Annotated in this window: 49 protein-coding genes (2 of these 49 cut by a window edge); 31 read left to right on the plus strand and 18 right to left on the minus strand. The window is 40.5% G+C overall.

Going from position 1 to position 57,671, the window contains the following annotated elements; translation table 11 throughout:
• The 6 genes from AACH28_RS01875 to AACH28_RS01900 form a co-directional block, all read right to left on the minus strand.
• Positions 1-721, minus strand: the 5' portion of a protein-coding gene (locus tag AACH28_RS01875; protein WP_341832088.1) for an MFS transporter. The gene continues 494 nt to the left of window position 1, outside the view; the window shows 721 of its 1,215 coding nt (coding positions 1-721); the start codon lies at positions 719-721; the stop codon falls past the left edge of the window.
• A 121-nt stretch (positions 722-842) separates the two neighbouring features.
• Positions 843-1,802, minus strand: coding sequence for a metallophosphatase (locus AACH28_RS01880; RefSeq protein WP_341832089.1), 960 nt, complete (start codon positions 1,800-1,802; stop codon positions 843-845).
• On the minus strand, positions 1,780-2,541 hold the full coding sequence (locus tag AACH28_RS01885) for a 5'-nucleotidase C-terminal domain-containing protein (RefSeq protein WP_236560201.1): 762 nt from the start codon (positions 2,539-2,541) through the stop codon (positions 1,780-1,782). The genes AACH28_RS01880 and AACH28_RS01885 overlap by 23 nt, the downstream gene beginning before the upstream one ends.
• A gap of 145 nt (positions 2,542-2,686) precedes the next feature.
• Positions 2,687-3,754 carry an EamA family transporter gene (locus AACH28_RS01890; RefSeq protein WP_201639201.1) on the minus strand — a complete coding sequence of 356 codons (1,068 nt, stop codon included), beginning with the start codon at positions 3,752-3,754 and terminating at the stop codon, positions 2,687-2,689.
• Between the two features lie 18 nt (positions 3,755-3,772).
• A complete protein-coding gene (locus AACH28_RS01895) occupies positions 3,773-4,246 on the minus strand; it encodes an Lrp/AsnC family transcriptional regulator (protein ID WP_046673335.1) in 474 nt (157 codons plus the stop codon).
• Between the two features lie 183 nt (positions 4,247-4,429).
• A complete protein-coding gene (locus AACH28_RS01900) occupies positions 4,430-4,933 on the minus strand; it encodes an FUSC family protein (RefSeq protein ID WP_286802025.1) in 504 nt (167 codons plus the stop codon).
• Positions 4,934-5,143: 210 nt separating this feature from the next.
• On the opposite strand from AACH28_RS01900, the gene AACH28_RS01905 reads away from it, so the two are divergent.
• The 8 genes from AACH28_RS01905 to AACH28_RS01940 all read left to right on the plus strand — a co-directional run bounded on the left by AACH28_RS01905 (position 5,144) and on the right by AACH28_RS01940 (position 17,358).
• Positions 5,144-8,065, plus strand: coding sequence for an FAD-linked oxidase C-terminal domain-containing protein (locus AACH28_RS01905; RefSeq protein ID WP_341832090.1), 2,922 nt, complete (start codon positions 5,144-5,146; stop codon positions 8,063-8,065).
• A gap of 93 nt (positions 8,066-8,158) precedes the next feature.
• Entirely contained in the window at positions 8,159-8,809 is a 651-nt protein-coding gene (locus AACH28_RS01910; protein ID WP_046673338.1) for a hypothetical protein, read from the plus strand.
• Between the two features lie 158 nt (positions 8,810-8,967).
• Entirely contained in the window at positions 8,968-10,182 is a 1,215-nt protein-coding gene (locus tag AACH28_RS01915) for a DUF763 domain-containing protein (protein WP_312743729.1), read from the plus strand.
• Positions 10,183-10,266: 84 nt separating this feature from the next.
• Positions 10,267-10,668: a hypothetical protein gene (locus AACH28_RS01920; RefSeq protein ID WP_046673340.1), complete on the plus strand. Its 402-nt coding sequence runs from the start codon at positions 10,267-10,269 to the stop codon at positions 10,666-10,668.
• Positions 10,669-10,845: 177 nt separating this feature from the next.
• Positions 10,846-11,928, plus strand: coding sequence for an efflux RND transporter periplasmic adaptor subunit (locus AACH28_RS01925; protein ID WP_046673341.1), 1,083 nt, complete (start codon positions 10,846-10,848; stop codon positions 11,926-11,928).
• A 21-nt stretch (positions 11,929-11,949) separates the two neighbouring features.
• Complete coding sequence (locus tag AACH28_RS01930) at positions 11,950-15,114, plus strand: efflux RND transporter permease subunit (protein ID WP_341832091.1); 3,165 nt, start codon at positions 11,950-11,952, stop codon at positions 15,112-15,114.
• Positions 15,107-16,546, plus strand: coding sequence for an efflux transporter outer membrane subunit (locus tag AACH28_RS01935; RefSeq protein ID WP_341832092.1), 1,440 nt, complete (start codon positions 15,107-15,109; stop codon positions 16,544-16,546). The genes AACH28_RS01930 and AACH28_RS01935 overlap by 8 nt, the downstream gene beginning before the upstream one ends.
• A 125-nt stretch (positions 16,547-16,671) precedes the next feature.
• Positions 16,672-17,358: a Bax inhibitor-1 family protein gene (locus AACH28_RS01940; RefSeq protein ID WP_046673344.1), complete on the plus strand. Its 687-nt coding sequence runs from the start codon at positions 16,672-16,674 to the stop codon at positions 17,356-17,358.
• 79 nt (positions 17,359-17,437) lie between these two features.
• Here AACH28_RS01940 and AACH28_RS01945 read toward each other — a convergent pair whose 3' ends face one another.
• From AACH28_RS01945 to AACH28_RS01965, 5 genes are all read right to left on the minus strand, one after another.
• The gene (locus AACH28_RS01945) at positions 17,438-17,950 is read right to left on the minus strand and encodes an SRPBCC family protein (protein WP_046673443.1); all 513 of its coding nucleotides are present in this window, start codon (positions 17,948-17,950) and stop codon (positions 17,438-17,440) included.
• 139 nt (positions 17,951-18,089) lie between these two features.
• Positions 18,090-18,530 carry a carboxymuconolactone decarboxylase family protein gene (locus AACH28_RS01950; RefSeq protein WP_115048720.1) on the minus strand — a complete coding sequence of 147 codons (441 nt, stop codon included), beginning with the start codon at positions 18,528-18,530 and terminating at the stop codon, positions 18,090-18,092.
• 124 nt (positions 18,531-18,654) lie between these two features.
• Positions 18,655-19,020, minus strand: coding sequence for a glyoxalase (locus tag AACH28_RS01955; protein WP_070564049.1), 366 nt, complete (start codon positions 19,018-19,020; stop codon positions 18,655-18,657).
• Between the two features lie 22 nt (positions 19,021-19,042).
• Entirely contained in the window at positions 19,043-20,074 is a 1,032-nt protein-coding gene (gene glsA / locus AACH28_RS01960) for a glutaminase A (RefSeq protein WP_341832093.1), read from the minus strand.
• A 102-nt stretch (positions 20,075-20,176) separates the two neighbouring features.
• Positions 20,177-21,568, minus strand: a complete 1,392-nt coding sequence (locus tag AACH28_RS01965; RefSeq protein ID WP_070564513.1) for a hypothetical protein — start codon at positions 21,566-21,568, stop codon at positions 20,177-20,179.
• Positions 21,569-21,888: 320 nt separating this feature from the next.
• On the opposite strand from AACH28_RS01965, the gene AACH28_RS01970 reads away from it, so the two are divergent.
• The 6 genes from AACH28_RS01970 (at position 21,889) to AACH28_RS01995 (ending at position 29,014) form a co-directional block, all read left to right on the plus strand.
• A complete protein-coding gene (locus AACH28_RS01970; RefSeq protein ID WP_341832094.1) occupies positions 21,889-23,055 on the plus strand; it encodes a porin in 1,167 nt (388 codons plus the stop codon).
• Positions 23,056-23,075: 20 nt separating this feature from the next.
• Positions 23,076-24,506 carry an anion permease gene (locus AACH28_RS01975; RefSeq protein ID WP_341832095.1) on the plus strand — a complete coding sequence of 477 codons (1,431 nt, stop codon included), beginning with the start codon at positions 23,076-23,078 and terminating at the stop codon, positions 24,504-24,506.
• A 16-nt stretch (positions 24,507-24,522) separates the two neighbouring features.
• Positions 24,523-25,179: a succinate dehydrogenase cytochrome b subunit gene (locus AACH28_RS01980; RefSeq protein ID WP_070564055.1), complete on the plus strand. Its 657-nt coding sequence runs from the start codon at positions 24,523-24,525 to the stop codon at positions 25,177-25,179.
• A 12-nt stretch (positions 25,180-25,191) separates the two neighbouring features.
• Positions 25,192-27,108 (plus strand): fumarate reductase/succinate dehydrogenase flavoprotein subunit, encoded by a 1,917-nt coding sequence (locus tag AACH28_RS01985; RefSeq protein WP_341832096.1) that lies wholly within the window; start codon positions 25,192-25,194, stop codon positions 27,106-27,108.
• An 11-nt stretch (positions 27,109-27,119) separates the two neighbouring features.
• The gene (locus tag AACH28_RS01990) at positions 27,120-27,869 is read left to right on the plus strand and encodes a succinate dehydrogenase/fumarate reductase iron-sulfur subunit (protein ID WP_046673445.1); all 750 of its coding nucleotides are present in this window, start codon (positions 27,120-27,122) and stop codon (positions 27,867-27,869) included.
• A 203-nt stretch (positions 27,870-28,072) separates the two neighbouring features.
• The gene (locus tag AACH28_RS01995) at positions 28,073-29,014 is read left to right on the plus strand and encodes a polysaccharide deacetylase family protein (protein WP_070564061.1); all 942 of its coding nucleotides are present in this window, start codon (positions 28,073-28,075) and stop codon (positions 29,012-29,014) included.
• Here the strand turns inward: AACH28_RS01995 and AACH28_RS02000 are convergent.
• Positions 29,011-29,388, minus strand: coding sequence for an N-acetyltransferase (locus tag AACH28_RS02000; protein WP_341832097.1), 378 nt, complete (start codon positions 29,386-29,388; stop codon positions 29,011-29,013). The two genes, AACH28_RS01995 and AACH28_RS02000, sit on opposite strands and share 4 nt — an antisense overlap.
• Positions 29,389-29,471: 83 nt before the next feature.
• Positions 29,472-30,647: an IS4 family transposase gene (locus AACH28_RS02005; protein ID WP_341832098.1), complete on the minus strand. Its 1,176-nt coding sequence runs from the start codon at positions 30,645-30,647 to the stop codon at positions 29,472-29,474.
• Positions 30,648-31,071: 424 nt separating this feature from the next.
• On the opposite strand from AACH28_RS02005, the gene AACH28_RS02010 reads away from it, so the two are divergent.
• Positions 31,072-34,287, plus strand: coding sequence for a TonB-dependent receptor (locus AACH28_RS02010; RefSeq protein ID WP_341832099.1), 3,216 nt, complete (start codon positions 31,072-31,074; stop codon positions 34,285-34,287).
• A gap of 36 nt (positions 34,288-34,323) precedes the next feature.
• Entirely contained in the window at positions 34,324-36,201 is a 1,878-nt protein-coding gene (locus AACH28_RS02015) for a RagB/SusD family nutrient uptake outer membrane protein (RefSeq protein WP_112374115.1), read from the plus strand.
• A 260-nt stretch (positions 36,202-36,461) separates the two neighbouring features.
• Here the strand turns inward: AACH28_RS02015 and AACH28_RS02020 are convergent, their stop codons facing one another.
• From AACH28_RS02020 to AACH28_RS02030, 3 genes are all read right to left on the minus strand, one after another.
• Entirely contained in the window at positions 36,462-36,605 is a 144-nt protein-coding gene (locus tag AACH28_RS02020) for a hypothetical protein (protein ID WP_159332944.1), read from the minus strand.
• Between the two features lie 111 nt (positions 36,606-36,716).
• Complete coding sequence (locus AACH28_RS02025) at positions 36,717-37,928, minus strand: MFS transporter (RefSeq protein ID WP_341832100.1); 1,212 nt, start codon at positions 37,926-37,928, stop codon at positions 36,717-36,719.
• A gap of 88 nt (positions 37,929-38,016) precedes the next feature.
• A complete protein-coding gene (locus AACH28_RS02030; protein WP_286751910.1) occupies positions 38,017-38,676 on the minus strand; it encodes a FadR/GntR family transcriptional regulator in 660 nt (219 codons plus the stop codon).
• A 204-nt stretch (positions 38,677-38,880) separates the two neighbouring features.
• On the opposite strand from AACH28_RS02030, the gene AACH28_RS02035 reads away from it, so the two are divergent.
• From AACH28_RS02035 to AACH28_RS02045, 3 genes are all read left to right on the plus strand, one after another.
• Positions 38,881-39,240: a hypothetical protein gene (locus tag AACH28_RS02035; protein WP_341832101.1), complete on the plus strand. Its 360-nt coding sequence runs from the start codon at positions 38,881-38,883 to the stop codon at positions 39,238-39,240.
• Between the two features lie 377 nt (positions 39,241-39,617).
• Complete coding sequence (locus AACH28_RS02040) at positions 39,618-41,414, plus strand: serine hydrolase (protein ID WP_341832102.1); 1,797 nt, start codon at positions 39,618-39,620, stop codon at positions 41,412-41,414.
• A 39-nt stretch (positions 41,415-41,453) separates the two neighbouring features.
• Complete coding sequence (locus AACH28_RS02045) at positions 41,454-41,720, plus strand: hypothetical protein (RefSeq protein WP_046673356.1); 267 nt, start codon at positions 41,454-41,456, stop codon at positions 41,718-41,720.
• An 80-nt stretch (positions 41,721-41,800) separates the two neighbouring features.
• Here AACH28_RS02045 and AACH28_RS02050 read toward each other — a convergent pair whose 3' ends face one another.
• Positions 41,801-43,378 carry a Na+/H+ antiporter gene (locus AACH28_RS02050; RefSeq protein WP_341832103.1) on the minus strand — a complete coding sequence of 526 codons (1,578 nt, stop codon included), beginning with the start codon at positions 43,376-43,378 and terminating at the stop codon, positions 41,801-41,803.
• Between the two features lie 353 nt (positions 43,379-43,731).
• Here AACH28_RS02050 and AACH28_RS02055 point away from each other — a divergent pair, with 353 nt between their 5' ends.
• Positions 43,732-44,676, plus strand: coding sequence for a pentapeptide repeat-containing protein (locus tag AACH28_RS02055; RefSeq protein WP_341832104.1), 945 nt, complete (start codon positions 43,732-43,734; stop codon positions 44,674-44,676).
• 152 nt (positions 44,677-44,828) lie between these two features.
• Here the strand turns inward: AACH28_RS02055 and AACH28_RS02060 are convergent, their stop codons facing one another.
• Complete coding sequence (locus AACH28_RS02060; protein ID WP_046673359.1) at positions 44,829-45,293, minus strand: Lrp/AsnC family transcriptional regulator; 465 nt, start codon at positions 45,291-45,293, stop codon at positions 44,829-44,831.
• Positions 45,294-45,486: 193 nt separating this feature from the next.
• Between AACH28_RS02060 and eat the strand changes: the two genes are divergently transcribed.
• The 11 genes from eat to AACH28_RS02115 all read left to right on the plus strand — a co-directional run.
• A complete protein-coding gene (eat, locus tag AACH28_RS02065) occupies positions 45,487-46,809 on the plus strand; it encodes an ethanolamine permease (RefSeq protein ID WP_115048706.1) in 1,323 nt (440 codons plus the stop codon).
• Positions 46,806-48,167 (plus strand): glutamine synthetase family protein, encoded by a 1,362-nt coding sequence (locus AACH28_RS02070; RefSeq protein ID WP_341832105.1) that lies wholly within the window; start codon positions 46,806-46,808, stop codon positions 48,165-48,167. Before eat ends, AACH28_RS02070 begins: the two co-directional genes overlap by 4 nt.
• Positions 48,168-48,174: 7 nt before the next feature.
• Positions 48,175-49,332 carry an iron-containing alcohol dehydrogenase gene (locus AACH28_RS02075; protein WP_341832106.1) on the plus strand — a complete coding sequence of 386 codons (1,158 nt, stop codon included), beginning with the start codon at positions 48,175-48,177 and terminating at the stop codon, positions 49,330-49,332.
• Position 49,333: 1 nt separating this feature from the next.
• Complete coding sequence (locus AACH28_RS02080; RefSeq protein ID WP_070564532.1) at positions 49,334-50,083, plus strand: gamma-glutamyl-gamma-aminobutyrate hydrolase family protein; 750 nt, start codon at positions 49,334-49,336, stop codon at positions 50,081-50,083.
• The gene (locus AACH28_RS02085; protein WP_341832107.1) at positions 50,061-51,440 is read left to right on the plus strand and encodes an aldehyde dehydrogenase family protein; all 1,380 of its coding nucleotides are present in this window, start codon (positions 50,061-50,063) and stop codon (positions 51,438-51,440) included. The genes AACH28_RS02080 and AACH28_RS02085 overlap by 23 nt, the downstream gene beginning before the upstream one ends.
• A 267-nt stretch (positions 51,441-51,707) precedes the next feature.
• Positions 51,708-52,196, plus strand: a complete 489-nt coding sequence (locus tag AACH28_RS02090) for an NUDIX domain-containing protein (RefSeq protein WP_341832108.1) — start codon at positions 51,708-51,710, stop codon at positions 52,194-52,196.
• 26 nt (positions 52,197-52,222) lie between these two features.
• Positions 52,223-52,924, plus strand: coding sequence for an HAD family hydrolase (locus AACH28_RS02095; RefSeq protein ID WP_286767204.1), 702 nt, complete (start codon positions 52,223-52,225; stop codon positions 52,922-52,924).
• 111 nt (positions 52,925-53,035) lie between these two features.
• Positions 53,036-54,763 carry an amidohydrolase gene (locus AACH28_RS02100; RefSeq protein ID WP_341832109.1) on the plus strand — a complete coding sequence of 576 codons (1,728 nt, stop codon included), beginning with the start codon at positions 53,036-53,038 and terminating at the stop codon, positions 54,761-54,763.
• 398 nt (positions 54,764-55,161) lie between these two features.
• Entirely contained in the window at positions 55,162-55,884 is a 723-nt protein-coding gene (locus AACH28_RS02105; protein ID WP_341832110.1) for a hypothetical protein, read from the plus strand.
• A gap of 9 nt (positions 55,885-55,893) precedes the next feature.
• Positions 55,894-56,625 (plus strand): hypothetical protein, encoded by a 732-nt coding sequence (locus AACH28_RS02110; protein ID WP_341832111.1) that lies wholly within the window; start codon positions 55,894-55,896, stop codon positions 56,623-56,625.
• 191 nt (positions 56,626-56,816) lie between these two features.
• A protein-coding gene (locus tag AACH28_RS02115) for an IS110 family transposase (protein WP_341831097.1) crosses the window boundary here: on the plus strand, positions 56,817-57,671 show its 5' portion. Its footprint extends 342 nt past the window's final position; only the first 855 of its 1,197 coding nucleotides appear in the window; the start codon lies at positions 56,817-56,819; the stop codon falls past the right edge of the window.

Genomic DNA, 57,671 nt, shown 5'->3' on the forward strand with positions numbered 1-57,671 from the left:
GAAAGAAACAGAATGAGAAAATGCAACAAAAGATATTGAATAAGACAAAAGGCAGGTCGGTATAGGAATTTCGTGTCTTTTGAGGTAATTCGTTTTCAGCAGTAATCTCTTTTTTAGATTTAATATCGCTTCTTTTTTCTCGTTTATGAAAAAAGACAAAGAAAATCACTGCAGCGCAAAGGACGGCAAAAGAATTTCCATAAAAGATCCAATTGAATGAGATGGTGGCCAAAAATCCAGCCACCGCCGGGCCGATTGAAAATCCCAGATTTATGGCAAGACGATTCAATGAAAAGGCGCGCGTGATATTTTCGGGTTTAGCGTAACTTGCCACTGACACGGAGTTTGCAGGTCTGAAGGCATCAAAGATTAAACTTAAAGTAAAAATCATGATGGATAAGGACTGTACCTCTTTGAAATGTGGGATCAGTAAGAATAAAGGGGCCGCCAATACCAGACTTCCGAACTGAACCTTGAAGCTGCCAATCCGGTCAGTCAGCCAGCCACCAATATAGGAACCACAAACGGAGCCGAATCCATAACTCATCAATACCACACCGACCTGTTTAATGTCAAAATGTAGAACCTGGGTCATGTAGAGGCCAAGAAAGGGAATCACCATACTTCCCATTCTATTAATGAGCATCACTATGGCAAGTGGCCATGCGGCTTGAGACAGTCCCTTAAAGGAGTCGAGGTAAATCAATAAAATTCTTTTCATTGAATGACGAATCAGCGTGTATAGACCGTATAAGTTTTTACTTCATACGTCTTCTTATAGTATTGGTAAAAAAAATGCCAAATTGATTAGTCAACTTGGCATTTGTTAAAATTAGATTATATTATGCCAACATGGACTCCGGAATTGTCGGATTGACCTGATAGGTACTTGCGACCATTTGTTTCTTGTCAGACCCTGGTTCCATAATAAAGTCAATACGTCCTAGATTAATTCCAGCAAAACCGACTTGATTCACAACGGTCTTTGTTCCTTTTAAATTTGTAACCAGTGTTGGTTCATTTAAGAAGGTGTGCGTATGTCCTCCGATAATGAGATCAATGTCTGAGGTTTTGGCGGCAAGGATCAGATCCGACACCTTGTCGTTTTCATATTGATAGCCCAAATGCGATAAACAGATGACCAAATCACATTTGTGTTTTTCTTTCAATGTGCGGACCACCTTGTTGGAAACTTCAATAGGATCCAAATATTTCATTCCCCTGAAGTTATTGGGGTCAACCAATCCCTCAATATCTACCCCTAGTCCAAATACGCCTATTTTTATTCCATCTTTATGGAATATGGTATAATCTTGGGTTCTGCCCTCCAATACGGTTCCTTTGAAGTCGTAATTTGCCGTTAAGAACGGAAATTTAGCGTGATCCAGGTACTTTACAAGACCGTCAAGACCATTGTCAAATTCATGATTTCCAAATGTCCCGGCATCATAACCTAACTTTGTCATGAGGTCAAGTTCAAGTTTTCCTCCAAAAAGATTAAAATAGGGGGTACCTTGAAACATATCGCCTGCATCGAGTAATAGAAGATGTTCTTCTTCTTTGCGGATTTTATTGATCAGTGTACTTCGGCGCGCAACACCAGCCAATCCCTGATATTTCCCGCCGTCCATTGGAAACGGTTCAATACGGCTATGAACATCGTTGGTATGTAAAATTGTAAGTTTTACCTTTTTGCTCTTCGCGTCGACTTGAAAAGGAAGTGATCCCAAAGCAACTGCAGCAGAAAATCCACCAACTTGCTTGATAAAAGATCTTCGGTTAATTGATTTTAATTCTTCCATCTAATTCTGCATTTACTTTTTTGCCTTCTTTTGTTAATTCGCTCACATATTCAATCAAACCTTCACGCATGCGTTGCGGATAATTAGCCCGGGATACAGGTTGTGTCAACAGGCTGAGGTTGTCACCACCATTGGCAAGATAATCATAGGTCACTAATTTATATAACTTATTGTCTTCAATAGCTTGACCTTTGATCTTTATGTCCTGAGCTTTGTTGCCCGTAATTGTCAACGTCATTCCGGCTATAGGTTGTCCATGTGTTGTAGCAATATAGTCAGCCAGCTGACGAATCTGACTACCTTTGAGCTCGAGTATCGTCAATGTGTTCTCAAAGGGCATAACCTCAAAAATATGTCCTACTGTAATATCGCCTGCTTTAAGATCATTTCGGATACCACCTTTTGTTGCGAACGCCAAATCCGCGGGGTTATGGGCATTGTGTTCACTCATCCACAACAAGGCTTCACAAAAAAAATTGCCCATTAATGTTTCCGCTGTTTTCTCTTTTGTCAATGCCTTGTCCGCATGTCCAATCACACGATTCATCTCCGCTTCCATTTTGTGTTTGAAGGGTTCGTAGATTGACACGACTGCAGGATCAGCTTGCATATCGCTATTGATATGATATTGTTGGAAATCTTTTTGCGTTGGATGGAGTTGTTTTGTACAACCTGTAATCATCAAAAGCGAAGCGACACCAAGGCTACCAATAAAGGCAATTTGCTTCGAAATATTCATTCTTTTTAATTTAACCAAATAGTACGCAAAGTTAGCCAATTATATATGAACAAATCTTATCCAATGTTAGCTAATTTTTAAAAACAACAAAAGCTTAACATTGTTACACGTTAAGCTTTGCCCATATAATTAGAAAAATAACAACCTAATGAACTAATTCCGTCTCAGGAATATGTTTGTTGTCCGTTTGGGGATCCGCTGCTATCAAACGCTCTAAACTATTCTCCTGCTGAAGGATCTTTTTCCTTTTGCTGCGCGAGGACAGCTTGGTACGATATGCTTTCCAGTTCATTAATAGGACCGAGAATAGAATAACCGCTAGTCCAACAATTTGCAATGAGGTCACCACATGCGAAGTAAAAAAATGACTTAATATAAGTGCAATAATTGGGTTCACATAAGCATAGGTACTTACTTCCATTGCTGGACGTACCTGCAATAACCAAATATACGAGCTAAAAGCAAGGATGGAACCAAATGTGATTAAATACCCCAAGTTAAACCAGTCAATAGGTGCTACACTGCTCAGTGTAAATGATGCATATTCACCGGTAAATAGCGCCGTGATATTAAAGAGAACACCTGCGGTAACCATTTGCCAAGCAGTCTTCACCATAACATGCAGGTCCTCTTTTTCTTCTTTTTCGGATTTTTTAAAATACTTGGAAATCAATGAACCTACAGTCCAAGCGATAGAACCCAATACCAAAATAGATAGGGCAATTACCTTAAGAGTACCGTCTGTATGATCATTGGTCGCCATGATCTGTTCAGCGAAAAGCATCACAACACCACAGAAACCTAATGCTACACCAGCAACCGTGCTAATGCTGCTAAAGTTTTCTTTCCACTTGGGTTTATCCAATAAAATAAACCAGATTGCAGCGGCTGCGGCAATAATAGCGGCAACACCACCAGACACATATTGCTCGGCCCAGATAACCCCGGCCATATCGACAAAGAGCAATAAAAAACCTACGATTGCGGCCTCTTGAATAGAACGCTTGTTAAATAATCTATACCCTTTTATAGCACAATATGTCATTAGAATTGCACTGGCTACAACAAATCGAAACGAACCCAAAATAAATGGGGGGAAACTATGCAACGCTTTTTCTATAAAGAAAAAGGTCGAGCCCCATACCACATAAATAATGAAATAAGCAACTACAACCATTAATGGGCTAGCAGCCTTTTTTTGTCCTTGCAACATGATTAAACCTCCTTTCTATTACTCAGGTATGACAACCTGCTGATCTTCCTTGACAGTCTGAAGTACAATTGTTGTCCGCGTTGAAATAATACCTTCCACTTTACTTAAGGTATTTCGCATGAGATCCACTAAACCTGTAGAATCCGCAGTTCTTACTTTAATAAGGTAACCATCGTCACCTGCAATGTCGTGTACCTCTTGAACTTCAGGGATTTCCGCAAGTGCCAACCCTACACCCTGTTCGCCAATAATATCATTGGCTTTGATAAAAATAAACGATAAAAGTTTCTGATCGACCGCGGCAGGATTGATCTTGGCACTATACTTTAAAATCACATCTTTTTGCTCGAGCTTCTTTACGCGCTCGAGGATCGCCGATGGTGCCATGCCTAATTCTCTTGCGATGTCAGCATTGTTGATCCGTCCATTATCCTGCATTAAGCGCAAGATTTTATAGTCGACCTGGTCTAAATTATATTCTACTTTTGTCATTTCGACTGCAAAGATAGGTAAAAAAGTATAAAATTCAAAATTGTATATAAAATTCTGAATATAATTCTGAGTGATCGGAAATTTGAGTGAATTTTATTCTTATTTATCAGAAAGAAATCTTGACCATTTGGGCTATGGTACTGAAGGTAAGTATATTGCCTTTTAGACAGGTAGGCGTATAACTCAACAATTGTACCTTTTTCTTAATTTCAGAATAATATTACTCGTTGACAGGATGACGCCCAATCCAATCAGACAACCTAAGCACACACAGCCAAAGCGATCCAAAGCGGCGAAGTAAGAGCGACTTTGCTGTTCGTGAAGGTAGACGATAATGAGTGCCACCATGGATGTCCTTGCCACAGCCATAATATTGAGTAGCTTGCATGTAATCAATGATGCAACAATACCGATAATCATGGCAGAGAGTTGCGAAATGGGAACGAAATATAGACTGAGACCAATTGCTGATCCTATAAAGTTGGATTTAGCCCGGTCGATGGCTATTTTTTTCGACTCATTCTCTTGCGGTGAAATGACCAATATAATGGAGATTAGTGTCCAGGAAACCGAATATTGGGGAAAAGATACGAAAAGGGGATAACCTATAAGGAAGCCAATCAATACCCGGATGGTGTATATAATAAAATCAGAATGCAGCGTATAGCGAAGGAATAGATTACGCATATAAGATATGAATCGTTAATTTAAATGATGTAGCGCCACAAAAATACGTGCATTGTCGGAAGGAACGAAATAAAATTGACTTTTATGGTAATTTGTTTGATTTTGCGTTTTTATGCGTTTTTTGTTTTTGATTTGGGTATTTCTTGCAATCTTCTCTTTTTCCGATGGATAAATTTGACTAAATTTGTTTCATACATAAATGCAGATTAAGTGAAAGATCAAAATCAATTAGCCTTATTAGCGTCTCAACTCAAAGGGGAGCTCTATTATACTCATGAAACGAAGGACCAAACGATGTTGCTTGCCTATTCGACAGATGCATCTGTTTATCAAGAAAAACCCTTGGCCGTAGCCATACCCGTCGATCATGATGATATCAAAAAAATAATTGATTTTGCGCGGCACAACGGTGTCACAATCATACCACGTACCGCCGGCACTTCTTTAGCTGGTCAGGTAGTAGGCAATGGCATTATCATGGATATTTCTCGTCATTTTAACCATATACTTGAACTTAATGTCGACGAGCAGTGGGTTCGGGTACAACCTGGTGTGATCCGTGACGACTTGAATAATTATCTTAAACCGTTCGGACTGATGTTTGGCCCTGAAACTTCGACTGCAAGCCGTGCTATGGTAGGTGGAATGATTGGCAATAACTCTTCGGGTCTGCATTCGATTGTTTGGGGCGATACACGACACAATTTGATTTCGGCCAATGTACTTTTGGACGACTGTTCTGAAGTGACCTTTGAAGCAGTTGATGAAGCAGCCTATTTTAAGAAATTATTATTAGCTGGTCGTGAGGGGGATATCTACCGTAATATGAATGCATTATTGACAGACCCCGAGCATTTAAGCGCCATTGAAGCGGGCTATCCAAAACGATCTATCACGCGCAGAAATACCGGTTATGCTTTGGATATCCTTGCCGATCGCTCGACACCTTTCAATATGTGTAATTTGTTGGCAGGGTCCGAAGGAACGCTGGCTATTGTTACAGAAGCGAAACTCAAACTGATGCCCTTACCACCGCAGGAACTAGGCTTACTTTGTGTTCATTTTGCGGATATGGTAGAGTGTATGCACGGTAATGTGGTAGCCTTAGCGCACAAGCCGGAAGCATCCGAATTGGTAGATAAATACATCATGGATTTTACGGTTGGGCATCCAACTTATAAGTATAATCGTTTTTTTATTGAGGGTGATCCCCAGGCTTTATTAATTGTTGAGTTTAGGGGGCAGACAGCCGCTGAAACAGAGGCAAAAGCGATGGCTCTGAAAGCGGACCTTGTAGCCCGCGGGCTTGGTTATGCTTATCCCTACATTACGGGTATTGAACAGACCAATTTGGTTTGGGATGTACGCAAGGCAGGACTGGGGCTAATTCGCAATTTACCCGGGGATAGTCAACCTGTAAATTTGATTGAAGATTGTGCGGTGTCGCCTGAAGATTTACCTGCTTACGTGCGTGATATCCAAAAACTTTTGGTGGAAGAGGGGGTGCATGCATCCTATTATGCGCACGCGGGAGCCGGGGAACTACATATTGAGCCCTTTGTGAATTTGAAAACAGCAGCAGGGAAGCGTACATTTCGTTCAATCCTCGAAAAAACCAGCGACCTTGTATTAAAATATAACGGTTCACTGAGTGGTGAGCACGGTGATGGTCGTCTGCGCGGCGAATTTATCGGCAAAGTGCTTGGTGAAAAAGTCTACAAATTGCTTGAAGATGTAAAATATATCTTTGATCCACAGGGCGTTTTTAATGCAAATAAAATTGTCAACACGCCGCCAATGGATTCTCATTTACGTTATGACAACGATAGCAACCGAACGGAAATAAAGACCTATTTCGATTTTTCTAAAGATGAGTCTATTCTTCGGTTGGCGGAGAAGTGTTCTGGTTCGGGAGATTGCCGAAAGACTGAAATTACCGGTGGAACAATGTGCCCTTCATTCATGGCTACGCGCGATGAAAAAGATACGACACGGGCGCGGGCAAATATGTTGCGTCAATTTTTAACGAATTCCCCAAAGAAAAATCGTTTCGATCATGAGGAGATCAAAGAGGTCATGGATCTCTGTTTAAGCTGCAAAGGCTGTAAGACGGAGTGTCCTTCCAGTGTGGATGTGGCCAAAATGAAAGCCGAATTTTTGCAGCACTATTATGATGAGCATGGTGCGGGATTTAGAACAAAATTAATCGCTAATTTCACCCAGTCTCAGAAACTCGGATCTTGGGTTGCGCCCATTTACAACTTTGTGGTCAAAAATGATTTCTTGTCAGGAGTAGTCAAAAAAACAGTAGGATTTGCGCCAAAGCGTTCCTTACCTACAGTCAATGGAACGACTTTAACCCAATGGGTAAAAAAACAAGCAGTGGCAAGTGATAGTAAGCGTCGGGTTTACCTTTTTTCGGATGAATTTACCGAATATAATGATGCCGAGATCGGCATTACCGCATATAAGTTGCTGACTGCCTTGGGGTATGAAGTAGTCATTCCAAAACGTGTGCAAAGCGGGCGGACTTATCTTTCTAAAGGCTTTGTGAAAAAAGCAAAGGAGATTGCGAATCAAAATATCCATTTCTTAAAGGGACTAATTACGGATGATACGCCACTTTTAGGCGTTGAACCCTCCGGGATAATTACATTTCGAGATGAGTATTTAAGTTTAGTCGATGATGATTTACGTGTTGACGCACAAAAAATAGCCAAAAACGCGCTGATGATTGACGAATTTCTGTTGAATGAAATGAAAGCGGGACGTATTCATTCAGAACAGTTTACGTCGGAAACGAAAAAGGTAAAGCTTCATGGCCACTGTTATCAAAAGGCTTTTCATCTCGTTACTGTTACGGAACAGGTCCTATCATTTCCGACGAACTTTAGCGTAGAAACAATTCCTTCGGGTTGTTGTGGTATGGCAGGATCATTTGGTTATGAGGCTGAACATTATGATATCTCGATGAAAGTAGCCGAATTGGTTTTATTACCAACCATACGCCAAACAGAACCTGGTACTTTAATTGCCGCAGCGGGTACTTCTTGCAGACATCAGATTAAAGATGGTGTAGGAAGAAAATCTTATCATCCTGTGGAAATTTTATACGATGCTTTATTGAAATAAAATAAAAACATTGCTAATAGTTGTTTGTTATCAGTAATAATGGTAATATTATAAGAGCAATATTCATTAATAACTGATAACAAACAATTCAATATGTACAAGATTCAATCTATAGCATTTCTTGCGACCGCTACGGTGCTGATGGCTAGTTGCGGAAATTCCAATCAAAAGAAAACTGATGGAAGTGATACAACAACGGTGAACAAAATTGAAGGTGTAAAAATCGAACAATTTACGAATGGTTCACCGGGCGCAGAAAAGAAGAACTTTTTTCTACGTATTACAGATGAAATTAAAACGGATTCAAGCCGTATTTATATCACAAAATCTCTTTACAAACAGGATACTGTAGGAGCGAAGTTTGAGGTTGTAGATTTTATACCCGCAGGTATAATAGATGGCCAACCGAGTGATGAAGTCGGCTTTACCAAAGGTAAGATTAGAATCTCGTCGTCGGGTCAACAGTCTGACAATTTAATTAAAGCATTAGGTGATTTATTTCAAATAGCTACCACTGATTCTTTTACAAAAGATGTAATTCTTCCAAATGTGTTTTCATCCAATAAGGTGAATGCTGATTTGTCCAAAAAAACAGCGTACAGCTTTAAACTATTTTTGGACAATAAAAAAGCTGCTCCAGCGGAGCTCTTCTTTAATGTAGACACCTATAAGCATTCGATCGAGTTTTCGGAGAAAGATCCTTCGTTCCGGGCTGGATTATTGTCAGCGTTGACCGGTAAGTAGTGAAGCTGTGACTTGTGCCGCTACTTCGATGCGCCCTAAGTTATATGCTCAGATGTAGTGTATAGATTGATCATAAAATAAAAACGGCTAGAAGCTATCTAGCCGTTTTTATTTTATCTAAAAAAGAGATAGATTTGTACTAATATATTTAGTTTGAAATGAAACGATCCGGAACCGCAGATCTCCCATTACACTATGGAAAAGTACCAGCGTGGCTTTACGAACGTATGGCTTTGCTAGGTCGCTCCATTGTTGAAGTAATATTAATGGATTATGGTAAAGACGAGGTTTTGAGAAGACTGGCAGATCCCCGCTGGTTTCAAAGCTTTGGTGCTGTTCTCGGCATGGATTGGCATTCTTCAGGGATCACAACGGCTGTTATGGGGGCATTAAAACGCGCTATTAATCCCGATGCGAAATCTTTAGGACTATATATCTGTGGGGGTAAAGGCAAGCTTTCCATGCAGACCCCACAGGAACTACTTCGGCTTTCGAACGACATGGGACTAGATGGCAACGACTTGATTCGCAGCAGTAAGCTTGTTGCTAAAGTGGATAACACCGCTATTCAGGATGGTTACCAATTATATCTCCACAATTTTATCGTGACGGATAATGGCAATTGGTCGGTCGTGCAGCAAGGTATGCATGAAAAGGATGGAACTGCCCGTCGCTACCATTGGCATTCTGAAAAGGTCAAATCGTTCGTTGAAGAACCACATGCGGGTATCAGTGGTCCTTCACAAGGTATTATCCTCAACTTGACAGCTGCAGAAGCGGCGGCCAATAGAACAGGTATTATGACGATCGTAGCGGAGGATTCAACTCAAGTGATGCAAGACTTCGCTAAACTTATTATGCCATCCCATCACGATGTCCGTGCTTCGGACGTTGACTTGAAGAGGCTAGGAGCGATGTTGTACGTGGCTCGAGAAAGTCAACCAAGCCATTTTGAAGACTTATTGCTTTTAAAAGGAGTTGGGCCCCGTACGTTACAGTCATTGGCTTTAGTCAGTGAGGTAATCCACGGTGCGCCTTCACGGTTCAATGACCCCGCTCGATTTTCCTTTGCTCATGGCGGGAAAGATGGGCATCCTTTTCCAGTTCCTTTAACCATTTACGATGAAAGTATTCAAATTTTGCAAAAAGGCATTGAAAAATCTAAACTGGGTTACGGTGAAAAATTAAAGTCGATTAACAAGTTGCACCAGATTGTCTTGGATAGCGAAAAAGATTTTCAGCCACAATTTGATATTCAACAAATTATAGCAGAAGAACGGCGAGATTCTTGGAAATATGGTGGCAGAACAGTCTTCGGAGATGCACAACCCTTGAGAACAAATGGTCGGGGTTTGCAATTGTCACTTTTCTAGCGGAAATCTACGAATTGTAATTGTTTTGTTAAAATGTGTTAAAGATCGTTAAAATTAGTTGTACGCTAGTATATTTGCTCCGCAATGAAAGCGGTTGTTACGATATTCTTATTCTTATGCTTCTTATTTATCAGAAGCAGTAATAGCCATGCCGTGCTCATTGAATCCGACCGACCAACTGTTAGTTTTATGTATCAGCATAATCATGCTGATGTACAGCAGTATATTGACGCATCAGTTGACCACATCGATCCGCTATTTTACGGTAATATTCACAGTGATAATCCAGTTATCGAGGAATTTGATGCCGAAAATTTTCAACTGACCAAGGATTTGCAGGTGACATCCCAATTTGTTGCGCTGCTACTTTTTGCTATTGTCCTTTTTGTTTTCGTTTTTCGATTTGCAAAGAAGATACCTTTTTGCAATTTCATAGCCTATCTTTTCCCTCAAAGATACGTTCTTCAACAAAACTGGAGAATTTAAAATATACCCTTCGAAATTTCATATGCTTTGGTGGATATCCTAAGGGATGCTCTGCTCAGTCGTAATCGATTTGTACAATCTATGAACAAGTCGGAACGACCATAAACCAAAGTAGAGTCATTTCACCAACCAAGACAACAAACAATCAAACTTATTTTTTTAATTAGACGCTTACAAATGAAAAGAGTATTTATGCTCGCTAGTTTGGCTATTACCTTATGCCAAATCGGGTGTACTTCCAAAAAGGAAGAAAAGGAAGAAAAAGAGAAATTTACAGCGACCTCTCCGGTGCAAATGGACACAACTATCCGTAAGGACTTTGTTTCCCAGATTAGGTCTTTCCGAAATATTGAGCTTCGGGCTCAGGAAAAGGGCTATCTCGAGCAGATTTTCGTAGATGAAGGACAATTTGTCCATAAAGGGCAATTACTTTTTCGGATTATGCCGAAGATGTATGAGGCCGAATACCGTAAATCTTCGGCAGAAGTTAATGTAGCAGAAATTGAAGTTCAAAATACAAAAACGCTTGCCGATAAAAATGTCGTATCGCCCAATGAACTCGCGATGGCTAAAGCAAAACTTGAGCAAGCCAAAGCTGAGGCTGCGATTGCAAAATTACATCTCTCCTTTACAGAAATCAGGGCACCTTTTGACGGAACCATTGATCGGATTCCATTGAAATTGGGAAGTTTGGTGGATGAAGGTGAATTATTGACAAGTCTGTCCGACAACAGTGAGATGCTGGTTTATTTCAATGTCTCCGAACCTGAATATTTAAGTTATCAAACTAACGTGAGTAAACGTGGAGATACTCATGTCGGCTTGTTGCTTGCCAATAATGAGTTGTTCGCTCAAAATGGTCTTGTGGAGACCATAGAAAGTGAGTTCAACAGTGAGACGGGAAATATTGCTTTTAGAGCGAAATTTCCCAATCCAAACCGTCTATTAAAACATGGCGAGAGCGGCAAGGTGGTGATGAACTTTCCGCTGAAACAGGTTTTAATTATTCCACAGAAAGCGACATACGAAATGCAGGACCGTAAATATGTGTATGTAATCGATAAGGAGGGCAAATTAAAAGCCCGTCATATCACCATTGGTAACTCCCTACCAGATCTGTATGTGGTAACGAGCGGACTTCAAAAAGATGATAAATTTTTGTTGGATGGTATTCAGAAAGCAAAAGAGGATGATAAAATCAGCTACAGCTTTGTGCAACCTAAAGACGCCATCTCAAATTTGAAGTTAAAAACAGAATAGATCCCTTACAGTTAAATTACTATGTTTAGTCGTTTTATAAATAGACCAGTACTTTCGATCGTGATATCACTGATCATTGTGTTTTTGGGTGTGCTTTCTATGGTACAGCTTCCTGTAACACAATTTCCGTCAATATCGCCACCGAAGGTGAACATCACTGCCGAGTATCCTGGAGCCAATGGTGAGTTGATGATTAAATCAGTTATCATTCCGCTGGAACGTGCGATCAATGGGGTTCCTGGAATGAAATACATGGCTTCCGATGCCGGTAATGACGGGGAAGCAAGTATTCAGGTCGTATTCAACCTAGGAACGGATCCGAATCAGGCTTCTTTAAATGTACAGAACCGCGTAGCCTCTGTGGTTAACAAGCTTCCGCCAATTGTGGTCCGTGAAGGGGTGAAGATTACACGTGAAGAATCCAATATGTTAATGTACATCAATCTCTACAGTAAAGACAAGGAGCTTGATGGAAATTTTATGTATAACTATGCGGACATGAATATTGTCTCCGAATTACGTCGGGTAGACGGTGTCGGGGTGGCAAATATTCTTGGAACACGCGAATTAGCGATGCGTATTTGGTTGAAACCTGATCGTATGACAGCCTACAAGATTTCTGCAGAAGAGGTGATGAAAGCCTTATCCGAGCAAAGTTTGGAAGCTTCACCAGGTAAAGCCGGGGAGTCGTCTGGTATGACCTCCCAGTCTTTTGAATATGTATTGAAATACCCGGGGCGTTTTACAACTACGGAAGGTTATGGCAATATCGTTTTACGTGCGGGTGAAAATGGTGAAATGTTACGTTTAAAAGATGTTGCGGAAATCAAATTCGGTTCGGCGATGTACGATATCTACTCTACACTGAATGGAAAACCATCTGCAGCGATTGTCTTAAAACAATCCTATGGAAGTAATGCTTCTCAGGTAATCCAAGACGTTAAAAGCAAAATGAAGGAATTGAAAGCTTCCTTTCCGAAAGGGCTGGATTACGAAATTAGCTATGACGTATCAAAATTCTTGGATGCATCCATGGAAAAAGTAGTCCATACTTTATTGGAAGCATTTGTGCTTGTTGCTATTGTGGTTTTTCTATTCTTAGGAGATTGGCGTTCGACATTGATTCCGACCATTGCAGTACCGGTTTCCTTGGTGGGATCGTTTTTGTTCATGCAGTTTTTTGGCATTACCATCAACTTGATCACATTGTTTGCACTGGTGCTTGCCATAGGTGTGGTTGTGGACGATGCGATTGTGGTTATTGAAGCTGTCCATGCTAAAATGGAAGAGCTTCATATTTCGGCCTATAAGGCGACCAAAAAAGCGATGCACGAAATCAGTGGTGCCATTGTTGCGATCACATTCCTTATGGCGGCGGTTTTTATTCCGGTTGCCTTTATGTCTGGCCCCGTAGGGATATTCTATCGGCAGTTTTCCATTACCATGGCTACTTCCATCATCTTATCGGGTGTTGTGGCATTGACACTCACTCCGGCTTTATGTGCGATTATGCTGAAGAATAACCATGGAAAGGCAAGAAAGAAATCCATTATCGATAAATTCCTGGATTCTTTCAACAGATTGTTTGATAAGATGTCCAACAAATATGTTTACTTGTTGAAGGGCATAGTGGATAAGCGCGTTTTTACATTTTTAGTATTAATTGGTTTTTGTATTGGCGCATATTTTTTGAATAATGCTGTTCCTGCAGGTTTTATCCCCAATGAAGATCAGGGGATGATCTATGCTATTATTCAAACGCCGCCAGGATCGACATTGGAACGGACCAATCTAGCGGCCCAGACATTGCAAAAAGAAGCTGAAGACATTGATGGTGTACAATCGGTATCTTCATTGGCTGGTTATGAAATCCTGACTGAAGGAACCGGGGCAAATACAGGTACTTGTTTGATCAACTTGAAAAGCTGGGAAGAACGTAAAGAATCCTCGCAGGAGATCATAGAGCAACTGGAGGCCGCTGCCAAAAATATCCCAGGAGCGTCTATCGAGTTTTTCCAACCGCCGGCCGTACCGGGCTATGGTGCTGCGGGTGGATTTGAGCTTCGTCTTCTGGACAAAGCAGGTTCTGGCGACTACAAGAAAATGGAAACGGTAAGTAAGGATTTTGTGCGTGAATTGAACAAAAGGCCTGAATTATCGTCTGTATTTACCTTCTATAGTGCAAGTTTTCCGCAGTATATGTTGCATATCGATAATGATCTCGCGCAACAGAAGGGTGTTACCATTGATAATGCACTGAATACGCTTTCGACTTTGGTGGGCAGTAATTACGAAACGAATTTCATTAAGTATGACCGTCAATATAAAGTTATGGTTCAGGCTTTGCCGCAATACAGGGCTTTGCCGGAAGATATCTTAAAACTATATGTGAAGAATGATAAAGACGAAATGGTACCATTTTCAGCATTTATGCATATGGAAAAGGTTTACGGTCTTTCTGAGATCACCCGGCACAATATGTATATGGCATCTGAAATTTCGGGCTCTGCCGCACCAGGTTATAGCAGTGGTGAAGCAATTCAGGTGATTAATGAAGTCGCTGCCAAGACCTTACCACGAGGCTATGGCATTGATTGGGCTGGTATTTCCAAAGATCAGGTAGGTCGTGGAAATCAGGCAATTTATATCTTCTTAATTTGTCTCGGTTTCGTTTACTTGATACTTTCCGCTCAATATGAGAGCTTTATTATGCCCTTTGCGGTGTTGCTTTCTATACCAATCGGAATCTTTGGGGCATTTCTACTATTGAAGTTATTGGGATTGGAAAACAATATTTACGCGCAGGTTGCTTTGGTCATGCTTATCGGTCTACTTGGTAAAAATGCCGTGTTGATTGTTGAGTTTGCCGCTCAACGGCATTCGCAGGGATTGAGTATCATTGAGGCTGCCTTGGACGGTGCAAAAGTAAGGTTTAGACCTATTTTGATGACATCATTTGCTTTTATCGCCGGGTTGATTCCCTTAGTTATGGCTTCAGGCCCAGGTGCAATTGGAAACCGTACGATCGGTACAGCGGCAGCGGGAGGTATGTTGTTTGGGACGGTTTTTGGTATTGTGGTGATACCGGGCTTATACTTTATCTTCGGGACTATTGCCTCCAAACGCAAGCTTATTAAACACGAAGATGAAAATCCATTAACTGAAGAACTTGATAATAATGACTAATCGCAGAAAAATACAATGGGTCATTGCATTTTCGCTTTCAGCAGCAGTGACGGGATGTAAGGTTCCCAAAGCGACACAAATACAGGAGAATAAATTCGTTCCGAAGCAGTATACAGATGTAGCTCAATCAGATACAACGAATTCAGCGTCGGTTAAGTGGCGTGAATTTTTTACGGATCCAAATTTAGTTGTATTGATCGATACAGCGTTGAAAAACAATCAGGAGCTGAATGTTACTTTGCAGGAGTTGGCGATCGCAAAGAATGATATTCTTTTACGAAAAGGAGCATTGAAACCCACTGTTGGTTTACGTGCCGGAGGTGGTGTTGAAAAAGTTGGACGATACACCAGTCAGGGGGCCGGTGATGCCAGTACAGAAATTGCCCCTGGAAAGGAAATGCCGGATCCACTAGGAGATTTGACCATTGGTGCGTATGCCAGTTGGGAAATCGATGTTTGGAAAAAACTGAAGGACTCCGAACAAGCAGCACTGAACCGTTATCTTGCTACGGTAGAAGGGAAAAATTTTGTCTTAAGTAGCCTTATTGCCGAAGTTGCCCGTTCGTATTATGAATTATTGGCATTGGACAATCAGTTGGCTATTATCAAACAAAATATCGAGCTTCAGGACAATGCGCTTTCGGTAATCCGATTGCAGAAACAGGCTGCTCGTGTAACAGAACTGGCGGTTCAAAAGTTTGAAGCCGAAGTGTTGAAGACCAAAGGTATGGAATTTGAGACGCGGCAACAGATCAAAGAAACTGAAAACCGTATTAATTTTCTATTGGGACGTTTCCCACAAGAGATCAAACGTGACAAAAGCAATTTTGTCGATCTGATCCCGGCGAAAGTTCAGACAGGTATACCGAGCCAACTACTAAGCAATAGACCTGATATTCGTGAGGCCGAGTATGAGCTCGCTGCCGCGAAGTTGGACGTACAGATCGCGCGGAAAGAGTTTTATCCTTCTTTGGAGATTTCGGCTGCTCTGGGTTTACAGGCATTCAAGCCTTCTTATCTATTTAAGATGCCTGAATCAGTTTTGTATAATCTAATAGGGGAGCTTGCAGCACCTTTGATCAACAAAAATGGGCTTAAAGCGGAATTTAATACAGCCAACGCGAAACAAATACAGGCGGTATATAATTACGAGAAGACGATTCTGAATGCTTACTTAGAAGTCTCTACACAACTTTCTAATATTGAAAACCTCGGGCGCAGCTACGATTTCAAAGCAAAACAAGTTGAGGTTCTGAATAATTCCGTGTCTGTGTCAAATGATCTCTTTAAATCAGCGAGGGCAGACTATATGGAGGTTTTAATGACACAACGCGATGTACTGGATTCAAAACTTGAATTGATAGAAACAAAGAAGCAGCAGCTCAATGCTGTTGTCAATATCTATAAAGATTTGGGAGGAGGCTGGAAATAAGTTGTTTGTTTGAATGGACCCCGCTAGGCGGGGTTCTTTTTTTATAAGCCTATGCAAACTTCTTTCTTGTGAAAATAGAATAAATGCTTATTTTTAATCCTTATTTAATCTATTGTATTTGTTTTATGGAATCACAAGAGTATATTCTTATCAATGATGACGCTGAAAGGGGCGTTTTTTATAAAAAAACCTATCTTCATGTTGCGCTTTCGATTTTAGCATTTATCGTTTTGGAAACTTTGCTGATCAAATTGATCCCTTATGATTTTATCGTTTGGATGGTTAGCGGAAAATTTATTTGGTTGTTCTTATTGGGATGTTTTTGGTTGGGCTCCACACTTTCATCAAGATGGACACTTTCGCAAAGCCGTCAAACCCAATATTTAGGCCTAGCATTCTATATTGTACTGGAGGCAATCATCTTCCTGCCGATGATTTTTATGGCGGTATTTATGACCGAAGGAATTAGTGTCATTTATCAGGCAAGTATAATGACTTTGGCCTTGTTTACCGGCCTTACTGTCGTTGCATTTGTATCCAATAAAGATTTTTCATTTCTCAGAAATATCCTGGTGATTGGAGGCTTCTTATCTTTGGGGGCAATTGTTGCTGGAGCTATTTTTGGTTTTGAACTTGGATTATGGTTTTCGGTTGCCATGATTGCACTTGCTTCTGGAAGCATACTCTATCAAACTCAAAATCTGAAGTATAGTTACGGCAACGAACAATATGTAGGGGCAGCCTTGCAGCTATTTTCATCAATCATGTTGCTGTTCTGGTACATTCTACGAATTTTAATGCGCAGAAGATAAATTTTGTTCCTTTTAAAAATGAGAAAAAGTGGTTAAAGTAAAGTTTATTTTAACCACTTTTTTTTGCATTGTATAGTCGCTATTCTAGTCTATTTTTTAAGTTTTTCAGACCCTGATCGAAGTCTTTATTCATATTCATAAATAAGTTCATAAAGTTCCATGGATAGGGCGATTTTCCTGAAATTCCCCAGGTCACCAAAGTTTGATTAGGCGAGATCTCTTTTAAGATGAAATAACCCTTGGCTGGTTCACCCATACCGAAATCGAGGGCCGTTTCAATTGTTTCGCCCTCGACGATTTTTGTAATGGTCTGTGAACCTTTACCGACTTTCTTACCATCCCAGCTGGATTTATAGCCGACTTGACCATCTACACCCTGTTCAGTTTTTTTCATTTGCGGGTCTGATAGTTGCCATACACCAAAGTTATCTTGGTTCTTAAGCATTTTCACGTAGTTGAACACTTCCTGCTTTGGCTTATTGATTGTTATCTCACTCTGGGCCGAGAAGTCTTTACTGACGAAGATTGCAGTAATTAAGGGAATAGCGATGATGATCGCCAAAACAATTAGGATTTTTTTTAGGATTTTCATAATCATGCATTCATATTGGTTTTCCTAATAAAGATAAAGGATAATCGGGATTTTTATTGGAAAAAACAGGAATATATTTAGCAATGAAAAAAGCCTCTTCCAATATTGAAAGAGGCTTTTTTGTAATCAAAGCGTAGCACTACTTTAATAGTTCTAAATGGGTGCTGATGCCAATTCTATTCCACGCATTTATGGTAATGATCGCCATAATAATCTGTGCAATCTCCTTTTCTTCAAATATTTCTTTTGCTTTTTGAAAAGTGCTTTCTGTCAAACCCTTTTGATGTATCAATGTGATCTCCTCTGTCATCTCCAACAAAATCTGTTCTTCTTTAGTGAATAGATTCGTTTCCCGCCAGGCATTTAATAAAAATATCCGTTGTGGCGTTTCACCATACTTCAGCGCATCCTTCGTGTGCATATCTAAGCAAAAGGCACAGCCATTGATTTGAGAAGCACGTATTTTTATGAGTTCCTTTTGAATTGGATTTAAAAAAATATCATTGAGATAGGTTTCCAATCCCATCATCGCCTTATAGGCTACCGCATCTACTTTTGCAATATTCAATCGTGTGTTCATTGTTTTAAGTTTTGATAAGACAAAGTTGCGATTAGTATACGCTAAAAAAATTAAACTGGTTTAAGAATGGAAATTTTACGTATGAAGACAAGCCTCCATTCAATCGATATACAGCTATAGTAGCCTAGTTTGATACAATTAGGTAATAGTTGTCGGGGTCACGCAGGATAAATTGATCCTTTAGCGAGTTCTCATTGTAATGTATATCTTTCTCTATGAATGCATTTAACAAAGTAGCGTTTTCGAAGATTTGCTGTAAATTATCTACTCTAAAGAATAAAATAAATCCATTCCCCGCATGTTTTTGATCTTGCATAGTAGGGTGGTCGTGCTCACCCCATTTGTGTAAACAGAGAATGACAGTCCCGTTATCCGTGAGAATTTCAAATGTTTCGCCGCCATGTTGACTGGTACAGCCCAAAAGCTTTTGGTAGAATAGCGAGCTTTTGGAGACGCTCTTTACAGCAATTATGGGTTCTGTTCGTGTCATATGATTTTGAAAGGTTGAAAATCTAATTAAAGAGGCCCAGCGATTTCTCTTTTACCAAGTCCAATATCATGCGATATGCTGCAACAGAGTTGCCATGTTGATCCAATGCTGGACTGTAGGCCCCTATACCCATTTTATTCGGTACACTTACTGTGATTCCGCCACCAACGCCCGATTTACTTGGAAGTCCGACAGTTCTGGCATATTCGCCACTAAATTCGTACATCCCTGCAATGAGCATTTGTGATTGAACTAGCTGAGATAGATCTGGGTTATAGTATTGCTTATTTCCATCATAGCGCACGCAATGATGGGCAAAAAAGAAACCTATTTTAGCCAGATCCTCCGCAGTTATCTCAATGGAGCACTGCTTAAAATAATTATTGAGTTTGTCTTCACCTTCACCATCAATGAGTCCATTGTTGCGCATCAGGTAGAACATGCCTCTGTTTCGATTTCCAGTCTCCCGTTCCGAATGGTATACAGATCTACTGTAATCGATTTTTTCATTATTCGTTATAAAGCGAATCATATCCCTTATTTTAACAAAAGGTTCCTCACCTGTTCCTTTAATAAGCGATGTCGTTAAAATGGCGCCGGCGTTCATCATCGGATTGAGCGGTTTACCCGATGTTTCCAAATTCGCAAAATGATTGAAGGGTTTATCTGTTCCATAGTATCCCATTTTATTAAAAACAACTTCCTCGCCATTTTCCAATACAGCAACCATCAAGGAAACAATTTTTGAAATACTCTGAATTGTAAATCTTTGTTGTACATCTCCGATACTAACGATTGTTCCAGCACTATTTACCACCGAAAGTGCGATAGATGCTGCATTGGCTTTACTTAATTCCGGGATGTAATCAGCCACTTTACCTTCTTTGAATGATTGCCTATTTTTATCCAATATTTTATCCAATAGCGCTTTATCAATGATCGCGCTCTTAGTACTGCGCTGGTTTTGAATGTTGTTTTGAGCAAACGATACAGTAATTGATCCGGAACATATCAAACCTATAATACAGGCTACCAACCTGACATTTTTTCTCATTTTTTCAGTATTTGTTTGTTCCAAAGATAGGGAACAGTGTATTAAAAGAAAAGAGGTGCCAAATAAGTAACATTTTAGCACCTCAATCTAGTAGGTCATCCTTTAGGCTGCATTTGGAGCTGGATCAACATTCCAACCGGAAAGTATACCGCCATAGAAAAAGAAGGTGACGTAAAAATTCTTTTTGCTCACCTGATCAGTAACCAGGTATTTTTGAGTTACATCGTATGCATCTATTTTTTTATATTTTGATAATGCTATCGGGCTGGCAGCAGGATTTTCTGAGCGTACCAAATCTTGTATCTTTTGGTTGATTAATTTCATAATACCTTCTTTTTTGAAAGGATTATTTTCGATTTTCACATGTGCCGAATGGGTTAAAGTTCCATTATTTTGCGCTTTTTTAGCTTTCGCAGCAGCTGTATAGTTTTTAAATTTTTCCCTTATCTGCGGATCTTTTAAGCTATGGATGGTAAAAATAGAAATTCCCTGCGCACCATTATTTAGCGCCTCATCCATATCGGCAAATATTTCTTCATTATTTTTAGCCATCAATCCACAATATAGCGTCGTATTTGCTCCTTTATCGCGCACATTTTCTAATGTACAATCTCTAATAAAGCTTGGATCTTCTGTATAAAAATTGCTGTATACCATCGGAAAAACAACATCCAAATTCCACTTACCCCAATCTTGGCGCACCATACGAGAAGCCATTTTGGGAGTCGGAAATGGGGATGCAGCCATTGTTTTACCATGGGAGTGAACGATGTCTGCAATCATATTGGCGATATCGGTTATCTGATCGCAACGAAATTGGCGCCATTTTAGATCTTTCGATGGATCTTTTTGTGCTCTCGGATCATAACCATACTGTTTCTTGAACTTCGCTATTGCAATTGGATGGTAACCGTAATCCCAAGCTGGGTATTCACGATCTTGAACAATATTGTATTTAGGCCAAAGGGTTGTAGGGAGGACAACATCCACGTAGCGATTATAGTCAATAGAAATCCCCTCCAATCCCTCGACTTCACAATAGGATTCGATTTTTTTACGGATATACTCTTTTACTCCGGGCACAACAGGTGACAAAAATTTATAATAACCAACGTATGCAGTGGTATCTGCCAGACTTTTACCATTTCGATTGACGCTGAACCAATCCGGATGTTCTTGGAGTATTTTATCCCTGTCATGTTCCAAGTTCATCGTCCAAAGCCACGCGATAACTTGGATGCCATATTTTTTTGCAATGGGAATTGCTACCCGATACTCGTCTGGACTGGCGGCATTTAACATTACGCCATCGATTCCTAAATAATTCATCTCACGGCAAATTGAATCAAAGTTTGTTTTGGCGTTGTAATCTAGCCAAGTCCAAAACATGGCGGGTTTTTCTTTGTCAGCAGCGTGGCTTGTGGTTATTGAAAAACCCTGAATGATCAGGAGAAGCAGGCAAATAAAACATGTCTTGATTAATTTTTCTTTCATAATATTTATCGATTCTAAAAATTGCATACCATAATTTACGCGCGAAGTTTTCAGTGAGTTCAATGGCTCCTTAAAAGATCAATCTGCGAATTTGAAAATTAGATTAGTTTAATGTTCGTCCGTGAAATTACACAAAAACATGGAATTTACACGATACCATTTTAGAATCGGACTGGTTTTCTTACAGTTATTAAATTATATTAAAATAACAAAACATTTTCTAATGTTATCTGTTGTTACTACAATAACAAATCGAAGAAGTAACATTATTAACAACGAAAAGTAGGCCGGGCTACTCGCTAAGGCCAAATTGTTTTGATATGAAGAAACATTACATTCCACTCCTTATTGCGTGCTCACTATTGAATAACCTGGCCAAGGGGCAAGAAGTAGGGACCGAACAACAAAGCAAAGTAGATTCTGTAAAACTAACCAAGGATGATACGATTTATCCCAAGCTTCAGGTAAAAGGTTTATTTCAGGCCAGATACCTTGTGAGTGGCACAAAAGATGTAGACGTTAATGGACTGCATCACAGTGATGGTTCTGGTACGGACAACAATTTTATGGTGAAGTATATGCGCGTTCAGATGCGTGCCCAAATTAGCAAACGCACAGAGGTGACAGTTTTGGCAAATCTCGCGGATTTTAAAAGCGATCCGAAAACAAAAGTTCTCGAAAATGCTTATTTGAAATATACATTTAGTCCCAAATTGGCGATTACAGTAGGCCAATTCCGTCCCTGGTTTGGTATTGAAGAGACCTATCCGATTGATATTATCAAATCATTGGATTGGTCTAATCAATATCTTGAGTTTGGCAAACTCGGCTGGGCAAGCTTTCAGATCGGCGTGGCAGCGACAGGCGAGACCACGCTTGGGGAAATGCCTTTTAGCTACTCGTTATCCGTGGTAAATGGAAATGGGAAAAATCAGGTAGTCGATAACGACAATGGCAAACAATATGCTACGCGTCTTGTCTTTGGCCTTTCGAAGAAGTATAGTGTTAACTTAGGGCTCAATGGGGGGATTGGCGAGGTTATGAAAAAACAGGTGCACGCATTGGGTGTTGATCTAACCGGAAACGTGAACTTTGGCAAGCGCTGGAATCTCGATATGCAGCTGGAAGCAAAACAGGCGATCAATCATAACCTGTATTATTCGTTGGACGAGAGTGCTCGTAGCTCCAAATTGAGCGATTACCTTGTACGGGGTATTTATTTTCTTCCAAACTTAAGATACGAAGTAAATTATTTCAACCTAAGCGCTTTCGAGCTATCTTGCCGATATGAATACATTGATCCTAATTATAAACTAAATGCAAATGGACGTCAAACATACACACCGATGTTTGGTCTAGAATTTTTAAAAAATTATGGTGCAAGGATTCAGCTTGGTCTTCAGTTAGACCGGTATAAAAAGCAGACCGAAAATACCAGTGAATTCAATAAGAATTTATTTATTATTCAAGTACAAAGTCGATTCTAATTTATTAAACCTCGCTTATTATGAAAGAAATCAGTATTAAAAATATTGCCATCACTTTTCTTGTGGCACTCATTTTATGGTTTATCCCAATACCGAAAGGAGTCAGCCCAGAAGCTTGGCATCTCTTTGCTATCTTCTCCGCAACTATTCTTGGGATTATTTTAAAAGCAGCGCCGATGGGTACCATGTGTATGATGGCTATAGCATTTACCGCGCTGACACAAGTGTTGGCCCCCGGAGATGCTGGTAAATCCATTACCAAAGCTTTGACCGGTTTTGGCGACAAAGTTATCTGGCTGATCGGTATCTCTTTCTTTATTGCTCGCGGTTTCATAAAAACCGGTCTTGGCAATCGGATTGCATTTCTTTTCATTCGTGTTTTTGGAAAAAGTTCGCTCGGATTAGCTTATGGATTGGGATTGGCAGACGTCTGTTTAGCTCCAGCAATCCCGAGCAATACGGCTCGAGGTGGTGGTATTATCTATCCAATTATGAAATCCATGGCTATTAGTTTTGATTCCGTCCCCGATAAACCAGAGACACATCGGAAATTGGGATCCTATCTTACTTTAAATAGCTATTATATGAATCTAATAGCCTCTTCGATGTTTTTGACGGGGACGGCCAGTAATCCAATGTGTCAAAAGTTTGCTGCTAACCTGGGAATCGACATTACTTGGATGTCCTGGGCCATTGCGGGATTCATACCTGGTATTGTCGCCTTTTTTGTGGTACCGCTTGTTCTTTACAAATTATATCCGCCTGAATTAAAAAAAACAGGCGATGCGCCGAAGATGGCGGCACAGAAACTAAAAGAGATGGGGCCTATTTCGAGGAATGAGTGGTTAATGCTTTTGGCATTCTTTATCTTATTGGCATTATGGATCTTTGGTGGATCCTTTTCAATTGATGCTACAACGACGGCTTTTATAGGTTTAACGCTACTGTTACTAACCTCTGTGTTGACCTGGGAGGATGTTAAAGCAGAAAAAGGAGCATGGGATACGATTGTTTGGTTTGCTGTGTTGGTCATGATGGCCAGTTCATTAAACGAATTGGGATTCATCGGCTGGTTTAGTGATTTGATTAAAGTACAGATTGGTGATTTGAGCTGGCAAATAGCCTTTCCTGTCATTATTCTTGTTTACTTCTTTAGTCACTACATTTTCGCTAGCGCCACTGCCCATGTAGCAGCGATGTATGCCGCTTTGTTGGGTGTCGGTGTTTCTTTAGGCATTCCACCAATGCTGCTTGCGATGATGCTTGGATTTCTAGGCTCCATCTATGGTGTATTAACACATTATGGCCATGGCCCTGCACCGGTATTTTTCGGAAGTGGCTATGTTGATTTAAAATCATGGTGGTTGCGTGGATTGGAAATCGGTATCGTATTATTGGTGATTTACATGGGTGTTGGTGGATTGTGGATGAAGGTTATAGGTTATTATTAAAAATTAGGATCTTATTATGTTATCTACTTTGTCAAAAAAGATGCTCATGTGCCTGACTGGATTGTTTTTAGCGTTCTTTTTGCTGATTCACTTCCTAGGGAACTTACAGCTATTCTTGCCGCAGGAACAAGCACATTTACAATTTAATGCCTACTCACATTTTCTAGCGGGCAATATCTTGATCAAGATTATCTCTTATGTACTTTATGCCAGCATTATCCTTCATGCCTTAGATGGCCTTGTCATTACATTAAAAAATAAAAAGGAGGGAGCTGTTTATAAATCGGATCATCGCGGAAGAGCAAGCAAATGGTACTCGCGTAATATGGGAATTTTAGGTACTATAATTCTCATCTTTTTAGTTATCCATTTTCAGAATTTTTGGTATGTATACAAATTTGGTGCAACCCCGCTTGATGAGCGGGGGAACAAGGACTTATATGTTTTGGTCATCGCTGTCTTCCAACAATGGTGGTACGTCCTTATCTATGTATTATCTATGATAGCCTTGTGTTATCATCTTATTCACGGGATTCATAGCGCAATTCGAACCTTAGGATTATTTCATCCAAAATTTGTCAAATGGTTTAAGATCCTTGGCATTGGCTATTCGGTTATCATTAGTTTGGGCTTTGCCATGATGCCTGTTTATATATTCTTTACAGTAAACTAAAGCGGATAAATCATGATATTAAATTCAAAAATACCAGAAGGGCCATTGGATGAAAAATGGACACGCTATAAGAAGACTGCCAAATTAGTTAATCCCGCCAATCGCAAAAAATTGGATGTTATCGTGATTGGTACAGGGTTGGCGGGTAGTTCTATTGCAGCCTCCCTTGGCGAGATGGGGTATCAGGTGAAATCATTTTGTTTTCAGGACAGTCCGCGACGGGCGCATTCCGTCGCAGCGCAGGGCGGGGTAAATGCGGCAAAGAACTATAAAAATGATGGAGATAGCGTTTACAGAATGTTTGTTGACACCTTAAAAGGAGGGGATTTCCGTGCACGTGAAGCAAATGTATACCGCATGGCAGAATGCTCACTTAATTTGATCGATCAAGCTGTAGCCCAAGGAGTTCCTTTTGGACGAGAATACGGCGGCTATTTAAATAATCGCTCTTTTGGCGGCGTACAGGTAAGTCGGACGTTCTATGCAAGAGGCCAAACCGGGCAGCAGCTTCTTTTGGGCGCCTACCAGGCACTTATGCGCCAGGTAGTAAAGGGAACCGTGCAACTTTTTACACGACATGAGATGCTTGATGTTGTTGTTATCGATGGAAAGGCACGTGGTGTTATCGTACGTAATCTAGATACGGGCGATATTGAACGGCATGCGGCCCATACAGTTGTATTAGCAACAGGAGGTTATGGTAAAATATATTACCTATCGACCTTGGCTATGGGATGTAACGGTTCGGCAATCTGGCGCGCACATAAAAAGGGCGCATTAATGGCTTCTCCGAGCTGGATTCAGATTCACCCGACGTCCTTACCACAATCGGGCAGTTATCAGTCTAAATTAACCTTAATGTCGGAGTCTTTGCGCAATGACGGAAGAATATGGGTCCCCATGAAGGAAGGTGAGACGCGAGAACCCAACGCTATTCCGGAGGAAGAACGGGATTACTATTTAGAACGACGGTATCCCGCATTTGGAAATCTTGCCCCACGGGATATTTCCTCTCGGGCGGCAAAGGAACGGATCGATGCCGGCTTTGGGATTGGTCCACTCAAAAATGCTGTTTATCTTGATTTTGCGAAGGCTATCAGAGAACAGGGGAAACAGAAAATACAGGAAAAATATGGTAATCTATTTGACATGTATGAAAAGATTACGGGATATGATGCTTATAGCGTACCGATGATGATTTCACCGTCTGCACACTTTTCCATGGGCGGTTTATGGGTCGATTATGAGTTGATGACGAGTCTGCCAGGTTTATTTGCGCTTGGCGAAGCTAATTTTGCGGACCATGGTGCAAACAGACTTGGGGCAAACTCACTGCTTCAGGCATCTGTCGATGGCTATTTTATCGGTCCCTATACGATTGCCAATTATTTGGCAAACGATATTCATACGGGGAAAATTTCCACAGATCATATTGCGTTTGAACGTGCTGAAGAGGATGTTAGAAAACAAATCGACGTATTTTTGAAAATCAAAGGCAGTAAAACTGTGGATTATTTCCATAAAACACTCGGCAAAATACTCTATGACTATTGTGGGCTGGCACGTAATGAAAAAGGGCTTCGCTATGCTATTGAAGAAATTAGAAAGCTAAAACAAGAATTTTTCAAGGACGTTATTGTCAGCGGCCAGGCCGATACGTTAAATAGCGAACTGGAGAAAGCCGGACGTGTAGCAGACTATTTTGAGATTGGAGAACTGATGTGTTATGATGCATTGACGCGAAATGAATCCTGTGGAGCGCATTTTCGGGAAGAATATCAAACTGCAGACGGAGAGGCGCTACGTAACGATGCCGAATACCAATTTATTTCCGCTTGGTTATGGAAGGGAGAAAATGAAGAACCTGAGTTGGTCAAAGAACCGTTGACCTTTGAAGAAATACAACCAACTGTTAGGAGCTATAAATAAAATGAATGATTATGGATTTATATCTTAAAATATGGCGACAAAAGGATCGCAATGCTACAGGCAAATTAGTGACGTACACATTAACTGACCTAAATCCGCATATGTCTTTTTTGGAAATGTTGGATACTTTAAATGAACAGTTGATAACAGGAGGAGAAGAGCCCGTCGAGTTCGATCACGACTGTCGTGAAGGAATTTGCGGGCAGTGCGGAATGATGATTAACGGCATTGCACATGGGCCCCTTAAGCATACGACGACTTGCCAGTTACATTTACGTTCATTTAAAGACAAGGATACCATTACCATAGAACCTTTTCGTTCAGCCGCATTTCATATAAAAAAAGATCTGAAAGTGGATCGTTCCGCATTCGATCGAATTATTTCTTCTGGTGGATTTGTCTCTATCAATACAGGACAGGCTCCAGATGCAACAGCCATTCCTATTTCTCATGAATTAGCTGAATCGGCATTTGACTCGGCAGCCTGTATAGGTTGTGGTGCTTGTGTGGCGACGTGCAAAAATGGCAGCGCGGCCCTTTTTACCTCAGCAAAGATCACCCATATGGCACTATTACCACAAGGAAAGGAAGAGCGTAGTCAACGGGTATTAAATATGATCAAACAAATGGATAAGGAGTCCTTCGGTCATTGTTCAAATACAGAAGCGTGCGAGGTAGAGTGTCCACAAGGTATATCAGTACTGAATATCGCACGTATGAATTTTGAGTATAACAAGGCACTATTTTTTAAAAAGAAATAAAGACCAACGGTCGAAAAAAGTGGCACGATAGTTTCTTATATCGGATTTATAATAAAGACTGAAGCCATAAAAAGAGCGATACCGGATCGTTGAAGATGACTCACCTTATCCCTGAAAGTAGGGATTTGTAAGATTTTATGGTTAATAAATAGGTTTTTGTAGTAATTTTGAAAAAAGAAATTCATTAAGTTATAGCGATTGATATGAAGTGTAGTAGGTTGTTTGTGGTACTTTTCATTTGTAGTATAGTGTTTAGTGTAACCGCATGTAAGGATTTTTCAAACAAAGTCTTGGGAAAAGGCGAACTGAAGGACACACTTACGGAGAAATTGGTTGTTAAGGAAAAAATACCACATTTGTTGAATAGGTGGGATTCGCTTCAGAAAAATCAGATACACTTTACAGTAGATAGTCTACACCCTGTTCCGATCAAACAACAAAGACGTGAGCTAAAGGACTCCCTGCGGAAAGCATTTGATAAGCAACCAAAACATATTTATTTGACTTTTGATGATGGCCCATTAATTGGTAGTGCTTTTATTGATTCTATTGCGAAAGAAAAAAACATTAAAGTGAGTGTATTCTTGATTGGTAAACATGCGAATATGAGCAAAGGAAGAAAACGCGATCTTGCCCGTTATGAATCCAATCCACTTATAGCCTGTTATAATCACAGCTATACGCACGCAAACAATCAATATTCAAGATTTTATAGTAACCCCCAAAATGCTTTTGCTGATTTTGAAAAGAATGAAAAAGATCTCCATTTAAAACATAAAATTGTTCGGCTTCCAGGAAGGAATATTTGGATATATGATAATGTTCGTAAGATTGACCTTAAGAATGGATCCAGCACAGCCGATCTATTGCATAAGAACGGATATACAATTTATGGCTGGGATGTCGAGTGGCGGCTTAATAGCGTTACTGGTACGCCCATACAGAGCCAAGAGTCTACCTTGTCTCATATCCGAAATTATATGAACAACAAAAGCTCAATGGTACCTAATAATGTTGTTTTCTTAATGCATGATGATATGTTTCAAACGCGAAAAGGGCAGCAGGAGTTATCCACTTTAATTGATGCATTAAAAAAAGAAGGCTACCAGTTTGAATTGATGCAAGATTATCCGATTAAGTATTAGATAGGTTCGTCAGCTGTCATCTCATCAAAACCCATTTCTTTTGCAATCTGATGAGCACCAAGAATTAATTTACCGCCAATTCCCTGTCCTTGAAACTGAGGTAGCACAGCGACAGGAGCCAAGGCAAGAGAATCGGATGTTTTTTGATTCTCTTTATCGATAATCTTCACCTTTGTCAGGAGTATATAGCCTGCTATTTCTCCTTCAGCTTCAGCTACCATTGACAGTTGTGGTATAAATTCTGCTGTCCTTCTTAGTTTTTCTACTAAAATGTGCTCTTGATGATCGCTATACTGTTCGTTTTCAAAGGCGAGTCGGATCAGTTCGAATACAATCGTTGTGTCACTTGACTTTTCTGTCCTAATATTTACCACATCTGTCCTAAATAAATTTTAGGATTGGATTTCTGTGGTACAGGCATAGCTTTTTTCATCATTTCGATATTGACCCCTATTTTTCAATCTGCAAAAATCTTTAGCTGTCCCTTTTTTCCTTTTATAGGCGGCCTGAGAAAGGGATCATCTATCCATTGCCAGATGTTTATTTTCACGAAGATATTCATTCTGATGAATGCGACCAGATTGGACAGGTTCCAGTCATATTTGGCCTTTTTTTGTAAGTATTTTAACAGTAATATGCCAATGAGTGAAGTCCAGATCTGGATCATCACTGCATTTTCAGAAGTCCCTTTGAATGTCGATACTTTTAAGCGCTGCTTTAGATGCTTGAAGAAGACTTCGATATGCCAGCGTTGTTTATAGATGTTTGCCACCAAAGAAGCCTTCCACTTCGTATTATTGGTCAAAAAGTGGTACTCATTGCCAGTGGTGCTGTCCCAAAAGTGGATCAGGCGTAACGGTGTGGAATTGTATTTATTGCGGGCAGCACCGGATAGCTCAATGAGCTCATCCTTAAGGATGCCCTTTTCCTTAAGGGCATCGCTCTGGTAGGACTTGATAACGTTGTACTTCATGTTCACTTTACTCCTGGTAACAAAATAACAACCCCTGCTGTCCAAATCCCCAAGCCAGCTGTAATCCACGTAGCCACGGTCCACTACCACCACGCTTCCCTTGGAAAAACTGTAACTACCGGCTCGCTGGCTCTCATGTACTTTTCCATCGGTAATCTGCATAAAAACAGGTAGGCAGCCATCATAATCCAAGACAGTGTGCAGCTTTACGGCACCTTTGGTGCTGCGAAACTTTGCCCAGTCAAATACAGATAGACATAAGGGGATGATGCTTGCATCCATCAGATATACTTTACGCTTTAGCTGACCAAGATCTTTGCGAAAATGGGTGTCCTTTTGCCAAAGCCTATCCAAAACAGAATAGTAAAGATCTTTGAAAAGTTCATGGGTACGGTGTGTGTTGATATAGGATATATTAGACTTACTTGGAGCTCTTACTACACCTAAGTGGTTCAGATTACCAGTGGTACTGCGTAGACCGTTACTAATATCACGGACCGAATCTGCCGAGGAAAAATGACAGAAAAGCATACTGACTAGATGCGTCCAGCTGTTGATCCCTTTCTGATGTTTGTCACTTTTGTGCTTTGAAACCAAATCTTTGAATAATTCGCGGTCGATAAGAGATAAAATCTGACTAAAAACATTTAAATTTATCATGGCGGTGTGTTATAATTTTGCAATTTAAATATAGCAACTTTGCTATATCCAAACACCGCCACTTTTTAAACGTTTAGGACGCAAGTGTTTCTAAATGATAAAAAGTACTTTTCCTCAGGACTTTCTATTTGCAGTGTTTTACTAGTTCTTTGATCTTGCGTTGAGTAGCAAAAGCGCTGGAAACAATTTTGAGAAAATGAATTTACAATTGATTTGTTTTTCAATAAATTATCTGATTACCAATCACTTAATAACAATAGTGTTAAATAGTGTAAAAATAACACTTGCAATGTATATTTATTTTCGTATTTTCATGTTAAATAAACAATTATAAATCGCCTCCAGTAGACACCTAAACCGATACGTCTTAGAGGTAAAAAAAATAACTAATTAAACACAAAATTTAAACAATTAAACAGTTTTTATGATTAACTGCCATTATTTCTCAAATCAATGGAAGAGAGCGTTTTGGACTGGATCATTGTGCTCACTAGTGGCCTTGAGTCCCCAAATCGTCGATGCTACAACCCTCGCAAGCTATGGAATTCTCTTTCAGCAGGAGCAAAGTGTTTCTGGAACGGTGCATGATGAATCTGGAATGCCAATTCCTGGAGTAACAGTTTCCGTCAATGGAACAAAGTTAGTAACTAAAACCGACGTTCAAGGTAGATACAAGTTAGACAAAGTCCCCGCAAGTGCGATTATTAATTTCCGGATGGTCGGCAAACAATCTATGGATGAAGCTGTAAAAGGAAGACAGACCATCGATATCACACTTCTTAATTCGGAATCGAATCTCGAAGAAGTCGTTGTTGTTGGTTACGGAAAGCAACGCAAAGAGACTGTCACCGGTGCCGTAGCCACTGTGAAGGGAAGCGATCTAGCACAATCACCGGCATTGAACGTTTCCAATGCATTAACAGGACGCGTCCCGGGCGTTACAGCAACCAACGGGAGCGCCGAGCCTGGCTACGATGGTTCCAATATCAAAATCCGGGGAACGAATACACTGGGTAATAGCAGTCCCTTAGTCGTTATTGATGGAGTTCCTGCGCGTGAAGGAGGAATTGATCGTATTAATCCCCGAGATATAGAAAATATCTCGGTTCTAAAAGATGCTTCTGCTGCTATTTATGGAGCCAGGGCAGCCAATGGGGTTATTCTCGTTACGACAAGAAGAGGAAAAACAGGAAAACCGCAGTTTTCTTATACGTTCAACCAAGGGTATTCCCAACCTACCGTTATTCCTAAATTAACAGATGCCTCCCAGTTTGCGGCAATTAGAAATGAACTCGAAATTTATAACCTCCCTGTTGAAGAATGGTCTGCTGCTTATACAGCGATCAACGAGAAAGGCAGTTACAATAAACAAGGTGGAGGAGTTTTGGATGCGCCGTTTAAACCAGAAGATATCCAAAAGTTCAAAGACGGATCAGATCCTTGGGGGCATCCCAATACTGACTGGTATAAAGCTACGCTAAAAAACTGGTCACCTCAACAGCGCCACAACCTCCAAATCAATGGCGGTACTGAGGATGTCAAGTATCTGATGTCTTTGGGGTATCAAAATCAGGATGCCTACTATAAAAATTCGGCTACAGGTTATAAACAGTATGACTTAAGGATCAATCTGGACGCCAATATAAGTCAGTATATCAAAACACAATTTGGTGTTTTAGGAAGACAGGAAAACCGAAATTTCCCCACCAAGAGTGCTGGCACGGTCTTTAGAATGCTGATGCGGGGAAATCCAACACAACCAGCAATATGGCCTAATGGAATGCCGGGACCAGATATCGAAAATGGCGAAAACCCCGTGGTAATTACGACCAATGCGACAGGTTACGATCACGATAAACGCTACTATTTTCAAACAAATGGTCAGGTTGAGATTACAAATCCCTGGATAGATGGTCTTAAATTAACACTTAATGCCTCTGTTGACAAATATGTAAAAAATCAAAAAACATGGGTTACACCCTGGACTTTGTATTCTTGGCAGGGCGCTTATGAGGCCGATGGCAGCACACCACAACTGGTTCCTGGAAGACGTGGGCCTGCCGATCCAAATTTAAACCAAAGCAATGAAGATCAACTGAATATCTTACTTGGTGGAATCTTAAGCTTTGAGCGGAAATTTGGTGACCATCAGGTAAATGCTATAGCCGGTATCAACAGAGAAACAATTGATAATGATAAATTCAGCGCGTATCGTCGCTATTTTCTTTCAAATGCGATCGACTATCTTTTTGCCGGTGGAGAACAGGAAAAAAATAACGATGGATCTGCATGGAAAAGAGCGCGGCTAAATTACTTTGGGCGATTTGGCTATAATTATAAAAGCAAGTATATCGCAGAATTCCTTTGGCGTTATGACGGATCGTATATGTTCCCTGAAAGTGAACGGTTCGGTTTCTTTCCAGGTGCCATGGCGGGATGGGTCGTGTCGGAAGAGAATTTCTGGAAGGAAAATGTCCCTGTGATTAATTATTTCAAGATCCGTGCGTCATATGGCCAGATGGGTAATGACAACATCTACTATGATGATAAATTACAAGAATATCAATATTTTTCAACCTATTCCTTTGGTACTTATATCGTCAATGATAAGCTAGCCAAAACCCTTTTTGAAAGCCGTGTTCCTAATGAGATGATTACTTGGGAGGTTGCCAATAACTATAATTTAGGGTTTGATTTTCAATTTTTACAAGGAAAGCTGAATTTCGAGTTTGATATTTTTAAAAATCGCCGTAATTCCATTCTATGGAGAAAAAATGCGTCAATACCACAAAGTACAGGGATGACATTACCGGCAGAAAATATTGGCAAAGTGGATAACAAGGGTTGGGAATTTAACTTAGGTTATAGTGGCAAGGTGGGAGATTTGGGGTACACGGTTGGTGTGAATGGTGGTTATGCTAAAAACAAAATTATCTTCTGGGATGAAGCCCCGGGCGCCCCTGCATGGCAGCAAAGTACAGGTAAACCTATCAAAACGGATATTTATTATGTCTATGACGGCGTATTCCGTGACATGGAAGATATCGCCAACAATAAATTGGACTATAGTGCCATTACGAAAACTTTACGCCCTGGAGATATGAAATATAAAGATTTCAATGGTGACGGAAAGATTACCCCCGATGATAAAGTAAGACGAGACAAGAATAGTGACCCAACATTTCAGGGAGGTTTCAATTTTAGTCTGACCTATAAGGATTTTGACTTATCGGTACTATTTCAAGGAGCTACAGGAGGAGAGATACGTGTAGGAACGGATGAATCTGGATCTATCGGAAATTTTGTGGAAGAATTCTATGATAAACGCTGGAGCATCAGTAACCCAAGTAGCGTTTATCCACGTTTGACAGACCGTGGCAATCAATATTATTCTTATAACAATACCTATTGGATGCGGAGTACCGATTATTTGCGGCTTAAAAATGTGGAAATAGGATATAATCTGGCCTCAAGCATTTGTAGTAAAATTGGCATTGGTTCTTTACGTCTATATGCAAATGGCATGAATTTAATAACGTGGAGTAAGATCAAAATGTATGATCCAGAAGCCGTTAATGCATTAGGGCAATATTATCCGCAGGCAAGATTGATTAATTTTGGCGCATTATTATCGTTCTAACCAACTGTCATATTAAGAACTTAACGAAGAAGAAAAATGAAAAAAATTAAGAATATATCACTTATACTACTTGTACTTTCTGCATCATTACAAGCTTGTAATGATGATTTTGTGAGCACGAAGCCACTCAGTGAAGTTCCACAGGAGATCGTTTGGTCGGATGCTGGTTTGTCTGAGGCTTTCGTGACAGAAATCTATAACGGTTTTGGGGTAGGAGGCTTTTATGAGCAAGAAATGGCATCCATGACCGACGAAGCTTTATTTACACACCCTAATCGGGGCATAAATACCGTGACCGAATCTCGATCAAATCCAGCTGATCAAGGCTATATTATGGATACTTACGAATACGGTCGCATGTATACGCGCATCCGGGCAACTAACATTGCCATCTCCAATTTGAGTGCACCCAAGTTTGACAAAGCAAAAGCCGATAAGCTGTTAGGCGAAGCCTATTTCCTGCGTGGGTATTATTATCAACAGCTCTTACGCTTTTATGGTGGCATCCCCATCGATAATAAGATATATACATTGAACGATAAAGACTATATGGTTCCGAGGAATAGCTATGAGGAGTGTGTCAATGCCATCGTGAAAGATCTAGACAGCGCAGCTCTTTTGTTAAAGGGCAGTTCATCAACAAAGGGACGTGCAAATGAAACTGCAGTATTGGCCTTAAAATCAAGGGTATTACTCTATGCTGCCAGCGATCTCCACGATGCGGGTAAAGCCAAAGCAAAATCAACATTATTGGCAGGGTATAAAAATCCAGAATATCTAATGTACACGAGTGGCAATCAGGTGGAGCGTTGGACAAAAGCAAAGGCCGCAGCAAAAGCCGTACTGGATCATACAGAATTCGCCTATAAGTTAGACCTAACTCAACCCGCTTCGCCTAATGAGGGTACTGCCAACTATATGGCCGTATCGTTAGGAGGGGGGAGCAAGACAGTTGATTTTACAGCAGGAAAAGATATTATTCTGGGGAGATTCTTTATTGACGAAAAGGATGAACGTGGTGGCTGGGTAGGGCGAGACAACGGTCCAAATGGCTATCATAACTGGGCCGGAAATACACCGATACAACTCTTGGTAGACGACTACGAGACTATTGATGGCCAAAAATTCAGCTGGTCAAATCCTACTATGGCAGCCAGCCCTTATCAAAATCGTGACCCACGTTTAAAGGCAACAATTTTATACGACGGTGCGGATTGGAAACCTAGGACAGCTGATGTCGCTGAAAGAGATAAGGCGAATCAAATCCAAACAGGTCAATACGAAATAATGAATGCCAAAGGACAAAAGGTTATCCAATTTGGCCTTGACACAAGAAAAAGCCCGATTGAAGATTGGAATGGTTCACGGACTGGATATTATATTCGTAAATTTACAGATCCGGACCCTACAATGCAGGATCAAAACACAAGACAGCGCATTCCCTGGCCAATGTTTCGCTATACAGAGGCGATATTGAACTATGTAGAAGCATGTCTTGAATTAGGAGAAGAGAATGAAGCTAAAACATGGTTAAACAAAATCCGCTTTAGAGCTGGAATGCCTGCAATTCCAACCGCCGAAACCGGAGCGGCTCTAAAAGCACGTTATAGAAACGAGCGCCGTATTGAATTAGCCTACGAGGAGCATCGCTTCTTTGACGCGCGACGCTGGATGATAGCCGCGGAAACTATAGGTCGTAAAGCAAATATTATAAACATCACGGGAACCCTTAAGGCGGGTAAAAATGTAACTCTTTATCAATATAATCCCGATAACTACACCTATACCTATACGGTATCCAATATTGATCCAGGTATCGAAAATAGGAACTGGGATGACAAAATGTACTACACGTCTTTGCATCGCGATGAGGTTAATCGAAATACAAAATTGATCCAAAATCCAGGTTACTAGTATTTAAAGAAGCTGTCCAAATGTGCAGTGCCCCCAGAAAATGTCTAACTTTTTGGGGACACTGCATTTTTTTGGACAGCTTTTTTTGCGGCTAATTTTTAATACGTTTTGAATAGGTCCAATTTTAGTAACTATGCTGTATTGATAAGCGACAGGAATAAGTTTCAGTATATGCTGCTAGTGGCGGCAATATGCCTTAGATACCTATTGTGTTCGTACCTGCTTCGGACAAGCTTCGGAGCTCACCGGATAAGGATTAGCTATTGGCCAGTTCCTGACCAGTATTTTCCTGTTCGGAGACTGGTCAATGACTGTTCAGCATCTGTACGGAATCTATTGATGATCCGAAGAAAGTACGAAGCAGGTACGAAGCAAAGGGCTTCCCATTCGCTTATTGTTGCCATTTTTCACCGGATTTCACCATAGCTCTTTGGACAGGTTGAAACTTTATCTGCTATTCAAAAATAGTTTCCACAAAACAAGTGACAAACTTTTCGGACACACTGATTATATAATTACTTTTTCTGCTGACTTATATTAGGTAATAGCCCTGTAACTACTCCGATTAATGGAAGATAAGCACAGATATTAAATACATATTCGATTGAGGTTTGATCTGCAAGCCAGCCCAGAACTGCTGAACCAATTCCCCCCATACCAAAAGCAAAGCCAAAAAATAAACCAGCAATCATTCCGACCTTTCCTGGGATGAGTTCTGTCGCATAGACCAAGATAGCAGAGAATGCAGACGATATAATAAGACCTATTAAAATAGCGAGGATAATGGTTAGCCCTAGACCCACGTGTGGCAATAGTAATGTGAACGGAGCCGCTCCGAGAATCGATACCCAGATAATTAGTTTACGCCCATAGCGATCTCCCAATGGCCCCCCTAATATAGTTCCCGCAGCTACAGAAGCAAGAAATATAAATAAGTATATTTGAGATTCCTGAACCGAAACATGGAATTTATTGATCAAATAGAAGGTGAAATAACTGGTCATGGAAGCCATGTAAAAATATTTGGAAAAAATGAGTACCAATAAAATTACAAGTGCAAATACTACTTTTGATTTTGGCAGGTCGGCTTTTGAAGCACCAACAGCAGTTGTTTGTGTCTTAGGCTTGAGATGTATTTGATACCAATTACCGACATAAGTAAGAATCATAACGGCTACAATGGCCAATACGCCAAATACACCAATGTATTGTTGGCCCAAAGGGATCACAATAAGCGCTACAAGAAGGGGACCTATCGCACCACCAGCATTACCACCGACTTGGAAGATAGACTGGGCGAGCCCCTTTTTGCCTCCGGAAGCTAAATGAGCAACTCGAGAAGCTTCAGGATGAAATATAGATGAACCCATGCCAATAAGACTTACAGAAAGGAGAATGTAGATAAAGTTTGACGCAAAAGAAATGCATATCAATCCTGCTAAAGAGAAAAGCATACCGACAGCGAGTGATCGTGGTGTAGGGTTTTTATCTGTATACAAACCAACGAAGGGTTGCAAAATAGAAGCAGTAAGCTGAAAAACCAACGTTATAATACCAATTTGGGTAAAACTAAGCGCATAATTTGATTTTAACATGGGATATACTGCCGGGATGACCGACTGAATCAAGTCATTGAGCAAGTGTGAAAGACTAATCGCAAATAAAATCGCATAGACGGTTTCGGAGCTTTTCCAAGATCCACTCGGGTTTAAAGATTGTGTTTTCATAAAAGAAATATTCATCAGGTCATCTGATGTTTTAATTGATAAAAATAACGTATATTGAGATTGATGATTTGCATATGCTACAGGAAAATTACAGCTGTTGGATAATTCGGTTAGCAATATCAACAGCTTTTTTCACTTCTTTATCTTTGATTGCCAACATCAGTTCCTCGTGTTGCTGTTGTGAAGTTAAGAAGGGTACTGTATCCTTATAAATAGTCATGAAGAACTTATTGACATGTTCAGATAAAGTTGTATATAAAGCGGTCAAAATACTATTTCCACATGATTCAGCAATCGCACTGTGAAAGGCAATATCGGCATCCACGCACGCCATCAAATTTCCCATTTCGGCATATTTCGCTCTATTTTTGAGCGCTTGAGCCATATCCTTGAGGCCTTTCGAAGTACGATTTACGGCAGCTTTTTCAATAATTCGCAATTCCAATACGTGTCTAACTTCAAAAATATCGTTAAAATTGGCTTTTTCAATTTTTGAGTCAAGAGCATGATGACCTGTGCTACTTTTAACAAAAGTACCAAGACCTTGTTGTACATTGAGATAGCCTGATTGACTTAAATATTTGACCGCCTCACGAATGCTGGATCTGCCCACAGCAAATTGTTTCATCAATTCTGGTTCCGTAGGAAGTTTAGATTCTACCGGAAATTCACCTAATTTGATTTTTTCTTCTATTGCCGCGGCAACTTCCTCTGCCAAGGATCTTCGTACGATAGCTTCAGTCTTCATATAGTCATATCATCTGATGATTGCAAAGGTAGTAGAATTTTTTGAATTCTTATTTATTTTCAAAAATTTGATCAAACCAACCGAATATTGTTACGACTACATCAGATATTTATTACAGTGTTTACTGTGTTAAATTTATTGGCAGTTTTAGGTTAATTAACAGTGAGGCTGGTCCTCCAATGTATTTATCTAAAACTTAGTAACATGAAAAAATTAATGATGAGCGCCGTAGCCTTGGCTTTAATGTCATCTGCTACTTTTGCGAAAACGGGGCCAAAAGCGGCCGACAACAGCCATGTTGAAAAATCAACGATTTACAAATCACAAACTGGAAAAGCTAATTTGAATATCGTGAGCGACGCCAAAGAGATCAAGCTCGGAAAGTCTCGTACGCTATGTAGATTGACGATGAGTATCTATAATACAAGCGGTCAGTTGATCGAAACTCAGGTTCTCACGTACACCAGCTATGGAGCCAATGATATGTATTATAGCAGCTGCGGAGCATGGTTTAGTGCTACCATTCAGAATTATCAAAACTATTATGGTAATCCGAATCATTAAGTATCAACTAATCAAACGATGTAACGGGGCTAGCACGCCCCGTTTTCATTTTTCCACAATTCAACCAAAAGGAAACTTCTATTGACGATCCTAATATGACAATGAAGATGCTACTGTATGCAAACATGCGATAGGGCTGACAGCTGATGATGTTAGAAAAGCGAGATACCGCTTAGTAAAAATAAATTGATCGTATTCGGACATTAAATGTCCGAATACGATCAATTTATTTTGGAATATTATTGCATAACATTGTTTTACAGTGATTTATGGTTTTGGCAATAAAATTGGCATCAGCTGTCAATGAAGAATTACAAAGAAGCCAGCAAGAGATAGGAGAGGCGCTTCGTATCATCACTTAAACGATCATAAATAAAATGAAAGCTTTACCAATTACTGGAATTTTTGCGATACTAGTGTCAACCGCATTTGCTCAAACGACCCCTCAAAAAATAAAGGAGATTTCTCATGTCGAATCCAGTCTCATACCGCCTGTTCGTTTTGAGGGTGAGCCGGCCTGGAATATTAAGTCGCGCATGGAATTTTATCAGGTTCCAGGTGTAAGCATCGCCGTGATAAAAAACGCTGAAATATTATGGAGCAAAACGTATGGTTTTGCCGATCTCGATTCGAAAACACCAGTTAGGTCAAACACCTTATTTCAGGTGGCGTCCATGAGCAAGCCCGTAAGTGCATACGCTGCATTGAAGGAAGTGGAGCTTGGCAAGTTGGCATCCAATGCCGATGTGAATTTATACCTGAAATCCTGGAAAATACCCGAAAATAATTGGACCAGAGCGAAAAATGTTACACTCAAAAATATCATTAGCCACACTGCGGGACTTACTGTAAGTGGGTTCCCGGGCTATCGGACAACAGACCCAATTCCTACAGCGGTAGAAGTACTGAGTGGTCTAAAGCCTGCTAATACACCTATGGTGTATGTTGATAAACTTCCTGGCTTAAATTTTCGGTATTCAGGCGGTGGCTATACCGTACTTCAACAGATGCTCGTTGATATTGAAGGGAAAGATTATAGTAGCATCATGGAAGAAAAGGTACTCTCACCTTTGGGTATGAAAAATAGCACTTTTGCCCAGCCTCTTCCTGAGTTGAAAAAACAATTTGCGGCGACGGCTTATACTGTAGATGGTAAAAAAGTCGAAGAAAGATATCATGTCTACCCAGAGCAGGCGGCTGCTGGCTTGTGGTCAACAGCAGAAGATTACGCTAGATTCGTGATCGATATTCAACGGACCTTAAATGGCAAAAGTAGTACTATTATTTCCAAGAAGATGGCCGAAGAATTCACAAGCCCCTATATTGAACCTATTATAGGATTAGGTGTCTTTCTGGAAGATTACGACGGTTCATCTTATTTTTGCCATGGTGGATGGAACGAAGGCTTTAGCTCCTATTTTGTTGGAAATAAAACAAGCGGTGATGGCGTAGTTATTCTTACAAATACAAACAAACCTGAATTTATCAACGAACTTGTCCGAGCGGTTGCATTAACCTATCAATGGCCCAATTACCTGGCCCCAATAAATAAAATTTTGCCGCTCAGTTCTCAAGAACTGAATGTCAATAGTGGACGTTATCGATCTGGCAAATACGGTGTTATAAGGGTCTATAGTCAGAGTGGCAAGCTTATGTCAGTCCAAAATCTAGACAAGCCTGTAGAGTTGGTTAAAGTGTCGGCAAATACTTTTGTTATGCGAGATCGAAACGTGAACGTAGTATTTTCAAAGGATACCGAAAGCGGTCAATATGAGCTTGTACAGGTTTTGCGTGATAAAAAGATTTATTCCAAAAATCCGAAAGTCAATGCAAATGACCGGACTCCACTAGAGCTTATTTTAGAAGGAAATTTCGAGGATGGATTAAAAGCTTTTCAAAAAGCAAAAGAACAGGATAGTGACGATGAGTTGCTTTCAGAAGGTTTCCTGAACGGTGCAGGTTATGAATTGCTCAAACAGCATAAAATAAACCAAGCTATTGACATATTTAAGGTGAATAAGGTGCTATATCCTAAAAGTGAAAATGTTTATGATAGTTTAGCGGAAGCCTACCTGAAATCTGGACAAATAGATAGTGCCAAGAAGAACTATCAAAAAGTTCGCGAAATTAATCCTAAAAACGAAAGAGTAAGTAAGATTTTAGAAACGTTATAACACAAATATAATGAGCCATATTTTTGTTAATTTGCGAGCATGTCAAATCAAGCTAATAATTATCGATTGTTTTCCAAAGAAATTCTCTCACTTTGGAAGAGCCAGGATGTATCATATGTTAAAGTAGAAGAATTATCCATTGTTGAAGGAATCACTTTTTTTGAACTTATACCAGATTCCGAACTTTTGGATGAAGGTGGGGTAGAAACACTCTATGCCATAGATTCTGAAGATGTAGCGGATATGTTGGTGTTTAGCAAATCTATTCGTTTTGTTGTTCACGACATTTATTTGGATGAAGACTAATAAATTAGTTATTTATGATCGACAATTCAATCTGCATTGTCGATCATTAATGTACGGCAGTAGGCTGAGCTAGGGATAAATTAGCTTCTCATATTCAACCTTTCTTCCTGAAGATCTAACAAACGAAGGTGTTTGCGGATGATCTCTTCGTCCAATAAAAGTTCTTCGCGGTTTTTATTGATAAGCCAAATTCGCTGTGTTTCAAGGATATCGATATAGATTTTACGGTATTCGGCATAATTAATGATAATCTCGGAGCTCCGCAATTGATTTTCATACTTCTGTAGTTGATCCTTTAAGGTCGGAAAACTTTCAACTTTGTCCGCGTAATCATTACGAATCTTGTCAACGGCGACTTGAGCCAATCTATTCTGAATTTCATAATCGATCTCCTTTTCACTTCTTACAAAATCTCTATCTACTAATTTGATTTTCCTCAAGATAAAAGGGAGGGTCAACCCTTGAACAAGTAAGGTTAACAGAATCACAACAAATGTGATGAAAAGAATGAGATTCCTTTGAGGAAAAGGAGTTCCGTCGGCCAAAGTTAATGGGATAGATAGCGCTGCTGCCAAAGAAACGACGCCACGCATTCCAGTCCATCCGATAATCATTGGCGTTTGCCAACCGGGCGATTGAGCGTCTGCAACCGTTATAAAATTTCTCATGATCAAGGTCGTAATTACTGCAGCATACCCTGCAAAAATTCGTACAAGAATAAGGACTATTGTAACGGCGACGCCATAGCCAATAGCAGTGGAGATATTGGTATCACCCAATCCAGATACAATTTCCGGTAAATCTAATCCGATAAGCATAAAGACAATGCCATTCAGCAGAAAGCAAAAGCTTTCCCATACGGTCACTGTCCGGATCCGGGATGCACTGCTCAAAAAATCGTGACTACGATACGAGAGAAATAAGCCGCCACTGACAACCGCAAGAACCCCAGAAGCATAAAGTTGTTCTGCGATCAAATACATCGAGAAAGGTGCAATAAAAGTTAACAATATGTCTGTATTGGAATCGGTTGGTAAAAGTTTGTGCATTTTCAGAAAAACATAGGCAATTGTAAGTCCGATTCCCACTCCGCCAATACACATCCAAATAAAGCTCCCGGCCGCTTGGTACCATACATACTGCCCAGTAGCAGCAGCAATCATTGCAAAGCGAAAAATTATTAGTGAGGAAGCATCATTCAACAAACTTTCACCTTCCAATATGGACGCCAGCCTTTTGGGTACCTTCACGAATTTTAAAATTGCACCGGCACTAACCGCATCAGGAGGGGAAACTATTCCACCCAATAGAAAACCGAGAGCTAAGGAGAATCCCGGGATAAAATAGTTGGCAAAAACGGCAACGGACAATGCTGTAAAAAAGACCACAACAAAGGCAAAGCTGAAGATAATCCGGCGCCATCGCCAGAGTTCTTTCCAGGAAGTTGACCAAGCTGCCTCGTAGAGGAGCGGCGGTAAAAAAATAATGAATATCAATTCGGGTTCTATCTTTATAGGGGGAACTCCCGGGATAAAACTTATTACAAGTCCCGCTAATACGAGTAAAACAGGGTATGCAACCTGAATTTTTCTCGCCAGCATGATCAACATCGTAATTAGTAGGACTAAAAACAGGTAAAACTCAAAATTCTCTAACATATGTAAATTTTAGGTATATAAATATAGATCAAATTTCTAGAAATATTTAAACTAGCTTGACGGTATTCATGGTGGTAGATCTTCCTAAATTAGTTAAAGTTTGTCTTTCTCATAACCCACGATCTAAAATATGGGATGGCATTATCATAAAGAAAGGTTCGTCTTTGAGGAGTTTTACTTAAAATATAGTTTCAATAACAGTATAGGACAATACTCTAGGAATAACAACCCGAAGTTGTTCGAATACAACGATAAGTAGCATAATTACAACTAGAGGTATTTCCCTTTTCGCGATAATTACAGATTAGCCTCAATATATTTGTAAAGTTGAACATCATCAATAAACAATAATTATGGATAACAAAACATTAGGTAATAATATTGCCAAAGTGCGGAAAGAGCGAAATATGTCGCAAGCACAGCTTGCTGAACTTTTATTCGTCAGCCCCCAAGCAGTTGGAAAATGGGAGCGGGGAGAGTCTTTACCAGACTTTTTAACACTACATAGACTTGCGGAAATATTCGCAGTCGATCTAAACTACTTCGCCGAAAATTCGAAATTAGGAGATAGCGTAGCAAGTCAAAAGGTGGTCATTGGCACTTTAGATGACACGAAAGGAAATTCTCTGGAAGAGGCAAAATTTTCTGATACGGGACAAAAGCCCCTACTGACAGATTTTAGTGGTAACACGCTAGCCGAAACTGATTTTTCTGGCGTAAATGCGCCAAAGAGAAAATTTCTCGGAAGTGAGCTGCGTAGTACAGACTTCAGTACAGCAGATTTCACGGCAAGCATTTTTAAAGGAAGTGATATCCGCGATGCTAATTTTGATTCGTCGAACCTTACGGACTGCACATTTTCTGCTAGTAATATGACGAACGCAAATTTCAACAAGACCGTTCTCGCACGTACAGAATTTTATGCGTCGGAGTTGAACAATGCTAGATTTAATAGTATAAAGCTGACAGATGTCAAATTTACGGCGTCGGATCTCAGAAAAACCATTTTTGAACACTGTGAGTTCAATGGTGTTTGCTTTAAGTCCTGTGATATGAAAGGCATAAGCTTTGATGGGCAAGTATTTGTCGACGTAAAATTCGATAATGCAGACCTAGCAAACAGTTCATTTAGAGGGGTTATTCTTAGAAATGTTTCCTTTCGGCCCACGTTTGCGCTTACCAATAAATATTATAAGAGTATTAAAACAATCGATTTTGACGGAGCCTCAATGGACAAATTAACCTACGCAGCTCTTAAGGGAGTAGGCGTATCGCTTGAGAATATTGTGCTCTTATAAACAACACGATACAAATAGAAGGCATGGTTCTGCAAGTATGAACCATTGCCTAAGTGTAGGTGCCATACCAATGAAATCCATCAATTCCGGGAAATTAAATTAGGAGAGTCGTCAGCGCAGCATAGTAAAGCTAAAATATGCTAAACTAATTATCAAAGAAAGATTGGGAGACGGGTTGTATTCACGATTTCTTTCATGACAAAATAACTTTCCATATGTCTGATTCCCTTGATTGTTGCCAGTTTATTAAAATTGAATTCATGATAGTGATCAACATCCCTAACCATCACCTTTATTTGATAGTCAAATGCACCCGTTACGTGGAAACACTCGACTACTTCTGGAAATTTTTGTATCTCCTCCATAAATAACAAGGCACTTTCATTGGAATGTTTTTCCATACTAATGGATACAAGGACCATTAGATTAAGATCAAGTTTTCTTCTGTCCAGCAGAAAGACTTTCTGTTTGAGAACGGAGGTTGCTATTAACTTCTTAATACGTTCGTATACGGGAGTCATGGATAAATTAACACGGTCAGCTATTTCCTTGTTACTTATGTTCGCATCCTGTTGCAAAAGGTCCAGAAGCATGAGGTCTTTCTCATCCAATTTCATTATCGTAGTAAATTAAATCTAAAAAAACTATATCTATGACTGTAGTTAGATCGTAAACACTAAGTAAATAAAATACAACCATATTATTTTACTAAAATAGCCATAATTACAGATATATAATACTATCATTTAAACTATATGTAGTAAATTTAAATTAATTAATTACTATCAATTTACCAACCTAAATAAAATTATGAGTGAGCCTCAATTAAAAAAAGTCCTTGGTCCGGTTATGTTATGGGGATTGGGTGTAGGCTATGTTATCTCGGGAATGTATTTTGGATGGAATCTCGGTTTGGCAGAAGGCGGCACATTGGGATTGGCCATTGCTACAGTGTTCGTTATTATCATGTACCTTACATTTACCTTCAGCTATACAGAGATGGCGTGTGCGATCCCTAAGGCTGGCGGAGCCTTTGAATATGCCAATCGAGGATTGGGCAAGCATTTGGGATTTGTCGCCGGTATTGCACAAAATATCGAGTTTGTTTTTGCTCCGCCTGCCATTGCTGCTGCTATAGGTGCTTATCTACATTTATTGCATCCTTCGGTTGACTATCTTATTTTTGCCATTGGGGCCTATGTGATTTTCACTTCAATGAATATACTGGGCGTAAAACTCGCTGCATCATTTGAATTGGTCGTAACTGTTCTTGCGGTTATCGAATTACTGATATTTGCCGGTGTTACATTTCCGGCTTTCGAATTTTCCAACCTTGAGCACAACGCATTGCCCAATGGCTTCTCGGGTATTTTTGCAGCTATTCCGTTTGCTATCTGGTTTTTTCTCGCTATTGAAGGTGTAGCGAATGTTGCTGAGGAAACGATCAATCCACAGAAAAATGTATTAATCGGCTTTGGATCGGCCATCGTAACTTTAGTTGTGCTTTGTATCATTACATTTTTGTCGGCGGTGGGTGTCGGCGGCTGGGAGGCTGTCGTTTATCCTGTCGGAAGCACTGAACCCTCCGATTCACCATTGCCACTTGCCATTGCACATGTCATTGACAATCGCCATATTCTCTATAAACTACTTATAGGCGTTGGTCTTTTGGGTCTTATAGCCTCATTTCATGGTATCATTCTCGCTGGTGGCAGAGCCACCTTTGAGTTTGGGAGAGTGGGGTATGCACCGTCGATTCTTGGAAAAGTGCATCAACGATTTAAGACTCCGGCCAATGCACTCTTAATTAATATGGCTATTGGCATCATAGCATTATTGACCGGGAAGACCGCAGGCATTATTACCATCGCATGTTTTGGGGCAATCTGTCTTTATATAATATCCATGTGGTCATTTTTTGCCTTGCGAAAAAAGGAACCCGATTTGGAACGCCCATTCAAAGTTCCTTTGTATCCGCTGTTTCCGGCAATTGCATTTATTATTGCTGTCGTGTGTCTCATTGCAATGATATATTATAACCCGTTGACAGCTCTATTATTCTTTGGGCTTGTCATCTTATCATACCTCTATTTCCTAATCTTCCTTGACAAGGACAAAACCATCAAATTATGATAACTAAAAATGAAATTATTGCCAAATTAACAGCAAGCACAAGTACGCACGTTAAAGTTGCCGTCGCTGATATAGACGGGGTGCTCCGTGGGAAATTTATGCATCGGGATAAGTTTATCTCTGCACTGGACAATGAATTTGGGTTTTGCTCGGTGGTATTTGGATGGGATGTTAACGATCAGGTTTATGACAATGTGGAAATTACAGGCTGGCATACAGGATACGGCGATTTCCCGGCGCGTATTGACGGAAATACATTTCGACAGATTCCCTGGCAAGAAGATATTCCCTTTTTTCTAGCTGATTTTGAATCTCCGCTTTCTCGGGACCAAAATGTGTGCCCAAGATCACTCCTTAAAAACATAATTGCACAGGCGGAGACTGCCGGATTTAAACCAATTTTTTCACAGGAATTTGAATGGTTTAATTTCGTGAAAGCCGATAATGCCGCTCCCCAAAATAGTTTTAGAGATATGACACCGATAACATCTGGTATGTTTGGTTATTCCATCTTACGGATGTCTGACAATTACGGATTTTTTCAGGATCTTTTGGCTATGCTCGAAAGATTCGGTGTACCTCTTGAGGGGCTACATACGGAGACCGGGCCAGGTGTTCTGGAAGCTGCGATCCAATGTAGTGATGCTCTTGAAGCTGCGGATAGGGCTACGCTCTTTAAATCTGCGGTTAAGGACATCGGAAAAAAACATAATATCACGGCGAGTTTTATGGCGAAACAGACCAAGGACTTACCAGGCTGCAGCGGCCATGTGCATCAAAGTCTTTGGGATCTCAACAAACAGAACAACCTCTTTTATGATAAAGAAGATGAACTCGGAATGAGCCAGTTGATGAAGCATTTTCTTGCGGGGCAATTGTATTGTTTACCTGATATTCTACCGTTATTGGCGCCCACTGTTAACAGTTATAAAAGGCTGACTGAAGGAGCATGGGCACCGACAACCCTGACTTGGGGCATAGATAATCGTACCACAGCACTCCGCGTCATCGAAGGCGGCCCCAAAGCCACACGCATTGAACATCGTGTTGTCGGTTCAGATGTGAACCCTTATTTGGCAGTAGCAGCATGTTTGGCTAGCGGGTTGTATGGCATCAAGTATAAATTGCCATTGGATAATCGACATACTAGCGGTAATGGTTATAAAGATCTGCAACACGGCGTGTTACCAAGAAACCTCCACGATGCGACCGCTCGAATGGCGCAATCGCAAATAGCCTCCGAGCTATTTGGCCAAAAGTTTGTCGATCATTTTTGTAAATCACGGTTATGGGAATGGCGACAATTTTCTGAGCAGGTCACAGATTGGGAAACAAAAAGATATTTTGAAATTATTTAACTGAACAATGGATACAGCAAAAATTTACGGTTTTAATTTTCCGACACCGATCCGTTTTGGTGCTGGAGTGATCGACGAGCTACCAGACTATTTATTGACCAATGGACTTAATCGCCCTTTACTGGTAACGGATCCGACTATCGCCCAACTACCATTTTTTAAGGGAGTTCAACAAAAGCTGACGAACAAAGGGATCGACGTTATTGTCTTTCATGATTTGCATAAAAATCCAGTAAAATCTGATGTCCTCTTGGGAGGAGATGTCTTTAGAGGGCAAAATAGAGATTCAATTATTGGCGTTGGCGGTGGAGCAGCACTCGACGTAGCACGGGCAATTGCCTTGCGCGCAAATCATCATCGTGATTTATTTGATTACGACGATCTGATCGGTGGCGATATCTATGTGACCAACGAGATACCACCATTGATTACTGTACCTACGACCGCCGGGACTGGGAGTGAGGTTGGGCGTAGTGCTATTATTTCAGAAGATGAAACCAAGAAAAAACGAATTCTGTTTAGTCCCAGATTGATGGCAAAAATTGTATTTGCCGATCCTTTGCTTACAATGGATCTGCCACCGTTTATTACGGCAGCAACGGGAATGGACGCACTTACCCACAATATGGAAGCCTATTTGGCCAAAGGGTATCATCCGATGTGTGATGGTATAGCGCTTGAAGGAATGGCCATGGTGGCTACGTCTATTGAGTGTGCTACGAAAGAATCAGACTTGCCATCCCGCTCCAAAATGCTTTTGGCATCATTGATGGGAGCTGTTGCTTTTCAGAAGGGATTAGGAGTCGTTCATAGTTTAGCGCATCCGCTGTCCTCGCTCCTTGATACCCATCATGGACTGGCCAACGCGGTGAATCTTCCTTATGGAATGCAGTTTAATTATGTCGGTTTTGAAGATCGTTTCGATAAGATGGCCATGGCTTTAGGGCTCGGTGGTCATGCTGGAGACAGGGTTGTAGACTATCTGTTTGACCTCAATGTACGTTTGGGACTGCCTACACAATTATCTGCGATAGGCGTGCAAAAGGAACATCTGCAACCGTTATCAGAACTGGCGTTTGCAGATTTCTGTCACCCATCAAACCCCAAGCCCGTTAGCAAAGCAGATTTTCTTGCAATTTATGAAACCGCTTACGAAGGAAAATAATATGTTAAAAATCGGTATTAGTGCGTGTTTTTTTTATCCAGACCCCGAGAGGACGGTCTTTGGACACAAATCACTGAGCTATATGGAAAATGATATGGTTCGATGGATAACTAAAAAAGGCGTTCTTCCTATATTATTGCCGGATCTTGAAGAATCATTATTAGCGGACATCTTACACCAGATGGATGGCATAGTTCTTCAAGGTGGAAGCGATATAGCACCCCAGCATTATGGAGAAGAGCCTATCGGACCCTGGAAAGGAGACCCTTATCGGGATCAATATGAGCTAAAGATATTGGATTATGCCATCAGAAATCATAAGCCAGTCTTAGGTATCTGTCGGGGATTTCAGTTAATGAACGTCTATTTTGGAGGCACAATGTATCAGGATATCGGTAGTCAGCTTCCTCAGTCGGCTGTACATCGTTCAGCAAGTCTATACGACACCATCAATCATCCCGTACATATAGAACCAGGAACACTTTTCGACAGACTATATGGCCATGTTGCCAATCCCTTGGTCAACACTGTACATCATCAGGCTATTAAAGATCTTGGCCGTGATCTCGAAGTCTTTGCGCGCTCGGAAGACGGATTTATCGAAGCATTTGGTTATACCAAAGAAGCGGCCGGGAAAGTGATGGGTGTACAATGGCATCCCGAATTTTCCCAAACACAGAAGGGAATACTTTTAGATGAAAATTTAATTCTTAATGTTTTTATCGAACATGCAAGACAACACAGAAATTAGAAATCCTGCAACCGGTGCTGTAGTAGCAACGTTGCCTTCAACCACAACAGTTGAATTGGAAAATACACTCTCCTTACTAAGACAGGGACAGCAAAAATGGGCCAACGTTCCTTTGAAGGATCGTTTGGCGTGCATCATACAATTTGGGGAGCTGATCTTGGCGAATAAACAGGAACTTGCGGAGATCCTTACCAAGGAGACGGGCAAACCCATCACACAATCGCTTAATGAAATTAACGGAGCACAAAACCGTATTGAGCATCTTCGAAAAAATGCTGAAAGATGGCTTTCAGAAGAAATTATTGTAAATGAGGGGGCTACACTAGAACATATTCGCTATGAACCACTTGGTGTCATTGCCAATATTTCTGCATGGAATTTCCCTTATAATGTGGGCTTTAATATTTTTCTGTACGCCTTGGTTGCGGGCAATGCCGTGCTCTATAAACCTTCTGAATTTGCTACGCTGACCGGATTGCAGTTTGCAAAATACCTTTATGAAGCCGGTATACCTGATGATGTATTTCACTGTGTTGTTGGAGATGGGAGGATTGGCGAGCATATCTTATCATTGCCATTGGATGGCTATTTCTTTACTGGATCCTATAAAACTGGAGTACATATTGCTAGGGCCGTAGCGCATAAATTAGTTCCAGTCCAGCTTGAGCTAGGCGGAAAGGATCCCCTATACGTAACAGAAGATGTGAAAGACATAAAACAGGCGGCAGTGTCGGCAGCTGAGGGCGCTTTCTACAACAATGGGCAGAGCTGTTGTGCGGTTGAACGTATCTATGTTTCAGAACAGATATACGATGAGTTTGTCGAGGCATTTATTGAGGAGGTAGCTTCCTATCAGGTTGGCGATCCATGCGCTGGAGACACATTTATCGGTCCTTTAACGAGGGCTGCTCAGCTGGACGTCCTTGAGGATCAAGTGAAAGATGCCCTTGCAAAGGGAGCAACACTACGGTTGGGCGGACATGTATTAGAAGGTAAGGGATATTATTATGCTCCCACAGTATTTGAGCACTGTAATCACAACATGCTACTTATGCGTGAAGAGACTTTTGGTCCGATGATAGGTATACAAAACGTAACTTCAGACGAAGAGGCAATTACGTTGATGCAGGATACGACCTATGGCCTTACTGCAGCGGTGTTTTCGTCCGATCAGGATAGAGCAATGAATATCCTTAGCAAAATGGATACAGGAACGGTATATTGGAACTGCTGTGATAGGGTAAGCCCTAATGTGCCTTGGTCCGGAAGACGAAATTCTGGCTTAGGTTCGACCTTATCGGCTCAAGGTATACGAGCATTTGTTCAGCCTAAAGCCTATCATTTAAGACCCGCATAATTTAATGTTTAATTCTATGGATATAGCCCATTATGCCGATCGTTCATTGGATAATGGGCTTTCCCTCAAAAATAAATTTCGGTACCCCATGAGAGTGAGTGCGTAAAGATTATGGGGTCCGCTTCATGGAAAAGTGATCGCCAAGGTGACTTATGCCGATGCAATAGATATGCAAGTCCTTACTGAGGAGAGATAGACTGAATGAATTCGCTAAAATACTTGAAGACTCTCGCAACATTTTCTATTTTTGTTACAAACAGAAAAGAAATGAGCACTGAAGTGACAGGTTTGAAGCGTGTAGCCACACTATGTATATTAAGAAATAAAGATAAGTTTCTATTGTTAAAGCGCCTTAAAGAACCCAATAAAGATATGTATGTTCCCGTTGGTGGGAAATTAGACCCATTTGAAAACCCGGATGATGCGGTAGTTCGTGAAGTCATGGAAGAAACAGGGATCCATATCACGTCAAAACAATTTTGTGGCATGTTAACCGAAACATCACCGATCAATTACAATTGGATCAGCTATGTATATGTATCCGATATCGAATATGTAGAGGCCCCCTATTGTAATGAGGGTGACCTCGAATGGATCGCTGCAGACGAACTGGAATCTATTCCGACCCCTTTAACCGATCTTTATATTTATGATTATGTGGCTAAGGGAAAACTGTTTGCTTTTAATGCCGTATATGATTCAGACCTAAACTTGACCGGGTTATGGGAACAATATAATAGCATCAAGATCAAGTAAACTACTTAAATTGAATTAAAATTAGGATGATTATCAATAAAACTGCCATTAAAGTCATCGCATTCGATGCAGATGATACATTATGGGTAAACGAACCATATTTTCAAAAAGCAGAACATGATTTTTGTGCACTGTTAGAAAATTATCTTCCACAGCATGCAGTATCAAAAGAATTATTTGAAACAGAAATGAATAACCTGTCCCTCTATGGGTATGGTGTGAAAGGCTTTATTCTTTGTATGATAGAGACTGCCAGCCGTATTTCGGCAGGACAGTTATCGCTGAAGACAATAAACAAAATCATAGCGATTGGACAAGATTTATTAAAGATGCCGATTGAATTATTGGAAGGTGTTGAAGATACGTTGGTAAGGCTGAGTGCACATTATAAGCTAATCGTAGCCACAAAAGGCGATCTTTTGGATCAGGAAAGAAAGCTGAAAAATTCGGGTCTCCAAAAGTACTTCCATCATGTGGAAATTATGAGTAACAAGAAAAATGACGATTACTCAAAATTATTAAGAAAAATTGAATGCCCCGCTGAAAATTTTATCATGATCGGAAATTCAATCAACTCCGATGTTCTGCCTGTTTTGGCATTGGGGGGACAGGCAATACATGTCCCTTACCATGTGACTTGGACACATGAGCAAGCTTGTGATGAGGTTAAACCAAGCAATTTCCTGCAGGTAGAAAGTCTAGATCAACTGTTACCGATTCTGCTTTAATCGAAAATGCGCATCTAGATGCGCATTTTTCCACCGACTGTTACCCAGCAAAGAGCTGCGAAACAATTAACTGTTTTCTGTTGTTATTCATCAGTACAGTTAACCTCTCACATGGCAATTATTACAAAATATCTATTTTTCCTTTTACCCTTTTTTATTTTAGGCTGTAAGAGCAGTCAGCAAAAAGGGGATACGTTCTATTTTGGTGGAAATATTATTACGATGGAAGATGATTTTCCCCAGGTAGATGCGTTAGTAGTAAAAGGCGGGAAAATTCTTTTCGTCGGTAGCCGGAAAGAAGCGGCCCCCTATGTAGGGGAAAACACGAAACAGATCGATTTAAAGGGAAAAACTTTACTGCCTGGCTTTATTGATGCCCATGGCCATATCACTTCAAGAGCAGGAATGCAACAGGCAATAGATTTATCGCCCAGTCCCTATGGTACCGTTAATTCAATACCAGATCTTCAAAAGACTATATTATCAGTTATTAAGCGAACAAAATTAGGCACGTCTGTTCCTGTATTAGGAAATGGTTACGACGATGCTATCATGCGTGAGCATCGCCATCCGACTCGTCAGGAATTGGATGCGATCAGTACGACAAATCCGATTATTGTCATTCATGCTTCTGGTCATGCAAGTGTTGCCAATAGTGCGATGTTGAAGTTATTAGGTATTACCGAAAATGTGAAAGACCCGGAGGGGGGACATTACGGCCGAAGCCCTGATAATCGACTAAACGGCAAACTAGAAGAAAATGCCTCTTTTGCCGCACTGGTGAAGTTGACGAATATGATTCCCAAGCCTCAACAGGCCAAAAATGAGCTATCTCAATCCCTAAAAGATTTTGTCAAAGCGCAAGACGAATGGCTTAGTTATGGGCAGACAACAATCTGTGACGGACGTTCGATGGGAGTGGGGGTTGGCCTGTTGAAGGAAGCAGCTTCGAAAAATCTTCTAAAGGCAGATGTGGTTTATTTTCCGGATTTTGAAGCAAACAAAGCCGAATGGAAATCCTTTAAACCCAGTTACATGAAATACGAAAAGCGTTTGAAATTTGGTGGATTTAAATTTTCGGATGATGGTTCGCCTCAGGGGAAGACAGCTTGGTTGACAGAACCATACCTGGTTCCACCAGAAGGTCAACCGGCAGATTACAAAGGCTTTCCTATCTTTTCGGACCAGACCCTCTACAATGATTTAAAGACAGTGTTTTCAAATCATATTACGGCACAACTACATGTTAATGGCGATGCGGCTATTGATCAGGCACTTCGTGTGATCGGCAGATTGAAAGCCGAAGGAATTTATAAGCCTGAGCTTAGGGCAACCTTGATACATGTGCAGAACAGCCGCCCCGATCATATCGCCAAGATAAAAGATATCGGTGTTATTCCTTCCTATTTTTCATCCCATGTTTACTTATGGGGAGATTGGCACTATCAAAGTGTTTTTGGTCCCAAACGTGCGGCGTTTATTAGTCCAGCTCAGTCGGCAAAAAAAGCGGGAATACTGTTTACCATCCATCATGATAGCTCAGTAACACCTCCAGATCTATTGACCGGGGTGTATGCTGCAGTCAATCGGACGACACGTTCGGGAATGTTGTTGGGGCCAGATGAACGTATTGATGTCAGGGACGCGCTCAAAGCAATTACCATTAACGCCGCCTATCAGTATCAGGAAGAAAAAGATAAAGGGTCTCTTAAAAAAGGAAAACTAGCTGATTTGGTTATTTTGGATCAAAATCCATTAACAATTAATCCCCAAAAATTACGGGACATCAAAGTAATTGAAACAATCAAAGAAGGGAATACCGTCTTTAAGCGAAATTGATCAATCTGTCAATCCCATAATAAAACAGCATTGTAAACTCATTTTGATTCGCGATTGTTTGGAAAAACCCACTATTGTACTGTTAGTTGCCACTCTGCTGGACTAGTGACGATGAGTCGAAGTCATCGTTTTCAAGAGGATCAAATGTTGGGATAAAACAGGAGAGTTGTATAGTAATACAACAGCGTCAAGTCTTCATCCTTTAAAGAAATAGCGAATAATAAATCGCCACATGCAAATATTAAATGGTCTTAAACTTTTGCGGCTTGTGGCCTATCTTTACACGATGATCGATTCATGATGTCACTTTTGAACAAACAATAGATCTATTTCATCATGCAACGCAGGGAGGGTTATCTTAGATGGAATCCTGTTTTTACTAAAATCCAGAAATAATTATGAAATCGCTATTGATATTTCTTTTTTCGATAAACCTTGTTTACGGTCAATCTACACCAAATTTGACAGTAGGTTATGGAGATCGCTATGATAGCCTTCCCAAATTAGTAATCAAAGCAGCTACACCAGAAGACTATCATAAAGCATTTAGCTCCAACATTATCAATAAAACTCCTGCTGTTGAACGGAAAAGCTTTGTGATTCCTACAGGCAAAGGCAAGCTAAAGTTCAGGAAATATAGTTTTTCAGACGGTTATGGTGATGGATTTAAGGGTTGGGCGTATAAAGGCTATCTTCCCAAACTGAAAATGCATATTCTCGTAAGCAATCATGTTGCTGAATCATTAGGTTTTAGCGATTTAGTTTTACTCGATAGCATCAACGGTAGTCAACATACAATTGCTTCAGTCGGCGACGGTGCAGTTGAAATACCAATTCCATCTCCAAACGGAGATTTTCTTGCTTATTATTATAATGAGGTCTATGCTGCGAATAGTTGCTTTATAGGGGTACTTGCTGTCCGCAAAGAAAAGGCTCCTTTCCGGATCAAACTTTCCGAATACAACAGTTTTGAAACGGACAATTGGGCGGTGGAAAACATCAGATGGATCGATAGCATGACGATTATCATAAAAGCTTATACGCTTAAAAAAGTTGCCAATGAAAATATGAAGCAGTTTGCGTACTACACTGCCCGGTTAAGCAAAGAAAATACAAACTAAGGTATAGAGATGAACATACAACAAAATATCATCATGCTAACTGTTGCTGCAATTTGCTCTTGTAACAATCCTAGCGTACCCCTACAAAAACGGGATGTTAAGCAATCAGAACATCCTATTGACGGAGAAGTAGTGATATCCAGGAAGCAGATAGATACGGTCCCCGCCTCGCATACCACGAATGAGGTTAAGACAACAACATCCATAAAGTTCAATGAATTTGTCGTTTCGATTCAAGGTATGGCCATTTTTGATCCAGAAAGGATGGATCGACTACAACGTGATACCGTAGAAATCGAAGCAGAAGTCGGGGAAAGCATCGAGGGAACTTATATTTCTATTTTAAGTGATCAGGTCCGTGACTTGAAGGTGGAACAACGCTATGAAACCAGCGTAACTATTATGAATGAAGGTCCCCATTGTGATCTTACCGAATGGAAACATTTTAACTCAGACTGGAAGCCTTTAAAACAAAATGGGAATGGGCTTTTTCTAAGTGAAGAATATACTGATCAGGATCATAAGACCTTTCCCAGCGTATCTATGGACGAGTTGAAACAAAAAGTAAAAGAGCAGTGTGGTGAAGAATGGTTTAAACTTTTGGCTAAAGTAAAATCGCCATCTGAATATCCATCAGCAGTCGGTATAAGCCGTTATTTCTTACGGATCGCATGTCGTCTTAAAGATAACGGTAAAAAAGTTACCAAATTAATCATTATCAAAACTCCAATGGGATGTTAACAGCTTAATTGCTGAATCACAACACCAGGATTTTCCAAGTTATAAATCTATACAAAGAGATTACGAAAAAAGTAATGCTTTCAAATTTACATTTAATTTTCCGATTACACACAAGCGGATAAAAATTGGCGAGAGCTATCGCAATCAAAGCAAGTCCCGCTGCTTATCTTTATGTTGAAAAAAAAAGTTATATGAAAACAGCAGGACTTGACGTGCATAAAGATAGTATTTTTTGTGCGGTATTTAATGGGAAGCATTATTCGGATGTGGAGGTTTTCGAAACCTTCAGTACGGGCATTCGACAGTTGGGAGCCTACTTGAAGGCTGCGGGTGTTCTCCGAGTAGCGATGGAGAGTACCAGTATTTACTGGATCCCGGTCTGGAATATTCTCTCTGAAATGGGCTTTGATCTGATGCTGGTGAATCCCTTTTTAATCAAACAGCTGCCCGGCCGCAAAAGCGATGTAAAGGATGCACAGTGGATTGCCCAGCTACTTCACAAAGATATGCTTCGCGGGAGTTTTGTGCCCGGTGAGCGAATACAGGAACTCAGGAGCTACACCCGTTCCTATAGCAAGTTGCAGCAGCGGATAGTCCGTATGCTTACCAAAATGGACAATATCCTCGTACAGGCCGGAATCCGTTTGGGTAGTCTTGTGACCGATATCGGAGGGAAAAGTATGCTGAGTGTCATTGATGCCCTGATAGCCGGGGAGCGTGATGCCGTACGTTTAAGCAAACTGGTCTATGCCAGTAAGAAGAACAAAGAAAACGGAAAGCTGGCAGCAGCACTAACCGGCTGCATGAAGGAGCACCACCGCTTCAACCTGCAGATGGCAAAAGCTGAATACGACCTGTTGATCAAGCAGTCTGCTGAGTATATAGAAAAGATTGAAGCTATCTGCCTGCGTGATTTTCCACGGCAGAGTGCCTTGCTAAAGACGATTCCCGGCGTTAGCCGTATCAGTTCCGCTGTGATCATCGCCGAGACCGGCGCAGACATGAAAGTTTTTGAAAACAGCGGTAAACTGAGCGGATGGGTCGGA

It is taken from the genome of Sphingobacterium thalpophilum, assembly GCF_038396785.1.
GTDB classification, from domain to species: Bacteria; Bacteroidota; Bacteroidia; order Sphingobacteriales; family Sphingobacteriaceae; genus Sphingobacterium; species Sphingobacterium thalpophilum_A.

Excerpts from the sequence above, each read along its gene's own strand:
- AACH28_RS01920 (WP_046673340.1), top strand. The coding sequence starts at position 10,267 with ATGAAAGCGGTTGTTACGATATTCTTATTCTTATGCTTCTTATTTATC.
- AACH28_RS01930 (WP_341832091.1), top strand. The coding sequence starts at position 11,950 with ATGTTTAGTCGTTTTATAAATAGACCAGTACTTTCGATCGTGATATCA.
- AACH28_RS01890 (WP_201639201.1), bottom strand. The coding sequence starts at position 3,754 with ATGTTGCAAGGACAAAAAAAGGCTGCTAGCCCATTAATGGTTGTAGTT.
- AACH28_RS01980 (WP_070564055.1), top strand. The coding sequence starts at position 24,523 with ATGTTATCTACTTTGTCAAAAAAGATGCTCATGTGCCTGACTGGATTG.
- AACH28_RS02055 (WP_341832104.1), top strand. The coding sequence starts at position 43,732 with ATGGATAACAAAACATTAGGTAATAATATTGCCAAAGTGCGGAAAGAG.
- AACH28_RS01910 (WP_046673338.1), top strand. The coding sequence starts at position 8,159 with ATGTACAAGATTCAATCTATAGCATTTCTTGCGACCGCTACGGTGCTG.
- AACH28_RS02045 (WP_046673356.1), top strand. The coding sequence starts at position 41,454 with ATGTCAAATCAAGCTAATAATTATCGATTGTTTTCCAAAGAAATTCTC.
- AACH28_RS02075 (WP_341832106.1), top strand. The coding sequence starts at position 48,175 with ATGGATACAGCAAAAATTTACGGTTTTAATTTTCCGACACCGATCCGT.
- AACH28_RS02015 (WP_112374115.1), top strand. The coding sequence starts at position 34,324 with ATGAAAAAAATTAAGAATATATCACTTATACTACTTGTACTTTCTGCA.
- glsA (WP_341832093.1), bottom strand. The coding sequence starts at position 20,074 with ATGAGAAAAAATGTCAGGTTGGTAGCCTGTATTATAGGTTTGATATGT.
- AACH28_RS01945 (WP_046673443.1), bottom strand. The coding sequence starts at position 17,950 with ATGAAAATCCTAAAAAAAATCCTAATTGTTTTGGCGATCATCATCGCT.
- AACH28_RS01885 (WP_236560201.1), bottom strand. The coding sequence starts at position 2,541 with ATGAATATTTCGAAGCAAATTGCCTTTATTGGTAGCCTTGGTGTCGCT.
- AACH28_RS02020 (WP_159332944.1), bottom strand. The coding sequence starts at position 36,605 with ATGGCAACAATAAGCGAATGGGAAGCCCTTTGCTTCGTACCTGCTTCG.
- AACH28_RS01965 (WP_070564513.1), bottom strand. The coding sequence starts at position 21,568 with ATGAAAGAAAAATTAATCAAGACATGTTTTATTTGCCTGCTTCTCCTG.
- AACH28_RS01995 (WP_070564061.1), top strand. The coding sequence starts at position 28,073 with ATGAAGTGTAGTAGGTTGTTTGTGGTACTTTTCATTTGTAGTATAGTG.
- AACH28_RS01975 (WP_341832095.1), top strand. The coding sequence starts at position 23,076 with ATGAAAGAAATCAGTATTAAAAATATTGCCATCACTTTTCTTGTGGCA.
- AACH28_RS01990 (WP_046673445.1), top strand. The coding sequence starts at position 27,120 with ATGGATTTATATCTTAAAATATGGCGACAAAAGGATCGCAATGCTACA.
- AACH28_RS02095 (WP_286767204.1), top strand. The coding sequence starts at position 52,223 with ATGATTATCAATAAAACTGCCATTAAAGTCATCGCATTCGATGCAGAT.
- AACH28_RS02090 (WP_341832108.1), top strand. The coding sequence starts at position 51,708 with ATGAGCACTGAAGTGACAGGTTTGAAGCGTGTAGCCACACTATGTATA.
- AACH28_RS01935 (WP_341832092.1), top strand. The coding sequence starts at position 15,107 with ATGACTAATCGCAGAAAAATACAATGGGTCATTGCATTTTCGCTTTCA.
- AACH28_RS02060 (WP_046673359.1), bottom strand. The coding sequence starts at position 45,293 with ATGAAATTGGATGAGAAAGACCTCATGCTTCTGGACCTTTTGCAACAG.
- AACH28_RS02035 (WP_341832101.1), top strand. The coding sequence starts at position 38,881 with ATGAAAAAATTAATGATGAGCGCCGTAGCCTTGGCTTTAATGTCATCT.
- AACH28_RS01915 (WP_312743729.1), top strand. The coding sequence starts at position 8,968 with ATGAAACGATCCGGAACCGCAGATCTCCCATTACACTATGGAAAAGTA.
- AACH28_RS02050 (WP_341832103.1), bottom strand. The coding sequence starts at position 43,378 with ATGTTAGAGAATTTTGAGTTTTACCTGTTTTTAGTCCTACTAATTACG.
- AACH28_RS02010 (WP_341832099.1), top strand. The coding sequence starts at position 31,072 with ATGATTAACTGCCATTATTTCTCAAATCAATGGAAGAGAGCGTTTTGG.
- AACH28_RS01940 (WP_046673344.1), top strand. The coding sequence starts at position 16,672 with ATGGAATCACAAGAGTATATTCTTATCAATGATGACGCTGAAAGGGGC.
- AACH28_RS01955 (WP_070564049.1), bottom strand. The coding sequence starts at position 19,020 with ATGACACGAACAGAACCCATAATTGCTGTAAAGAGCGTCTCCAAAAGC.
- AACH28_RS02025 (WP_341832100.1), bottom strand. The coding sequence starts at position 37,928 with ATGAAAACACAATCTTTAAACCCGAGTGGATCTTGGAAAAGCTCCGAA.
- AACH28_RS02080 (WP_070564532.1), top strand. The coding sequence starts at position 49,334 with ATGTTAAAAATCGGTATTAGTGCGTGTTTTTTTTATCCAGACCCCGAG.
- AACH28_RS01985 (WP_341832096.1), top strand. The coding sequence starts at position 25,192 with ATGATATTAAATTCAAAAATACCAGAAGGGCCATTGGATGAAAAATGG.
- AACH28_RS01925 (WP_046673341.1), top strand. The coding sequence starts at position 10,846 with ATGAAAAGAGTATTTATGCTCGCTAGTTTGGCTATTACCTTATGCCAA.
- eat (WP_115048706.1), top strand. The coding sequence starts at position 45,487 with ATGAGTGAGCCTCAATTAAAAAAAGTCCTTGGTCCGGTTATGTTATGG.
- AACH28_RS01970 (WP_341832094.1), top strand. The coding sequence starts at position 21,889 with ATGAAGAAACATTACATTCCACTCCTTATTGCGTGCTCACTATTGAAT.
- AACH28_RS02005 (WP_341832098.1), bottom strand. The coding sequence starts at position 30,647 with ATGATAAATTTAAATGTTTTTAGTCAGATTTTATCTCTTATCGACCGC.
- AACH28_RS02110 (WP_341832111.1), top strand. The coding sequence starts at position 55,894 with ATGAACATACAACAAAATATCATCATGCTAACTGTTGCTGCAATTTGC.
- AACH28_RS02105 (WP_341832110.1), top strand. The coding sequence starts at position 55,162 with ATGAAATCGCTATTGATATTTCTTTTTTCGATAAACCTTGTTTACGGT.
- AACH28_RS01900 (WP_286802025.1), bottom strand. The coding sequence starts at position 4,933 with ATGCGTAATCTATTCCTTCGCTATACGCTGCATTCTGATTTTATTATA.
- AACH28_RS01895 (WP_046673335.1), bottom strand. The coding sequence starts at position 4,246 with ATGACAAAAGTAGAATATAATTTAGACCAGGTCGACTATAAAATCTTG.
- AACH28_RS01880 (WP_341832089.1), bottom strand. The coding sequence starts at position 1,802 with ATGGAAGAATTAAAATCAATTAACCGAAGATCTTTTATCAAGCAAGTT.
- AACH28_RS01950 (WP_115048720.1), bottom strand. The coding sequence starts at position 18,530 with ATGAACACACGATTGAATATTGCAAAAGTAGATGCGGTAGCCTATAAG.
- AACH28_RS02100 (WP_341832109.1), top strand. The coding sequence starts at position 53,036 with ATGGCAATTATTACAAAATATCTATTTTTCCTTTTACCCTTTTTTATT.
- AACH28_RS02040 (WP_341832102.1), top strand. The coding sequence starts at position 39,618 with ATGAAAGCTTTACCAATTACTGGAATTTTTGCGATACTAGTGTCAACC.
- AACH28_RS02070 (WP_341832105.1), top strand. The coding sequence starts at position 46,806 with ATGATAACTAAAAATGAAATTATTGCCAAATTAACAGCAAGCACAAGT.
- AACH28_RS02085 (WP_341832107.1), top strand. The coding sequence starts at position 50,061 with ATGCAAGACAACACAGAAATTAGAAATCCTGCAACCGGTGCTGTAGTA.
- AACH28_RS02030 (WP_286751910.1), bottom strand. The coding sequence starts at position 38,676 with ATGAAGACTGAAGCTATCGTACGAAGATCCTTGGCAGAGGAAGTTGCC.